Annotated in this window: 51 protein-coding genes (2 of these 51 running past the window's edge); 17 read left to right on the top strand and 34 right to left on the bottom strand. The window is 39.6% G+C overall.

Going from position 1 to position 57,671, the window contains the following annotated elements; translation table 11 throughout:
• Nucleotides 1–315, top strand: the 3' portion of a protein-coding gene (locus tag CA265_19810) for a hypothetical protein (protein ARS41777.1). The gene continues 120 nt to the left of window position 1, outside the view; only the last 315 of its 435 coding nucleotides appear in the window; its start codon lies beyond the left edge, outside the window; the stop codon is at nucleotides 313–315.
• 108 nt (nucleotides 316–423) lie between these two features.
• Here CA265_19810 and CA265_19815 read toward each other — a convergent pair whose 3' ends face one another.
• Both CA265_19815 and CA265_19820 read right to left on the bottom strand, forming a co-directional pair.
• A complete protein-coding gene (locus CA265_19815) occupies nucleotides 424–1,608 on the bottom strand; it encodes an RlmI/RlmK family 23S rRNA methyltransferase (GenBank protein ID ARS41778.1) in 1,185 nt (394 codons plus the stop codon).
• A gap of 155 nt (nucleotides 1,609–1,763) precedes the next feature.
• The gene (locus CA265_19820; GenBank protein ID ARS41779.1) at nucleotides 1,764–2,774 is read right to left on the bottom strand and encodes a LacI family transcriptional regulator; all 1,011 of its coding nucleotides are present in this window, start codon (nucleotides 2,772–2,774) and stop codon (nucleotides 1,764–1,766) included.
• A gap of 265 nt (nucleotides 2,775–3,039) precedes the next feature.
• Between CA265_19820 and CA265_19825 the strand changes: the two genes are divergently transcribed.
• The 5 genes from CA265_19825 to CA265_19845 all read left to right on the top strand — a co-directional run bounded on the left by CA265_19825 (nucleotide 3,040) and on the right by CA265_19845 (nucleotide 11,515).
• Entirely contained in the window at nucleotides 3,040–6,222 is a 3,183-nt protein-coding gene (locus CA265_19825) for a SusC/RagA family protein (GenBank protein ID ARS41780.1), read from the top strand.
• 21 nt (nucleotides 6,223–6,243) lie between these two features.
• Complete coding sequence (locus CA265_19830) at nucleotides 6,244–8,040, top strand: RagB/SusD family nutrient uptake outer membrane protein (protein ARS41781.1); 1,797 nt, start codon at nucleotides 6,244–6,246, stop codon at nucleotides 8,038–8,040.
• Nucleotides 8,041–8,050: 10 nt separating this feature from the next.
• Complete coding sequence (locus CA265_19835) at nucleotides 8,051–9,658, top strand: hypothetical protein (GenBank protein ARS41782.1); 1,608 nt, start codon at nucleotides 8,051–8,053, stop codon at nucleotides 9,656–9,658.
• An 80-nt stretch (nucleotides 9,659–9,738) separates the two neighbouring features.
• Complete coding sequence (locus CA265_19840; GenBank protein ARS41783.1) at nucleotides 9,739–10,761, top strand: pectin esterase; 1,023 nt, start codon at nucleotides 9,739–9,741, stop codon at nucleotides 10,759–10,761.
• Between the two features lie 13 nt (nucleotides 10,762–10,774).
• Complete coding sequence (locus tag CA265_19845) at nucleotides 10,775–11,515, top strand: GntR family transcriptional regulator (protein ID ARS41784.1); 741 nt, start codon at nucleotides 10,775–10,777, stop codon at nucleotides 11,513–11,515.
• 191 nt (nucleotides 11,516–11,706) lie between these two features.
• Here CA265_19845 and CA265_19850 read toward each other — a convergent pair whose 3' ends face one another.
• The 11 genes from CA265_19850 to CA265_19900 all read right to left on the bottom strand — a co-directional run bounded on the left by CA265_19850 (nucleotide 11,707) and on the right by CA265_19900 (nucleotide 27,411).
• Nucleotides 11,707–13,332, bottom strand: a complete 1,626-nt coding sequence (locus CA265_19850; protein ARS41785.1) for an NADP-dependent glyceraldehyde-3-phosphate dehydrogenase — start codon at nucleotides 13,330–13,332, stop codon at nucleotides 11,707–11,709.
• A 114-nt stretch (nucleotides 13,333–13,446) separates the two neighbouring features.
• Complete coding sequence (locus CA265_19855) at nucleotides 13,447–14,886, bottom strand: MFS transporter (protein ARS41786.1); 1,440 nt, start codon at nucleotides 14,884–14,886, stop codon at nucleotides 13,447–13,449.
• Nucleotides 14,887–14,908: 22 nt separating this feature from the next.
• Complete coding sequence (locus tag CA265_19860; GenBank protein ID ARS43067.1) at nucleotides 14,909–15,568, bottom strand: bifunctional 4-hydroxy-2-oxoglutarate aldolase/2-dehydro-3-deoxy-phosphogluconate aldolase; 660 nt, start codon at nucleotides 15,566–15,568, stop codon at nucleotides 14,909–14,911.
• Nucleotides 15,564–16,619, bottom strand: a complete 1,056-nt coding sequence (locus tag CA265_19865; GenBank protein ID ARS41787.1) for a carbohydrate kinase — start codon at nucleotides 16,617–16,619, stop codon at nucleotides 15,564–15,566. The genes CA265_19860 and CA265_19865 overlap by 5 nt, the downstream gene beginning before the upstream one ends.
• A gap of 114 nt (nucleotides 16,620–16,733) precedes the next feature.
• Complete coding sequence (locus CA265_19870; protein ID ARS41788.1) at nucleotides 16,734–18,134, bottom strand: glucuronate isomerase; 1,401 nt, start codon at nucleotides 18,132–18,134, stop codon at nucleotides 16,734–16,736.
• 195 nt (nucleotides 18,135–18,329) lie between these two features.
• Entirely contained in the window at nucleotides 18,330–19,976 is a 1,647-nt protein-coding gene (locus CA265_19875; GenBank protein ID ARS41789.1) for an altronate hydrolase, read from the bottom strand.
• A 1-nt stretch (nucleotide 19,977) separates the two neighbouring features.
• Entirely contained in the window at nucleotides 19,978–21,489 is a 1,512-nt protein-coding gene (locus CA265_19880) for an altronate oxidoreductase (protein ARS43068.1), read from the bottom strand.
• A 54-nt stretch (nucleotides 21,490–21,543) separates the two neighbouring features.
• Nucleotides 21,544–22,554, bottom strand: coding sequence for a pectate lyase (locus tag CA265_19885; GenBank protein ARS41790.1), 1,011 nt, complete (start codon nucleotides 22,552–22,554; stop codon nucleotides 21,544–21,546).
• 130 nt (nucleotides 22,555–22,684) lie between these two features.
• Nucleotides 22,685–24,616: a glucuronyl hydrolase gene (locus CA265_19890; protein ID ARS41791.1), complete on the bottom strand. Its 1,932-nt coding sequence runs from the start codon at nucleotides 24,614–24,616 to the stop codon at nucleotides 22,685–22,687.
• Nucleotides 24,617–24,621: 5 nt separating this feature from the next.
• Nucleotides 24,622–26,295, bottom strand: a complete 1,674-nt coding sequence (locus CA265_19895; protein ID ARS41792.1) for a glycoside hydrolase — start codon at nucleotides 26,293–26,295, stop codon at nucleotides 24,622–24,624.
• Between the two features lie 159 nt (nucleotides 26,296–26,454).
• A complete protein-coding gene (locus CA265_19900; GenBank protein ID ARS41793.1) occupies nucleotides 26,455–27,411 on the bottom strand; it encodes a pectin esterase in 957 nt (318 codons plus the stop codon).
• A 293-nt stretch (nucleotides 27,412–27,704) separates the two neighbouring features.
• Between CA265_19900 and CA265_19905 the strand changes: the two genes are divergently transcribed.
• Together CA265_19905 and CA265_19910 are read left to right on the top strand one after the other, a co-directional pair.
• On the top strand, nucleotides 27,705–29,345 hold the full coding sequence (locus CA265_19905) for a glycoside hydrolase (GenBank protein ID ARS41794.1): 1,641 nt from the start codon (nucleotides 27,705–27,707) through the stop codon (nucleotides 29,343–29,345).
• A 4-nt stretch (nucleotides 29,346–29,349) separates the two neighbouring features.
• Nucleotides 29,350–30,141, top strand: coding sequence for a GDSL family lipase (locus tag CA265_19910; protein ID ARS41795.1), 792 nt, complete (start codon nucleotides 29,350–29,352; stop codon nucleotides 30,139–30,141).
• Nucleotides 30,142–30,155: 14 nt separating this feature from the next.
• Here CA265_19910 and CA265_19915 read toward each other — a convergent pair whose 3' ends face one another.
• On the bottom strand, nucleotides 30,156–30,407 hold the full coding sequence (locus tag CA265_19915; GenBank protein ID ARS41796.1) for a hypothetical protein: 252 nt from the start codon (nucleotides 30,405–30,407) through the stop codon (nucleotides 30,156–30,158).
• Nucleotides 30,408–30,418: 11 nt separating this feature from the next.
• A complete protein-coding gene (locus CA265_19920) occupies nucleotides 30,419–31,942 on the bottom strand; it encodes an MFS transporter (protein ARS41797.1) in 1,524 nt (507 codons plus the stop codon).
• 152 nt (nucleotides 31,943–32,094) lie between these two features.
• Between CA265_19920 and CA265_19925 the strand changes: the two genes are divergently transcribed.
• Nucleotides 32,095–32,985, top strand: coding sequence for a hypothetical protein (locus CA265_19925; GenBank protein ARS41798.1), 891 nt, complete (start codon nucleotides 32,095–32,097; stop codon nucleotides 32,983–32,985).
• Here the strand turns inward: CA265_19925 and CA265_19930 are convergent.
• The 6 genes from CA265_19930 to CA265_19955 form a co-directional block, all read right to left on the bottom strand.
• Nucleotides 32,982–33,611 (bottom strand): hypothetical protein, encoded by a 630-nt coding sequence (locus CA265_19930; protein ARS41799.1) that lies wholly within the window; start codon nucleotides 33,609–33,611, stop codon nucleotides 32,982–32,984. The genes CA265_19925 and CA265_19930 overlap by 4 nt on opposite strands.
• A gap of 90 nt (nucleotides 33,612–33,701) precedes the next feature.
• Nucleotides 33,702–34,247 (bottom strand): hypothetical protein, encoded by a 546-nt coding sequence (locus tag CA265_19935; protein ID ARS41800.1) that lies wholly within the window; start codon nucleotides 34,245–34,247, stop codon nucleotides 33,702–33,704.
• Nucleotides 34,248–34,315: 68 nt separating this feature from the next.
• Nucleotides 34,316–35,572, bottom strand: a complete 1,257-nt coding sequence (locus CA265_19940) for a hypothetical protein (GenBank protein ARS43069.1) — start codon at nucleotides 35,570–35,572, stop codon at nucleotides 34,316–34,318.
• 173 nt (nucleotides 35,573–35,745) lie between these two features.
• Complete coding sequence (locus tag CA265_19945) at nucleotides 35,746–36,219, bottom strand: hypothetical protein (protein ARS43070.1); 474 nt, start codon at nucleotides 36,217–36,219, stop codon at nucleotides 35,746–35,748.
• 46 nt (nucleotides 36,220–36,265) lie between these two features.
• Nucleotides 36,266–36,823, bottom strand: coding sequence for an RNA polymerase subunit sigma-24 (locus CA265_19950; protein ARS41801.1), 558 nt, complete (start codon nucleotides 36,821–36,823; stop codon nucleotides 36,266–36,268).
• Between the two features lie 395 nt (nucleotides 36,824–37,218).
• Entirely contained in the window at nucleotides 37,219–37,428 is a 210-nt protein-coding gene (locus CA265_19955) for a hypothetical protein (protein ARS41802.1), read from the bottom strand.
• Nucleotides 37,429–37,445: 17 nt separating this feature from the next.
• On the opposite strand from CA265_19955, the gene CA265_19960 reads away from it, so the two are divergent.
• From CA265_19960 to CA265_19975, 4 genes are all read left to right on the top strand, one after another.
• Entirely contained in the window at nucleotides 37,446–37,850 is a 405-nt protein-coding gene (locus CA265_19960) for a hypothetical protein (GenBank protein ID ARS41803.1), read from the top strand.
• A gap of 82 nt (nucleotides 37,851–37,932) precedes the next feature.
• Complete coding sequence (locus CA265_19965) at nucleotides 37,933–38,157, top strand: hypothetical protein (protein ID ARS41804.1); 225 nt, start codon at nucleotides 37,933–37,935, stop codon at nucleotides 38,155–38,157.
• 29 nt (nucleotides 38,158–38,186) lie between these two features.
• The gene (locus tag CA265_19970; GenBank protein ARS41805.1) at nucleotides 38,187–38,756 is read left to right on the top strand and encodes a cyclic nucleotide-binding protein; all 570 of its coding nucleotides are present in this window, start codon (nucleotides 38,187–38,189) and stop codon (nucleotides 38,754–38,756) included.
• A 256-nt stretch (nucleotides 38,757–39,012) separates the two neighbouring features.
• A complete protein-coding gene (locus CA265_19975; protein ARS41806.1) occupies nucleotides 39,013–40,758 on the top strand; it encodes an aspartate--tRNA ligase in 1,746 nt (581 codons plus the stop codon).
• Nucleotides 40,759–40,927: 169 nt separating this feature from the next.
• Here the strand turns inward: CA265_19975 and CA265_19980 are convergent, their stop codons facing one another.
• From CA265_19980 to CA265_20010, 7 genes are all read right to left on the bottom strand, one after another.
• The gene (locus CA265_19980) at nucleotides 40,928–41,365 is read right to left on the bottom strand and encodes a hypothetical protein (protein ID ARS41807.1); all 438 of its coding nucleotides are present in this window, start codon (nucleotides 41,363–41,365) and stop codon (nucleotides 40,928–40,930) included.
• Nucleotides 41,352–41,729, bottom strand: coding sequence for a hypothetical protein (locus CA265_19985; GenBank protein ID ARS41808.1), 378 nt, complete (start codon nucleotides 41,727–41,729; stop codon nucleotides 41,352–41,354). The genes CA265_19980 and CA265_19985 overlap by 14 nt, the downstream gene beginning before the upstream one ends.
• A gap of 53 nt (nucleotides 41,730–41,782) precedes the next feature.
• Complete coding sequence (locus CA265_19990; GenBank protein ID ARS41809.1) at nucleotides 41,783–42,049, bottom strand: hypothetical protein; 267 nt, start codon at nucleotides 42,047–42,049, stop codon at nucleotides 41,783–41,785.
• Nucleotides 42,050–42,122: 73 nt separating this feature from the next.
• Nucleotides 42,123–43,172: an AI-2E family transporter gene (locus CA265_19995; GenBank protein ARS41810.1), complete on the bottom strand. Its 1,050-nt coding sequence runs from the start codon at nucleotides 43,170–43,172 to the stop codon at nucleotides 42,123–42,125.
• Between the two features lie 64 nt (nucleotides 43,173–43,236).
• Entirely contained in the window at nucleotides 43,237–44,646 is a 1,410-nt protein-coding gene (locus tag CA265_20000; GenBank protein ARS41811.1) for a sigma-54-dependent Fis family transcriptional regulator, read from the bottom strand.
• A 167-nt stretch (nucleotides 44,647–44,813) separates the two neighbouring features.
• Nucleotides 44,814–45,593, bottom strand: a complete 780-nt coding sequence (locus CA265_20005) for an enoyl-CoA hydratase (GenBank protein ARS41812.1) — start codon at nucleotides 45,591–45,593, stop codon at nucleotides 44,814–44,816.
• Between the two features lie 3 nt (nucleotides 45,594–45,596).
• A complete protein-coding gene (locus CA265_20010; GenBank protein ARS41813.1) occupies nucleotides 45,597–46,016 on the bottom strand; it encodes a methylmalonyl-CoA mutase in 420 nt (139 codons plus the stop codon).
• A gap of 116 nt (nucleotides 46,017–46,132) precedes the next feature.
• On the opposite strand from CA265_20010, the gene CA265_20015 reads away from it, so the two are divergent.
• Nucleotides 46,133–47,788, top strand: a complete 1,656-nt coding sequence (locus CA265_20015; protein ID ARS41814.1) for a glutamine--tRNA ligase — start codon at nucleotides 46,133–46,135, stop codon at nucleotides 47,786–47,788.
• A 222-nt stretch (nucleotides 47,789–48,010) separates the two neighbouring features.
• On the opposite strand, the gene CA265_20020 is transcribed toward CA265_20015, so the two are convergent.
• Entirely contained in the window at nucleotides 48,011–48,847 is an 837-nt protein-coding gene (locus CA265_20020) for an N-acetylmuramoyl-L-alanine amidase (protein ID ARS41815.1), read from the bottom strand.
• A 113-nt stretch (nucleotides 48,848–48,960) separates the two neighbouring features.
• Between CA265_20020 and CA265_20025 the strand changes: the two genes are divergently transcribed.
• From CA265_20025 to CA265_20035, 3 genes are all read left to right on the top strand, one after another.
• Entirely contained in the window at nucleotides 48,961–50,640 is a 1,680-nt protein-coding gene (locus CA265_20025; GenBank protein ID ARS41816.1) for a Zn-dependent hydrolase, read from the top strand.
• 375 nt (nucleotides 50,641–51,015) lie between these two features.
• Nucleotides 51,016–53,514, top strand: coding sequence for a hypothetical protein (locus tag CA265_20030; protein ID ARS41817.1), 2,499 nt, complete (start codon nucleotides 51,016–51,018; stop codon nucleotides 53,512–53,514).
• Between the two features lie 92 nt (nucleotides 53,515–53,606).
• Nucleotides 53,607–54,359 carry a DNA alkylation repair protein gene (locus CA265_20035; GenBank protein ARS41818.1) on the top strand — a complete coding sequence of 251 codons (753 nt, stop codon included), beginning with the start codon at nucleotides 53,607–53,609 and terminating at the stop codon, nucleotides 54,357–54,359.
• On the opposite strand, the gene CA265_20040 is transcribed toward CA265_20035, so the two are convergent.
• The 5 genes from CA265_20040 to CA265_20060 form a co-directional block, all read right to left on the bottom strand.
• Complete coding sequence (locus tag CA265_20040) at nucleotides 54,356–54,850, bottom strand: GNAT family N-acetyltransferase (protein ARS41819.1); 495 nt, start codon at nucleotides 54,848–54,850, stop codon at nucleotides 54,356–54,358. The two genes, CA265_20035 and CA265_20040, sit on opposite strands and share 4 nt — an antisense overlap.
• Nucleotides 54,847–55,407, bottom strand: coding sequence for a thiamine pyrophosphokinase (locus tag CA265_20045; GenBank protein ARS41820.1), 561 nt, complete (start codon nucleotides 55,405–55,407; stop codon nucleotides 54,847–54,849). Before CA265_20045 ends, CA265_20040 begins: the two co-directional genes overlap by 4 nt.
• 63 nt (nucleotides 55,408–55,470) lie before the next feature.
• Nucleotides 55,471–56,763, bottom strand: a complete 1,293-nt coding sequence (locus CA265_20050; GenBank protein ID ARS41821.1) for a hypothetical protein — start codon at nucleotides 56,761–56,763, stop codon at nucleotides 55,471–55,473.
• A gap of 58 nt (nucleotides 56,764–56,821) precedes the next feature.
• The gene (locus tag CA265_20055; protein ID ARS41822.1) at nucleotides 56,822–57,466 is read right to left on the bottom strand and encodes a thiamine phosphate synthase; all 645 of its coding nucleotides are present in this window, start codon (nucleotides 57,464–57,466) and stop codon (nucleotides 56,822–56,824) included.
• A gap of 156 nt (nucleotides 57,467–57,622) precedes the next feature.
• Nucleotides 57,623–57,671 carry the 3' end of a TonB-dependent receptor gene (locus tag CA265_20060; protein ARS41823.1) on the bottom strand. The gene runs 2,399 nt beyond the window's last position, so 49 of the gene's 2,448 nt are visible here — the last part of the coding sequence; the start codon falls outside the window, past its right edge; the stop codon is at nucleotides 57,623–57,625.

The raw sequence follows: 57,671 nt of genomic DNA on the forward strand, positions 1-57,671 counted from the left end.
CGTGCATCGCAGATTAACGGCTGTGCATTTTGTTTAAATATGCACTCCACTGATGCCCGTAAAATAGGAGAAACCGAACAACGTTTGTACCTATTAAATGCCTGGAGAGAAACCACCTTATTTACACCACAAGAAGAAGCTGTTTTAGTCTTAACGGAAGAAGTAACCTTAATTAGTCACCATGTTTCTGATGCAACTTATCAAAAAGCGGCAGGCTTTTTTAATGAGCAGGAATTAGCGCAGATTATTATGGCAATCGTAACCATTAATGCCTGGAACAGGCTGGCCATTACCGCTAAAGTAATGGTTGGATAAAAGATTATTATTTCAACTGACCACAAAGACACCATAACACCTGGTTAATATTCAAAAAACTTAGTGCTTGGTGTCTTGGTGGTTTAAAATCGATGGTAGGGCGTTCGTTTATAGGACCCTTAACAACAATCCCTTTAAATATTCTCCTTCGGGAAAGGAAATCCGAACCGGATGATCTTCTGGCTGGCAGAATTGTTTAATAATCTGAACTTCTTTGCCTGCATCAAGCGCAGCCCAGGCAATAATCTGTTTAAAGGTTTCAATATCAACCGCTCCCGAGCAAGAGAAAGTAGCCAATAAGCCCCCTTTTTCAAGCAACAACATGCCTAAACGGTTTAAATCTTTATAAGCTCTTGCAGCGCGGTCTAATGCCGAACGCGAGGGTGCATATTTAGGCGGATCGAGCACGATCACATCAAATAATTCTCCTGATTCTTTAAAAGCCCTGAGTTGCTTATTTACATCTGATTGAATGGCGGTTACTTTACTTACGTCGAATTTATTCAATTCTACATTTTGTTTTAGCGTTTCAACAGCCAAACCCGAACTATCAACACTGGTAACGCTTGCAGCACCATTCGCCAGGCTATTCAGGCTAAAACCACCACTGTAACTAAAACAGTCTAAAACTTTTTTACCTTTTGTATAACTGGCCAGAATATGTCTGTTATCGCGCTGATCGCAGTAGAATCCCGATTTTTGTCCTTCGGCAATATTGATGTTATAGGTAATTCCATTCTCTTTTACGGCTAAAAATTCTGGTGGATTTTCGCCCCAAATTAATCCGTTATCAATAGGTAAACCTTCATGGGTACGTGCGGTTGCATCACTTTTATCGAAGATCCCTTTCGGTTTTAGTTCTGCTTTTAAAATTTCTACAATCTCCGTTTTAACTTTTTCGATTCCTGAACTTAAAATTTGAAGAGAAAGAAAATCAGCATATTGATCAACAATTAATCCCGGCAGGAAGTCAGCCTCGCTAAAAACCAGCCGGCAGGTATTGGTCTGCTCGCTTAAAATAAACTGACGCGAAGCGATAGCCTGTTTTAAGCGGTTCTGGTACCAGCTGTTATCAATGGTTTGCGTTTCATCCCATTCTAAAAGACGAACGGCAACACGCGAATTACTATTGTAGTAACCATAGGCCAGAAACTCATGATCGAAAGCAAAAACTTTTACAACATCTCCATCTTCAGGTTTTCCCTTAACTTTTTCCAATGCACCGGAAAATACCCATGGATGTCTTTGTAATGCCGCTTTTTCTTTGCCTTTTTTTAATGTGATTTCTACCATGCTGCAAAGGTAATAATTTGTAGGGAGTTTGGCGTAGCGCGTTTGGGGCCAAGCGATGGATGTATAAGTTTGGAGTTGAGAGTTGGACGTTTAGCGTGCCGTGCATCAGCCGCATAACGCTAAACGCCTTGCAAAAATCGCCAGCCGCCTGGCGCTCACCGCTTCTTCACCAGTTCGGTATCTAAAACCTTGGTTTCAAATTCTGTTATGGGTCTTTTGGCTTCGATCATCGAGATTAACAGCTCAGTGGCCACCTGCCCCATTTCGAATGCGGGTTGCTTAACTGAGGTTAAGGATGGCGAAAATAACTCAACCAGATTGGAATTGGTAAAACCTGCAATTGCAATTTTATCTGCCACCTCAGGATTGGTTTTCTTCAGCGCCATAATACAGCCTGTGGTTAACCGATCGCTCGAAATAAAAATCCCGTCTGGTTGTAAGGGCAAAAGTTCTTTAACCGCCTGCTCCAGTTCTGCGCTGTGCATGCCGCCATGCTGGCAATATTTAACCAGTTCGGGTCTAAATTCGATATGATATTTAGCCAAAGCGGCTTTATAACCTTCTAACCTTTCTTTCGTTATCGAAAGGTTTTCGGAATTTGTTAAGTGGGCAATGGTTCTTTTTCCGGATAAAATAAGATGTTCTGTGGCATCAAAAGAACCTTTAAAGTTATTAGCAATGACCTTATGGGTTTCAAAATCTTTGGGCACGCGATCAAAAAATACAATGGGTAAACCCTTTGCATATAAATCTCTTAAATAATCGATATCCTGCGTTTCTGAAGAAAGTGCAATTAATAAACCGTCGATAGAACGCGATGCCAGGTGTTCTACGTTTAATTTTTCCTGCTTGTACGATTCGTGACTTTGAGAAATAATAACATGATAATCTCTGTCATAAGCAATTGATTCAATGCCATTTATCACCTGAGAAAAAAAGTTATTGGCAATTTCACTTACAATAATGCCGATAGAGTAACTGCGACGTTCCTTTAAACTTCTGGCAATTGGATTGGCACGGTAATTTACCTTTTCGGCATAAGCCAAAACAAGCTTTTTTGTTTCCTCACTAATTTCGTAACGGTCTCTTAAAGCCCTGGAAACTGTAGAGGTAGACAGTCCTAATGCTTTAGCAATATCTTTTATGGTAGATGTTTCAAATCTCATGTTTCGTATTGCGTACAAGTTACAAAAAATATCTCTTTAAGGGGATTCAATCACCAATATTAATAAACGTCAAAGTAACGTTTTTGGGAACGTTTGCACACTTTTTTAGTTAAATCTGGTTTCAATTGCTTTTTAGTTTGTAAAATTGTTACACCAACGTAACCAAATATAAACTAACTATAACATCCCGAAATAGAATTATATTCTATATGCAAGCGATTGCAGCATCGTAAAAAACCAAATCGTATCAACTAAATTAATCATTATGAGCAGAGTTTTACTCTTATTTACATTTCTCTCTTTTATTGGATTATCAGTGGCTCAAGCACAAAACAGGCAGCTTACTGGAACCGTGAAAGATAAAAAAGACGGACAGGTCCTGGTTGGCGTGAGTGTTTCTCTTTCCGGCACTAAAAATGGAACCAGTACCGATGCTAATGGAGTTTTCAAGATCAGCATTCCTACAAATGGTTCGGTTTTAACTTTTACCTATATCGGTTATAAAACCAAAAATGTTACGGTAACAAACGAAACGAAACTTTCAGTTACCCTGGATGAAGATGCTAACAATCTTGAAGAGGTGACCGTAAATGTTGGCTACGGCATTGTACGCAAAAAAGATTTAACTGGTGCAGTGGGTTCAGTAAGTGCTGATGTAATTGCTGCAGCGCCGGTTTCTTCTGCATTGGAGGCCATTCAAGGTCGTGTAGCCGGGATTAACATTTCATCATCAGAAGGTTCGCCAGATGCACAGATTAATGTGCGCGTTAGGGGAGGTGGTTCCATTACCGGAGATAACTCGCCATTGTATATTGTTGATGGTTTTCCGGTAGCCTCTATTTCCGATATTGCGCCACAGGATATCGAATCCATAGATCTCTTAAAAGATGCATCATCAACAGCCATTTACGGGGCAAGGGGCGCTAACGGTGTAATATTGGTTACCACAAAAAACAGTAAAGATGGCAAAACGAATATCAGTTATAACGTTTTTGGTGGCACCAGAAAAATAGCGAAGAAACTGGGCGTGTTGTCAGCTTCTGATTATGTGCACTGGCAATATGAGCGTGCGCTTTTAGATGGCTCACTAACAGATTACACTCAATATTTTGGAAATTATCAGGATATAGATCTGTACAATAATGTGGCAGAAAACAACTGGCAGGACCTTGTTTTTGGCCGGACCGGAACAACCTTTAACCAGAATTTAAGCATTACCGGCGGAAGCGACAAAACCAAATACAGCCTGAGCCACAGTTTGGTAAACGACAAGGCCATCATGCAGATGTCTGATTTTAAAAGACAGAACATCAACTTTAAGTTAACGCATAAACTATACAATGCGCTGGCTTTAGATTTTGGTTTCCGCTATTCCGATACCAAAACCAACGGCGGTGGTGCGAACGAACAGAATGAAAAATCATCAGCCGATTCGCGTTTAAAATATGCTATCCTTTACCCATCCTTTCCGGTTCCAGGTCTGACAGCATCAACAGATACTAATGATGAATTTAACTTATATAACCCATTGGTGGCCATTTCGGATAACGATCAGTACGTGCACCGTAAAGCCTATAACATCAACGGAGCAGCAACTTACGAAATCATCGATAACTTAAAACTACGTTCAGAAGTGGGTTACGATGGGCTTAGAAATGATCAGGACCGCTTTTATGGCATTACAACTTACTATGTAAAAAACCTTGCCGATTATCCTAACCTGCCTACACTCAGTTCGATGAACACCACCAGGAATAGTTTTAGGAACACGAATACGCTTAATTATAGCTTCAGTAAAATCCTAGATAAAAACCACAACCTAAATGTTTTATTGGGACAGGAATTTATCAAAACTGAACAGAATATTTTGACTAATGAGGTTCATGGTTTTCCAAAAACATTCACATTCGATCAAACCAGGGTATTAACCACACAAGGTAAGGCTTCTATAATAGACAACAATTTCTCGCCGGATGATAAATTATTTTCGTTTTTCGGCAGGGCAAATTACGATTATAAAGGCAAATACCTGTTAAGTGCTACATTCAGGGCAGATGGTTCTTCTAAATTTTCAAGCGAAAACCACTGGGGTTATTTCCCTTCAGTTTCAGCAGGCTGGAGAATCTCTCAGGAAGATTTTATGAATAGTACAAAATCCTGGTTAACAGATTTAAAACTAAGGGGAAGTTATGGTGCTGCAGGTAACAATAATATCCCTCCAGGGCAGATTACACAATCGTTTCAGAATTCTACCACCACCTGGATAAATGGCTTCAATAACTATTGGGCGGCATCTAAAATCATGGCAAACCCTGATTTAAAATGGGAAACAACGGTGACCAGAAACATCGGACTCGATTTTGCTTTATTTAATTCGAAAGTGACTGGTACAATTGATGCCTACTTAAATAAAACCAAAGACCTCCTGATCTTATTCCCGGTTGGGGGCACTGGTTATGATTCGCAGTACCGTAATCTGGGTCAAACGCAAAACAAAGGTTTAGAATTCTCTGTAAACTGGAACGCGATAAAAGAAAAGAATTTCGATCTATCGGTAAATGCAAACATCAGCTTTAACCGCAACAAGGTAATCTCATTGGGTTCGGTTAAAAACATTAACGGTACTTCGGGATGGGCATCAACAGAAATTGGTGTAGATTATCTGGTAGAAGAAGGTGCATCTATTGGTCGTATTTACGGATATAAGAGTGCTGGCAGATATGAAGTATCTGATTTTACTGGCTACAACGCCACAACCGGCAAATGGACATTAAAGCCAGGTATTGTTGATGCGACTTCATTTGTAGGCACAGTACGTCCGGGTACCATGAAAATAGAAGATATTTCTGGCGATGGAAAGATTGATTTATCCGACCGCTCGATTATCGGTAATACCAACCCATTAAATACCGGTGGTTTCTCGCTTAATTCGAGAATTTACGATTTTGATCTTGGTGCGTATTTTAACTGGAGCTATGGAAATGATGTTTACAATGCAAATAAGATCGAGTATACCTCTACCAGTAAATATGCTTCCAGAAATCTAATTTCGGCCATGGAAAGCGGACAGCGCTGGACAAACTTAAGAGCAGACGGAACAATCAGTAACGACCCTGCCGAATTAACAGCCATGAATGCAAACACCACTTTATGGTCGCCATATACCAAAACTTTCGTATTAAGTGATTGGGCTGTAGAAGATGGTTCGTTTTTGAGGTTATCTACCCTAACACTTGGATATACCCTGCCTGCACAAATATCAAATAAACTGAAAATGAAAAAATTAAGGTTTTATGCTTCTGCTTATAACCTATGGTTATGGACCAATTACAGTGGTTTCGATCCAGAGGTTTCGACCAGACGGAATACACCGCTTACGCCTGGTGTTGACTATTCTGCATACCCAAGAAGTAAATCTTTCGTGTTCGGGCTAAACGTTAATTTTTAGAGACCATTTAATTTTAAGACAATGAAAAGAATTATATATGCGCTATTCATCATTACAGGAATAACATTTGTAAGTAGCTGTAAAAAAACATTAGATGCGCCATCAAAATCCTCGTTGGATGAGTCTGTTATTTTTTCTACCCCTAGCTTAGCCGAGGGTTCGGTAGCGGGCGTACTACAATCATTTGGGGAAACCAATTCGTACAGGGGCCGTTTTTTGGTGTTTTACGGACTTAACAATGATACCGAAGTATACAACACCTTAAAATCGGTTGATGATGACAAGGCAAAACTGTCTAACTACAACTGTAATGTGAACAATGGCCAAATGAACACTACAGATAATGCATGGGCTAAATTTTACGAAGGCATTGAAAGGGCCAACCTGGCGATCAGGGGAATCAGAACCTATGGTAATATAGAAAGCAACCCGGCAATGGCGCAGATCCTAGGCGAAATTTTAACCTTAAGGGCTGTTTTATATAACGACCTGATAAAAGGCTGGGGTGATGTGCCGGCACGTTTTGAGCCCATTACTACTGCGACATCTTATTTGCCAAGAAGCGACAGGGATGTAATTTATAAACAACTGTTAGCCGACTTAAATGAAGCAGCAGGTTACCTGCCATGGCCTGGCGATAATAGCACAACCGCCAAAGTAGAGCGCGTAAACAAAGCTTTCGCAAAAGGCTTAAGGGCGCGTTTGGCATTAGCCGCAGGTGGTTATGCACAGCGCCTGGATGGAACTGTAAAATTAAGTTCCGATCCGGAATTATCACACGATAAAATGTATGCCATTGCCAAAAAAGAATGTCTGGAAATTATTGCAAGCGGTAAATTAAGATTGCTGGGCTTTGAAGAAGTTTTTAGAAAACTAAATGAGGAAACCGGTGCCGCAGGTTTAGAATCGATGTGGGAAATTCCGTTTAGCGATGGCCGTGGCCGTGTAATTTTTGATCTTGGTGTACGTCACATCAAAACAGACCAGTACACGGGTCAGAACAAGGGTGGAACAGATGGACCAAACCCGATTATGTTGTATGAATATGAAAATGAGGATGTACGCAGAGATGTAACAGTTGTACCTTACGAATGGGATGGCGGCGATGGCACTAAAGGTGCAGCGCAGGTACCATCGGCTTTAGGCCGTTTATACTTTGGCAAATACCGTTACGAGTGGATGAAAAGAAGGGTAACCGCTACTAACGATGATGGATTAAACTGGATGTATATGCGTTATGCTGATGTAGTTTTAATGGCTGCAGAGGCGGTTAACGATATCGACGGTCCAGCTGCTGCAGCCCCATATTTAAAAATGATCCGCGATAGGGCCTACCCTACAGCCCCTGCCAAGGTTACGACTTTTATGGCTACAGCTACAGCATCCAAAGCTGCATTTTTCGACGCTGTTGTAAACGAAAGAGCATTGGAATTTACAGGGGAAATGCTTAGGAAAGGTGACCTAATCCGCTGGAATTTACTGGGCACAAAACTGGCTGAAGCCAAAACTAAATTACAGCAACTGGAAAACAGGCAGGGTAAGTATGCGGCTTTACCGGCTAAAATTTATTACAGAACCGCAGCCAATGGCGAAACTGTAGAAATTTATGGATTAAAATTCGGTGATACCGATGCACAGGGCCTTGCTCTAGGATATACCTCCAATAAAGCCTGGACAATGGTTACCGCTGGAGAAGCTGTTTCTTACTGGAATGCCCTTTACACCAAAGACCCCAACCTGCAGCAATATTGGCCAATATGGCAGGTATTTTTAGATTCATCTAACGGAATGTTAAATAATAAGCCCTTAAACTTGTAAACCCGAGGTTATGAAAAAGATTAATAAATATGCATACACCTTCTTACTGATGGCAACAGTTTGTTTATCGGCATGTAAAGAAAATAACTTAGAAGAAATTACTAAGTTAGAGGTCGACAGGGTTTTTTCGAGCCCGGGTTTAACGGCAACCATAGTAAATAAAACCGGAGTTAAATTAACCTGGAACGCTGTACCTAATGCCACCTCTTATACCATCGAAGTATATGATAATGCGGATTTTACCGGCACCCCGGTAAAATCGATTACCAGCATTACTGCGGCACAATTACCCTATACCGTAACCGGATTAATGGGTAATACACAATATGCCATTAGGGTAAAAGGAGTTGCACAGGGTGTTGCAGACTCCAAATGGGTTAGCATTTCTGTGAAAACAGAACCCGAGCAGATTTTTCAGGATATATTACCTGCTAAACTAACTTCAAGAACCGTTACTTTAAACTGGCCGGCTGGCGAGAATGCCACCACGATAACCATTAATCCAGGCAATATTACACGGCCTGTTACAGCAGCAGAAGTTCTTGCTGGCGGGTTAACATTAACAGGCCTAAGCCCAAAAGTAACCTATACTGTAACTTTACTTTTAGGCACATCAATTAGAGGAACAAAAACCTTTACTACTCCGGCTGAATTGCCTACCGGAGCGGATGTTGTAGTTTTAGCGGCAACAGATGATCTGGCAGCAATGATCCAGGCGGCTACAAAAAGCACAAGGTTTGTAATTCTGGAAGGAACAAAATATAACGCTGATGTTGCTTTTACATTACCAGCTGGAATAGACATTAGTATAATTGGTGAAGTTGCAGCGGTGAAACCAGTTATTTCGTTTACACAGGTTATTTTACCTAGCACTGGAGGTAAGCTACATTTCGAAAATGTGGACTTAACAGCTTATGCAAAAGGCGATGAAACATTGGCACCATCAACCAGACGCCAATATATCATTAATCAAAGTCTCGCTTCTACTATGGATGAAGTTTCTTTCGAAAATTGTAACATTCGTCATTTTGTTAACTCACCACTTCGTATTCAAGGTACCAATGCAATTACAATTAATAAAGTTATCGTAAACAATTGCATTATTGATAACATTAGCGTGGCAGATGCCGGTCCGGGAGTTGGTAACTATGCTTTTATTAATTCAAATGTGGCTACCGGTAAAATCAATAATATTACCTTAACCAATAATACTTTTTCAAATATCGGCTTTGGTTTGCTTTTGCATAATAAGGCGCCATCACTTACAGTAACGATAGAGAATAATACATTTTACAATGTAGTTGGCGATGGCAGGTATTTTATCGATTATGATACGCAAACGATTTCAAGTGGGTTCTCGTTCAAGAATAATATAATTGCTAAAACATTGTCACCAGCAGCAACTGCCAGGGGCATCAGATCTGCTACAGCACCAACAGTGGCAAATAATTACCAAACTTCTGATGTGACATTTACTGCAAATCCGGTTCCTGGCATTACTGCTTATACAGGGGTTAGCACAGCATTATTAACAGCTCCAACAACTAAGAACTTCAAAATAAAGGACGACGGTTATGTTGGAAAATCTACATCTGGCGATCCTAGATGGAGATTGTAATTTTATGAATTGATTTTTAAGGCAGAACTCGTTTCTGCCTTTTTTTGTTGAAATTTATACGAAAGAATTATTGTAATCAAATGGTGAAATCAACCATAGTCTGTATAGCCGCTACCTTGCTTTTATATCTTGGCATTTGCTCAAAAGTTTTTGCCCAGGATCCTAAATACCCATCGATGATAATCGTTGCACAAGATGGCAGCGGAAATTACAAAACCATCCAGGAGGCTATCAATTCAGTGAGGGATTTAGGCGAAAAAGAGGTTAAAATTCAGGTTAAAAACGGCACATACAAAGAGAAGCTGATTATTCCATCATGGAAAATTAAGATCTCCATTATCGGAGAAAAGGCCGAAAATACCATCATTACCTTCGATGATTATTCGGGGAAGCCAAACCCGATGGGTAAAGATATTTTTGGCCTTCCCAAATTCAGCACCTATACTTCATTCACCGTATTGGTTCAGGGCAACGATATCCACCTCGAAAACTTAACCATTATCAATTCAGCTGGGCGTGTCGGACAAGCTGTTGCCTTACATGTAGAAGGTGATCGTTTTGTAGCCAAAAACTGTAGGCTTCTGGGCAATCAGGATACCCTTTATGCCGGAATCGAAAATAGCCGCCAATACTATCATGACTGTTATATCGAAGGCACAACCGATTTTATTTTCGGTAAAGCAACAGTGGTGTTTCAAAATTGTACCATCAAAAGTTTAAGCGATTCTTATGTTACCGCAGCCTCCACTTCAGCGCAGCAAAAATTCGGATTTGTTTTTATAAATTGTAAACTCATTGCAGATCCGGCCGTAACAAAAGCTTATCTCGGCAGGCCCTGGCGCCCTTATGCAAAAACGGTATTCATGGCCTGCGATCTGGGGAAACATATTTTACCCGAAGGCTGGAATCCATGGAAAGGCGATCTCATGTTCCCAAATAAGGAACTGACCGTTTTTTATGCAGAATATAAAAATAAGGGAGATGGCGCCTCGCCCAAAACGAGATTGCCCTGGACAAAACAGCTAACAGATAAAGAAGCAAAAACCTACACTTTAAAAAATATACTTGGCGGAGCGGATCAATGGAATCCCCCGCAGTTATAGATCAATAAAAAATATGAAAACGAATTTCTTTAAAATTTTAGCTGCCGGAACATTGGTTGTATTACTGTCTTTTACCCTCATCCAAAAGAAAACTAAACTCTACATTATTGGCGATTCTACTGCCGCCAACAAGGAAGAAAAGGCCTACCCCGAAACGGGCTGGGGGATGGCACTACAATCTTATTTTAAAACCGATGTTGCGGTTGATAACCGGGCCTTAAACGGCAGGAGTACAAAATCGTTCAGGGCAGAAAAACGCTGGGACCCGATATTGGCCCAGTTAAATCCTGGCGATTATGTTTTTATCGAATTTGGTCACAACGATGAGAAAGTTGACAAACCAACAGTTGGTGTATCCTTAGCTGATTTCAAAATCAATCTGGTTAATTATGTAAATGAGACCAGAAGCAAAAAAGCCTTCCCGGTTTTACTTACACCAATTTCGCGCAGGAGTTTTAAAAATGGCGTATTAATCGATTCGCATGGCGATTATCCACGGATTACCCGTCAGGTAGCCGATTCGTTAAATGTTCCTTTAATTGATATGCTGGTAAAAACAGAAAGTTTGTTAAACCGCCTGGGCGAGGAGCCATCTATTAAGTTATTTAACCATGTTGATTCGGGCAATGTGAATTACCCAAATGGCAAAAAAGACAATACACATTTAAGCCTGGAGGGAGCCAAACAGGTAGCGGGTTTGGTGGTGAAGGGGATAAAGGAATTAAAGTTGAGTTTGGTGAAGAGTTTGAAGTAAAATATGGTGGGTATCGTCCTCGTTTGCAACGAGGATGTATGAGAATAGCGATTATATCGCCTACAATACCCGGCATTACAAATGCGTCCCTCAGTAATCCTCGTTACAAACGAGGACTATAACACATGATAAAAAGCCGCAAATTCAGAGATTTTAATCTGCGAATCTGCGGCTTAGTTTCTATAATTTAATTAGAAAATATACTTCGTACTTAAGAAGTTCGAATCATCTCCTTTAACAATTTCATTCAATAACTTTTTATTATCGTCAGTAAATTTGGTGGCCACCAAAGAACGGATCGAGAACGAACGCAAGGCATCCACTACAGAAAGTGTTCCTTCCGCACTGTCTTTACGGCCCGTAAAAGGGAAAGCATCTGGTCCGCGTTGGCACTGGCAGTTGATGTTAACACGACTTACCTGGTTAACCAAAGGATCAATCAATGAAGAAATTACCGCCGCATTATTACTAAAAATACTCACTTGCTGGCCGTGTGGCGAACCGATTAAATATTCAATAGGCTCTTCCAGATCATCAAATGGAACAACAGGAACAATCGGACCAAACTGCTCTTCGCGGTATAGTTTCATATTGCTGTTTACCGGATACATAATGGCTGGATAAACAAAAGTTTCTAAGGTTTGCCCGCCATTTTTGTTGATCACTTTAGCGCCGTGCGAAACCGCATCATCAATACATTCCTTTAAATATTCAGGTTTATTCAGCTCAGGCAGCGGTGTCAGGTTTACACCTTTTTCCCAAGGCATACCAAACTTCAGTTTTTCTACTTCAGCAGATAAACGTTTTAAAAACTCCTGCGCTAGACTGCGGTGAACATAAACGATTTTAATCGCGGTACAACGCTGACCATTAAAAGAAAGTGAGCCCAATACGGTTTCAGAAACCGCCAGATCAAGATCTGCATCCTTAGTGATGATCGCCGCATTTTTGGCATCTAAACCTAAAATTGCCCTTAAACGGTTTACTTTAGGGTGCAGTTTTTTCAGTTCGTTGGCTACCTTACTTGAGCCGATTAAGGTAAGCACATTAATTTTTCCTGATTTCATTAAGCCGGGAACGATGGTATTGCCACGACCATAAATCGTATTTACAACGCCCTTAGGGAAACTGGAACGGAAAGCCTCTAATAAAGGGTAGTGCAATAAAGTACCGTGTTTAGGTGGTTTGAATAAAAGCGTATTGCCCATAATCAAAGCCGGGATAAGCGTTGTAAAAGTCTCGTTTAACGGATAGTTGAACGGCCCCATACAAAGCACCACGCCTAGCGGAGAACGGCGTACCTGAGCCACAATACCCTGCTCTATTTCGAAACGTGATGATTGTCTGTCGATATCTTTCAGCGCATCGATAGTTGCATAGATATATTCCACTGTACGGTCGAATTCTTTTACCGAATCGGCATACGATTTACCGATCTCCCACATAATTAATTTCGCAACAATTTCCTTTTGCTCAATCATTTTATGGGTGAAGTTTTCTACGCAGGTAATCCGATCGGCAACACTCATGGTTGGCCATTGCCCGCGACCATTATCATAAGCGGCTACGGCTGCATCTAAAGCTTCTGTCGACTCTTTCTCTGTGCAAACAGGGAAACTACCAATACGCTTTCGTTTTAAGCCTTCAGGGGTTTTTACGCATACCGGAGAAAACACTTCATTAAATGGTCCATTCCATGGTTTCATTTCTCCATTGGAAAGAAACTCCTTTTGATTGATTTCTTCCGTGAGCCTAAATTCATCTGGAATCTGGCTCTCTTCAACGAAAATACTTTCGAGGTTTAGCGATGTACTCAATTTAGTTTGTTTGTTAGGGTTAAATTAATGTTAAGTCTATAGTTTAAGTATAGATTTATTGTTGTAAAAAAGCTGAAGATCAGGATTGGTTATCCCTATGCCTCAGCTTTCAAATTATTTTAGTTCGATAACTTTATATTTTGGTACTAAGGTTTTCATTACTGTCCAGCCGATAAGGTAACATACCGCACAGATGGAGAAAATAATAAAATAACCTGCTTCTTCACCTTTAAAGCCCATAAAAACAATCTCGTTTTTGCCAGTATAATCAAACAATAAACCTGATCCTTTATTGATAATGAAAGAGCCTAATCCACCTGCCATACCGCCAATACCGGTAATAGTAGCAATCGCCTTTTTAGGGAACATATCGCCTACGGTTGAAAATATATTGGCCGACCACGCCTGGTGAGCCGCACCTGCAATACCGATAATAATTACCGGAATCCAATAGGTAATGTGTCCCAAAGGTTGCGCTGCCAAGGCTAAAAGCGGAAAAAATGCGAAAATCAACATGGCTTTCATTCTGCCTTCGTATGGGTTCATACCTTTTTTATCAACGAAATAGGTTGGTAACCATCCCCCAATAATAGATAGCAAGGTAATCATATAAAGCACAAATAAAGGGAGCGCACTTTGCGTAGAATCCATGCCATAAACCGATTTTAAGTAAGCCGGGGTCCAGAATAAAAAGAACCACCAAACGCCATCGGTCATAAATTTACCAAAAGCAAAAGCCCAGGTTTGTTTGTATTTAAAACAGTCGATAAATGAAACTTTTTCTTTGGTTTCTTCTACGTAATCAGCCAGTTTACGATCGTTGATCACATCCTGCTGAATATAAGCCAATTCCTCAGGGCTAACCCTTTTATGTAATTCTGGCTTGTTGTACACAAAAATCCATAAGCCCATCCATACAAAACCGAGTGCGCCGATAATAATGAAAGCCATTTCCCATCCATAAGCTTTTGCAATAAAAGGAATGGTAATTGGTGCAGCTAGTGCGCCAACAGTAGCACCTGCATTGAAAATACTGGTTGCAAATGCCCTGTCCTTTTTAGGGAAGTATTCGGCAGTAGCTTTAATTGCAGCCGGAAAATTTCCTGCTTCTCCAACAGCCAATACAAAACGGGCAAAAATAAATAAGGTAACACTTACCGAAACAATTAATCCGGTATCGTTCACGCGGGCAATTACATCTTTAGCACCCTCAAATCCTACAAACCAGTTTCCATTGATGATCCCGGCAGTGGCAATCCCACAAAAAGCATGTAAACAGGCCCCAACAGACCAAACGCCTATCGCCCATAAAAATCCTTTTTTGGTATCCATTTTATCAACAAAACGACCTGCAAAAAGCATCGAGATGGCGTAGAAAATAGAGAACAAGGCTGTAATATTTCCATAATCATTATTATCCCAATGAAATTCTGGTTTAATAAAATCTGTCCAGGTTAAAGAAAGTACCTGTCTATCTAAATAATTTATGGTCGTAGCTAGAAATAACAGCAAACATATGGTCCATCTGTATTTGCTTGTTTTGGGTTGGTTCATTTGGTTAGGGTGTGTTAAATTTTTATTTGCTTTGCTGAATCAGGTCAAGCGCTAATTTTGTATTGTCGAATAACTCTTCGTAAAGACCTTTGCTCATCACGTCTTTACTGATTAATTTGCTGCCCATACCAACGGCACAAACACCAGATTTAAACCAGGTTTTTAAATTATCGGCATTAATTTCTACACCACCGGTTGGCATAAACAGCTGTCCGGCGAAAAGATCTTTAATGGATGAAATAAATTCAGGGCCTAAAATATTAGCAGGGAAAATTTTGATCAGCATGGCTTTGTGCTCTTGCGCAACACTGATTTCAGTCGGCGTCATACAGCCCGGGATCCAAAGCATCCCGATTTTGTTGGCAATTTCGGCTACTGCCGGATTTACGATCGGCGCCACGATGAAATCTGTTCCAGCCTCAATAAAAGCATTTGCATCTGCAGGCGTTTTAATGGTTCCAATACCTAAATAAAGATCAGGCATTTCTGCATCGCGGATTTCTTTTAACTTTTTAAAGTTCGGCAGTGCTGATTTACCACGGTTGGTGTATTCGAAAACACGAACACCGGCTTTATACAAAGTGCGTAATATTTCTACACTACCCGATTCGCTATCCTGGTAAAAAAGGGGTAACATGCCCTGCTCTAAAATGGCATCTAAAATTTTGTGCTTGTTGCTAATCATTGCGTATAATTCTTTTTTCTATATCGGCTACTGTACTGGTTGTCGCATCGCTTGGAATATATAATTTATCGTATGCTGCTGCGGTGGCAAAATTTAAGGTTTCTTTGGCCGATAACTGGTTATAAAAACCGTAAATCAGACCGGCCATAAAACAATCGCCACTGCCCACTTTATCTAAAATTTCTTCTGAAACATATTCTTCTGAAACCGTTAATTCATCAGCGGTATAAATAGCAGTGTAATACCTGATACCTTTGCCATGATCGAATCTGAAGGTATTTGCAACCGCTTTACATGCCGGAAACAAACTTAATATTTCTTTAGAAGTATCGGTTGCCTGTTGCAGTAACGTTTCCTTTGCATAACCCTCGGTTGGTATTAAATCTTCGTGAAGTGCAGTACCCAACATTTTGTTCGCCGCCCACACATTACCCATAATCAGCGTACAATATTGAGCCAGTTGTGGTAAAACATCAATCGGGTCTTTACCATATTTCCAAAGCTTGGCACGATAGTTTAAATCGAGCGAAATGGTAATATTTTTCGCACTGGCTACTTTTAATGCCTCTAAACAAACATCGGCAATAGATTGATTGATTGCCGGGCATATGGCACTAAAATGAAACCAGCTCACACCTTCAAAAACTTCATCCCAGTTAATTTGTCCAACCTTCAAATCAGCGTAAGCCGAATTTGCCCTATCGTAAATTACACCAGCATTTTTAAGGTCTTTCCCTTTCGGAAGATAGTATAAACCTAAACGCTCGCCGTGATAAACCATGGGCGTGGTATCAATGTTCCTTGCATCCAGATAATCTACAATTTCACGTGTTACCGAATTATCAGGCACAGCCGATAAGTAAGTTGAAGGAACATTCCAAAGTGCCAGTGCCGTTGCTACATTCAGCTCTGCACCACCAACATAAAATGGTAGTTTATTTTCTTTTAACCATTGCCCATCCATATCCGGACAGATGCGTAAAAGTATTTCACCAAAGCTTAAAACTTTTTCTCCTTTTTTTGATGAAGCGAATATTTGGGTGCTCATTTTTGTGTATCATCGGCGTGTTTCATGCTGTTCTCTGCAACGGTATGAAAATGGAAGGAAAACGATTGAAATGATTTATTTCCAACGAAATACCTCCCTAAAGCCTGATTTTGGTTAAAATTTAAAGTAATTTTTTGCGTTAAAGTACGAAATATCCTGCACAATTTTGCCAACCCACTCCAAGTCGTTAGGTAATTCGCCATTCTCAATGTCTTCTCCAAAGAGGTTACAAACAATCCTTCTGAAATATTCGTGACGGGGAAAAGAAAGGAAACTGCGCGAATCGGTAAGCATACCTACCAGTCGGCTTACAAGCCCCATGTTCGATAGTGCATTTAACTGTTTAATCATACCATCTTTTTGATCTAAAAACCACCAGGCCGAACCAAACTGGACTTTACCTGCAACCGAACCATCGTTAAAGTTTCCGATCATGGTTGCAATTAATTCGTTATCGGCAGGATTAAGGTTATAGATAATGGTTTTAGCCAGTTTATCCTGATTATCTAAGCGGTTTAAGAATTTAGAAAGCATTCTCGCCTGACTAAAATCGCCGATCGAATCCCAGCCCGTATCCGGCCCCAATTGCCTTAACATCCGGGCATTGTTATTCCGTAAGGCACCCAGGTGATATTGCTGTACCCAGCCTTTTTCATGGTCCCACTCTGCAAAATAAACCAGCATGGCCGATTTAAATTTCAGGTTTTCCTCGTAAGAAATATGCTGTTTGCTGCGGATTTTATCGAAGATCGATGCAATTTCAGCTTCAGTATAATCTTCAGCGTAAATCTGTTCCAAACCATGGTCAGAAACCGAACAGCCATTTGCCGCAAAATAATCGTGGCGGCTTTTTAAGGCGTCGATATAATCCTGAAAGTTACTGATGGTTTTATCAGCAACACTTTCTAATTTGTCGATATATTCGTTTAAACCTTCAATATCATCACTGTTCATCGCTTTATCCGGACGGAAGGCCGGCAACATTTTAAGGTTGGCACCTTCTCTTGCCAGTTGCTGGTGGAAGTTTAAACTATCCAGCGGATCATCGGTAGTACAAACGGCTTCAACATTCATTTTGGCTAATAAACCGCGCACCGAATATTCGGGGGTTTGTAGTTTTGCAGAACATTCATCGAAAATTTTCTGTGCCGTTTTGCCAGAAAGTAAATCGGTTATACCAAAATAACGCTGAAGCTCTAAATGTGTCCAGTGGTATAATGGGTTACGCAGGGTATATGGAACAGTTTCTGCCCATTTCTCAAATTTCTCATAATCAGATCCAACGCCAGTAATGTATTTTTCATCAACACCATTGGCACGCATGGCTCTCCATTTATAATGATCGCCGGCAAGCCAAACCTGACTGATATTGGCAAACTGTGTATTATTGGCAATCTGCTCTGGAATAAGGTGATTATGGTAATCGATAATCGGCAATGACTTTGCAAAATTGTGGTAAAGCTTTTCAGCAGTTTTGCTTTGCAAAAGAAAATTTTCGTCTAAAAAAGGTTTCATTCTATATGATTTGAGACATTAGATATCGGTTTGAGCTGATCAAAACGCTTATCTATTAAATTTTTATTTATGTATTATCTCCGGTCTGTGTCCTCACAGACCGGAACTCAATTTATGTATTAGTGGCCTGTGAGGTCACAGACCACGGAATTGGGCTCCAAGGCTCACGACTTGGGACTTACGACTCCAGACTAATTAAAGACTAACCCCCCGTTTCCATGGAATAAAATCATCCTGATTAAGCAGCACCGCTTTAGGAATTACTTCGCCACTGGCCGCTTTAATACAATATTCCAGGATGTCTTCTCCCATTTGTTCGATGGTTTTTTCGCCTTCAATTACCGGTCCGCAGTTGATATCGATGATATCGCCCATGCGTTTGGTTAAAGCATTATTGGTTGAAACTTTGATGGTTGGACAAACCGGGTTTCCGGTAGGTGTGCCCAAACCTGTGGTAAACAAAATTAAGGTTGCTCCAGACGCTGCTTTTCCGGTAGTAGCCTCCACATCATTTCCTGGGGTACACACTAAGTTTAATCCAGGTTTTGTTGCTGGCTCGGTATAATCTAAAACATCCTCAACCGGCGAAGTTCCGCCTTTTTTTGCTGCTCCGGTACTTTTAATGGCATCGGTAATCAAACCATCTTTTATATTTCCAGGTGATGGATTCATGAAAAATCCAGAGCCCACATTTTCTGCCGATTGATTGTAAGCGGTCATCAACTGGATGAACTTACGTGCCGCAGTTTCATCTTTGGTACGGTCGATTAACTGTTGTTCTGCGCCGCAAAGCTCAGGGAACTCAGCAAGAAGTACAGTACCGCCTAAAGCCACCAATAAATCAGAAGTATAACCTACTGCCGGATTAGCACTAATTCCACTGAACCCATCACTACCACCACATTTAACACCCAAAACCAGTTTGCTCAAAGGGGCTGGCTGACGTTCGATTTTATTGATTTCGGTTAAACCAATAAAGGTTTTCCTGATGGCTTCTTTCACCAATTGTTCTTCGCTCTGCGATTGTTGCTGCTCAAAAACGAATAAAGGTTTATCAAAATTCGGACTGCGGTGTTTTAAATCGTCCATAAAATCTTTAACCTGCAGGTTCTGGCAGCCTAAGCTTAAAACAGTTACACCTGCTACGTTAGGGTGATCGGCATAGGCAGCCAATAATTTACTCAGCACAGCGGCATCCTGACGGGTACCACCGCAGCCACCCTGATGGTTTAAGAATTTAATGCCATCAACATTTTTAAAAACACGGTTGGCCGATGGATTCGCCAGTCCGATAGAACTTGGATCGGCCTCTGCTAAGATTTCGCCATTTTTATACGCTTCAACCAGTTGGTGGGCGTAAGACTTGTATTTATCGGTTACCGCATAACCCAATTCATTGTGCAAAGCCTCACGGATCACATCCAGGTTGCGGTTTTCGCAAAATACAGTCGGAATAAACAACCAATAATTTGCGGTTCCTACACGCCCGTCACTACGGATATAACCGTTAAAGGTCCGGCCTTCAAATTTAGAAACATCCGGTGCATGCCATTCGTAATGGTATGGCCTGAACTCATATGGATCAGAAGCATGTTTCGTGTTTTCGGTATCCATTAAGCCACCTTTTAGGATGAAATGCTGCGCTTTACCCACCAATACACCATACATAATGATGTGATCGCCTGCATTCATATCCTGCATAAAAAACTTATGCTTAGCCTGGATATCATCCTGTAAAATATATTCGTGCCCATCGTAAATAACGGTTTCGCCTTTTGCCAGGTTTTGCAAGGCAACAAGTACATTATCGTTAGGATGGATTTTTAAAATTCTAGTAACCATTTTAAATTGTCCTTTCTGAATGCAAGTTACTTAAAGTTTCTTTTGCACCCTTGTTCTGTAATAAGTCAACGTAAGATTTTACGGCCGCGTTAAAGCCGGGGTAATTATTCAGGTTTTTATCCCAAAGACGCCTGTCGCCAAGGGTATTATCTACAACCGTTTCCGGATTCTTCCAGTATTCGTATAAAATTTCTGCAAATTCATCCTGCACCGGATAAGTTTTACCGTTTGCACTGGCGGTGTAAGTATCGCCATCCTGGTTTACATTCATAAAAAGAATATATGCGGCAACCCCTAAAGCGGTAAGTTGAGGAACTTCATTTTTTAAAGCATAATATCTTCTGATCAAAGGCATATTACGCATTTGCATTTTTGAGGTGAAGTTTAGCGTAATGGCCTGCCACTGATGCTCAAGGGAAGGGTTACTGAAACGGTCGACTACACTTTTCGCAAAAGCAATTGCTTCATCATAAGTGATATCTTCATTTACCACAACAGGCGCAATTTCATCTTTCATCAGTTTTAATACATTAGCCGAGAAATCTTCATTCGCCATCGCCTCTTTTACCGTATTGAAACCTGCCAGGATTGCTAATCCACAACTAATGGTATGTGTGCCGTTAAGTAAGCGGAGTTTTAGTTCTTTAAATTTGTCGATTGACGGAACAATGAAAACACCCTTATCGGCCTTTGCAAAAGATAAAATTTCTTTCACTTTTTCGCTTGATGATTCAATAGCCCAAAGCCTGAAAGGTTCGGCCATAATCATCAATTCATCTTCATAACCCAATTCGCTTTCGATGGCTTTTTGCGCTGATTCCGGAAGTTTTCCTGGAACAATCCTATCCACCAAAGTCTTGCAAAAATGATTGGCTGTTTTTAACCAGTTTTCGAAATCCCAGCCCAGTTTGTTCTGAATGGCAAGATCAAGCAAAATTTCTTTCAGTTTATCCGCATTGTCACTAATTAATTCTGTTGGCACAATAACCATCCCGCTTTCTGCCGAACCATTAAATGCAGTATATCTTTCGTGCAGAAAAGCCAATAATTTTCCTGGATACGACTGTGGCGGGTTATCAGTGATTTTATCTTCACTTTTAACAATCCCAACTTCAGTTGTATTCGAAATAACAACCTGCATTTCGGGCTGGTGAGCGGCTTTTAAAATCTCTGCCCAGTCTTGTGAAGCTGATAAAACACGGCTGATTGAAGCGTTGATAGAATTTTCTTCTACATGAGCACCATCTTCGATCCCTTTTACACAAAGTGTGTATAAATTATCCTGTTTCGAAAATGCATCAGCACCACCTTTTGAAGTGGATTTAACCACTAACACACGACCATTAAAAATTCCTTTCTGGTTGGCTTTATCAATAAAATAATCAGGTAAACCACGTAGTAAAACACCTGTTCCAAACTGGATTACTTTTTCTGGTAAAGCCAAAATTTCGGCACTTGGTTTGATCACCTTATCGCCGTTAATATTTTTTAAATTTTCTTTGTTTAAAATCATTGCCTTGCTATTTTCTGTCATTGCGCGCTACTGGTAATGACGGGTTATAATTATTTATTTTCCACTTGTGCTTAACCACTTCGGGTATTCCTTTTCGATTAATTTTTGGCCCCAGTTGCCATACCAGGCATAGCCGTTTCGCCGCTCAGGACTTAACTCTTCTAATTTTGTTTTAATGGTGTTGTCACGATCGCCGAAAATCGGGGTGTTTTTCTCTATATCGTAAAATCGTGCCCAGGTCATGCTCGTGTTATCGGCAACCAAAGCTGAAGTATTTTTATTCCGATCGAAACGATAACCCGCAATTTTATAGGTATCGAACCATTTCACTGCAGCAGCAATTGCATTTTTGACTTCAGGCGATGGATTTTTAAGCCTCATCAGAAAACGGACAATACCTGCCGATTCACTCGTGCTTAATGAAGCCGGCTCAAATGCTCTTGCTTTTGCAGGCAACATTGAGTCTTTATCGTATTGCGCAGCCCAGATAGTTAAAGTTCCATGCTGTTTTACCTGTGTTTTGATAATGCAATCAATACCTTTTGCAATGGCCGTTTCTGCTTTTTTGATGTAAGCTGGATTTACAACCTCAAAATCATTTTTCTGTGTGACGATATCCTGTAAGATATTAAGCACATTAATCATTGCATCATCATTGTAGGTAATTTCTGAGCGGTACAAAGCTTTATCAGGATAATACTGCGGCCAACCACCATTCGCATATTGCGCGACTAAAATATAATCCAATCCTTTTTCAGCTGCCGTTAAATAAGCCTTATTCTGTGTTTTTTTATACGCTTGAACGAGGTATAGCACTTCTCTGCTGGTGGCTTTGTTATCGAACGTGGCGTGTAAATCTTTCGTTGCTTTTATCCTGGCCAAAAGCTCAGGTGTTAAGGTTGCTCCGTAGTTCACCACGCTTTTATCTTCGAGTTGCTTTGGCCAGCCGCCATTGCCTAATTGATATACAAGCATTTTATCTGCTGTAGAATCGGTAGGCTGCTGCGCATAACACGATAGCATGAAGCTGCTACAGACCAGGGTTAACCATATTTTTATTTTCATCACTTTTATTTCTTAGTTGTTTGCCAAGGAGGCACAGATTAGCATTGAAGCCATCGTCTGTGTCCCACAGACCATTAATTAATTTTTCCGTTTGTCTGTATTTCCGTGGCTAATATTTATTCATCTATGGTTACTTTTTACCCGGAACCTGTTTAATCAACCAGTTTACCAGATCGTTCGTTGCCTTAAAGTTTTCAAAATCTGCGGGCAATTTCCTGCCATCGATATACTCGTTATAGAACCATGGATCACCCACAGCGAAAACAGTTCCCTTACCATATTTAGCTGTTGCAATAAGCACGTCTCCATTATCTGTTAAGGCCGAAACCGCAGGGCTTTTGGCTACGATAGTCGAGATTTCTTTGATGTAAACTTTTTTGGCGGTTTTAAAAATTGAATTTCCGACCGGGATTTTTACAGCACCTTGCTCAAAGTTCGAACCTTGAACCTTGTTGCGGCTATCCTCATTAAAATGGATTCCGAAAGTTTCTGGCAGCACATTGAATTTAGAAATTTCACAATTGCCCACATCGTTTAACAAGAGCACTAATACCCCTCCGGCCTTAACCCATTCGCTAACCTGTTTGGCATGTGCAGCATTCATGAAATTTGGATTTGCCGTTTCCTTTTCGGTATCTGGATCTACAATAATATAAATGTTGCTGCCTTTTAAATTTGCTGTTGTTGGTGCCGTTTTAAGGGTAGCGGTTTTAACCCCGGCATCATTAAATACTTTACCGAATAAGGAAAAGCCATTGTTATCATCTTCTTCCCATACATAATGAAAAGGGATTTTATCTCCGGTAGGACCAGCCATGTACTCGTTATTGAAGAAATTATCAACGGTAACGGTTAACCCTTTGCCTGGTTTTGGTAACTGATCGATTTCCATTTCTGAAGCTGCACAGATAAATGAGCCTACGCCTTTCGGATCGTTGGTGATTACCTTTTCGCTGATGTAATAGTCGAAACTTCCATCGCGATATTTGGGTTTTCCACCCAATCCCGATACGGATACAGTTTTGGTCAGGTTTATTCTTTCTGCTCCCGCTTGTTCAACAAATTCTTTCTTTAAACCGGCATAACCTTTATTTGCAGCCGCCATAAACGATGGCGCCAGCCAACCCTTACGTACACCTTTGGCCAGGCCATATACAAACATGCTCGAAGCCGAACTTTCCAGGTAGTTTCCTTTTCTGGTTGGCATATCTAAAATATCAAACCATACACCTGATTTTTGATCCTGATATTTCACAGCAGCGGTTGCCGTACGGTTTAAAATGGCGATTAATTCTTTCCGCTGAGGATGATTAGCTGGGAAATTATCCAGCACATCTACCAAAGCCATGATGTACCAACCCATTGCCCTGGCCCAAAAATTTGGTGAGCGGCCTGTTTTTTTATCCGCCCATTGCTCTGTTCTGCTTTCATCGTAACCGTGATAAAGTAATCCCGTTTTAACATCGCGGGAATTTTTCTCCATCAGGATAAATTGTTTAGCAATATCGTCGAAAGCGGCTTCTTTTTTCATCAGCCTGGCATATTCCGCATAAAACGGTTCTCCCATGTACAAACCATCCAGCCACATCTGGTTTGGGTAAATTTTCTTGTGCCAAAAGCCACCTTCCTGGGTGCGTGGCTGCTTTTGTAGCTGATCGTACAATTTAGTTGCCGCTAACAGGTATTTCTGCTGCCCGGTAACTTTGTACAACAATAATAACGAACGGCCATTTTTAATGTTATCGATATTAAAATCTTCTGATTTGTAGGTGGTGATATTTCCTTCTTTATCCAAATAGGCATCCATCGAACTTTGAATGTATTTGAAATATTTCCCATCGCCTGTATTACGCCAAACCGCTGCAGCACCTTCCAGTACCACACCCATGTCGTAAGACCATCTCGGTCCTTTTGGTCCTTTTAAAACGGTCGTATCCTGCCAAAGTTTTTCCATCGCAGTTAAGGTTAACTGTTCTGATAATTTCTTTTGGGCAAATCCACTTTGTGATAAAATAGAAAAACCGATGAGGGCAGCTGCTGTATATAGAATTGATCTCTTCATGTTGGTTATTTTGAAATTTCCAGTGCTTTTTTATCTACTTCAGTACCTAAAAGTGTAGCCATTTTCGCTTTAGAAACATCTGTTCCACTAATTTTTACACCTTTTGTCTTTTCGCCGCTTACATCAAACAACACCTTGCTGTTTTCAGGGTATTTTAAATTGCTGATGTTGATGTTCGATCCGTTCTGGATCATGACAACCGGACTGGTATTTTCGGTAATTACGTTTATGTTTTTAAGGAAAATTCCAGCAGCCTCAATAATTTCAATGCCTTTGTTTGCTTTTATGGTTACATTTTCCAGGTGGATATCTTTGATGTTCATTTCTGGGAGACCCCTAAAAAATATGGCTTTTTCAGCACCATTGGCTACCACATCTTTGATGTAAAAGTTTCTGAACTGGGGCGTAGCTTCAGTTACCGGAACCATTACCGTTTTAATGGCTTCACGTTTTTCGCCCGCCAAAGGAACCGGGTCAACCGCAGCGTAATACATGTCGAACAGAATGGCTTCACCAGGAATATCGATCATATTGATGTTGTTGATGTAAATATTTTCGACCACACCACCACGGCCACGGGTAGTTTTAAAACGCAGGCCGATATCAGTACCAATAAAAGAGCAATCGTACACCCAGATGTTTTTTGCACCACCACTCATTTCGCTGCCTATTACAAAACCGCCATGGGCATGGTAAACCACATTATTGCGAATAATTACATTTTCTGTAGGCACGCCACGTTTGCGGCCCGCTTCATCCCTTCCCGATTTAATGCAAATCCCGTCATCACCCACATCAAAAGTGCTACCTTCAATTAATACGTTTTTGCACGATTCTACATCAACGCCATCGCCATTTTGTGCAAACCAGGGATTTTTTACCTGTAAGTTTCTTAAGGTCAAATCCTCACAAAGTAAAGGGTGTAAATTCCATGCTGGTGAATTTTGAAAAGTAACGCCTTCTAAAAGAATTTTTTTGCAGCCCGTTAACACCAGCAAATTCGGACGAAGGAAATCTTTGATATCTTCATAATCTGCCGCTGTTTTACCCGCTTCGATTACGCCTGCATTTTTAGTATTCGAACCTTTAAGGGTTTTCTCAGATGGGTACCACATTTTTCCATCAGCCTTAACGATGCCACCTGAGGCCACCAAAGTTTTCCACTGTGTTTCGGTGAGTTTATCTTTTTTAACCATGCGCCAGGCACCTCCGTTCCCGTCGATAATCCCGGTTCCGGTAATGGCTATATTTTCGAGGTTAACACCTGAAATCGGACTCTGGTTTCTCCAGGCTGGCTGACCTTCCCAATTGCCCTGTACCAATTTGTATTGATTAAAATCGTCGGTAAACTGAAGAATAGCATCACGTTTTAAGTGCAGGTTGACATTACTTTTTAACTCGATAGGGCCGGTTAACCATAAACCAGAGGGAATTAAAACCACACCACCACCTTTCTGACTCACGCTTGCTATGGTTTTATTAATACTCTGTGTATTTAAGGTGATCCCATCGCCTTTTGCTCCGAAGCGAACAATGCTCGTGGTATCTTTTTTAAATTTAACCTGCTGAATAACGGGTAAGGATTGCTTTTGTTGCGCGATAGCAGCACTTGCAGAAGATAGAATTAAGCATGCCAGAGCTACCTTAATACGGCATAAACGACCTGAAATATGTTTCATTATTTGCGCTGTTAAATTATACTTGGTTATTGTAATAACAAGTGTACGTTGTTTGCGCTTAAAATAGAAGAGAAATCTATGCAATCGTTACCGGAAAACAAGGCAAAAAGGCGCCAGAAAACAGATACTTAACGACTGTATATCAATTATTTAACACACTTATTTCACCTCTGGATCCCATCCACGGAAAACGTTTTCCAAAATGTAGGTCTTATATTCATTATCTGTTAATTGGTGCGACCAATTTGCCCTTTTTTCCGGATCGGCTCCTTTTCCACTGCTTTTATATTCAGCATAATAGGCCGTTTTCTCATTGCTTTCTTTGCCCCAGTTGTTCCAGCCTTCAGGGCGGATTAAATCTGGCAGTTCGCAATTGAGGTAGGCAACTTTTGCATAAGGCCTCCATGGTCTGCCCAGGTAGAAACTATTGGCTGGTGCATCTCCTTTGATTTTGCATTTGTTTAATACATAACCAAATTTTGTAGTATCAGCAGTTGATGCTGCTGTGATATACCCCGCCTTTTTGCAGAAAATGGTGCAGCTTTCGAACCAGGCCGTTGAAGCCCCGAAAATAAAATCAACCGTTCCTTCGATGTAACAGTTTTTATAGTATTGGCGGTTGTTGCCTCCGTAGGTATAAAGTGTATCCTGAAAGCCTAGAAACCTGCAGTTGGTGAAAATTAATTTATCACCTCCTGCCCAAACCGCAACGGCTTGCCCTACCGGACCTGATGAATTTTCGAAAGTGATGTTCTCCGCAGAAAAGCCTTCGCCGTAGATATAAAAGCTGGAAGAACCCGAAGTGCCTTTTTCTTCACCAAAAACATTCTTCTTCTGGGCGTAGTCATCATAAGTTAAAATGGTTTCGTTTACACTTTCGCCGATAAACCGCACATTCTTTTTAGAAGCGGCCAAAATCAGTTTTTCCTTATAAATGCCTTTTTTGATCAAGATGACAGTGATTTTGTTCCTGAAATCGGGTACGGCATTGATGGCTTCCTGCACCGTTTTAAAGTTTCCGCTTCCATCGGCGGCTACGACAAAGTCTGCTTTGGTTTCAAGGGCATTTGCGGTCAATGAAATCGCCACAAGAAAAAACAGGATGATTGCTTTCATATCAATTTGGTTAGGTATAAATTAAAATCGGCCACGTAAAAGTATAAACTTTGTAACGCAGCCGTGTTTTTAAAATATATGATGAACAATTTTAAACATTAATATCCATCAGAAAGAAGTTTTTCCGGGATTAAACATTGCAAACGATGTCGGGAACGATTGCACAATAACAACTTGCCTAAAAATAAAAAAAGACTTAACCTTGTTTATACCCCCGCGGCGTCATGCTGAACTTGTTTCAGCATCTTGTTCATAAATTACTGACCAAATATTATTAAAAATATCATTGTAAAATGAAATATCTATTTAGTTCAATCCTTGTATTAAGTCTTGGCATCAAAACCTTTGCCCAACTCAGGCCAAAAAGCGAGTATATCTCTAAAGTTTGGGTTGCTGACTTAGGGAACGGGACTTATAAAAACCCGGTGATCAATGCCGATTATTCTGATCCTGATGCCATCCGGGTGGGAGATGATTTTTATATGATCGCCTCCAGTTTCGATGCCATCCCGGGGTTGCCGATTCTGCATTCGAAAGATTTGGTCAACTGGAAAATAATCGGCCATGCTTTAAAACGCCAGCCTCCCTTCGATCATTTCGAAAAAACTCAACATGGCAATGGTGTTTGGGCGCCTTCTATCCGTTACCGCAATGGCGAATTTTATATCTATTATCCCGACCCTGACTTTGGGATTTATTTAACAAAAGCTAAAACCATAACAGGAATGTGGTCTGCGCCAAAATTGGTTGCTGCTGGTAAAGGATTGATTGATCCCTGCCCGTTTTGGGACGAAGATGGCAAAGCTTATCTGGCCTATGCCTATGCAGGAAGCCGCGCAGGCATAAAAAGTGTGTTGGCGATTATGCCATTAACAAACGACGGCGCGCAAGCACTAGAAACAGGCAGAATTGTGTACGATGGTCACGAACTCGACCCAACCATTGAAGGGCCAAAATTTTATAAACGTAACGGCTATTACTATTTGTTTGCACCAGCTGGTGGTGTTTCTACAGGCTGGCAATTAATTTTAAGAAGTAAGAACATCTACGGCCCATACGAGAGAAAGGTAGTTATGGATCAAGGGAAATCCTCGGTAAATGGTCCGCATCAGGGTGCCTGGGTTAATACGCAAACGGGTGAAGATTGGTTCCTGCATTTTCAGGACAAAGACGCTTATGGCCGTGTGGTTCATCTGCAGCCGATGAAATGGATCAATAACTGGCCCGTTATCGGCCTTGATGCAGATGGCGACGGTAAAGGTGAGCCCGTAACCACCTATAAAAAACCAAACGTAGGTAAGGTTTATCCGATTGAAACCCCAGTGGAAAGTGATGAATTTGATACTTCAAAACTAGGCCTACAATGGCAATGGCAGGCCAATCCGCAACCTACCTGGCTATTTACCGATGCAGACAAGGGTTTGTTAAAGTTGTACACGGCTAAAATTCCTGATGATGCTAAAAACCTTTGGGATGTACCGAATCTGTTGATGCAGAAATTTCCTGCTGATGAATTTATGGTCACAACCAAACTCTTGTTTAAACCTAATCCAAAACTGGAGAACGAAAAAACGGGTTTGGTGATAATGGGCAGAAGTTATGCGCAGATTAGTATGAAGAGCAAAAAAGATGGCATATATCTGATGTATGGTGTTTGCCAAAGTGCCGACAAGGGAAAAACGGAAAACGAAAAAGAAATTACCAGGCTGAAATCGGGGTCAGTGTATTTTAGGGTTAAAGTTAGCCCGGGTGCAAAATGCCAGTTTAGTTACAGTGAAGACGGAATTCGTTTTACGAATGTAGGCGATGAGTTTCAGGCTACAGCAGGGCAATGGATCGGCGCAAAAATGGGCATCTTTGCCATTCGGGATAGCCAAACGAATGATTCAGGAATTGCCGAATTTGATTGGTTCCGTGTACAAGCTTTAAAATAGAGCAATGAAAAAATATAAAATCCTTATCGCAACCCTTGGTGTCATTTTACTAATGTCTTTCCTAATTAAACCTAAACCTGTTAAGGTTTATTTAATCGGCGATTCTACTGTTGCAGATTATACTTTGGATGAAGGTTATCAGCAGAAAAAATATCCAATTACGGGCTGGGGGCAGGTGTTTCAGCAATTCCTAAAAAAAGACAGTTTAAAAAAATTAAACAGGTTGATTAAAAGCGACAGCGCTTTGGTTATTGATAAAGCAAAAGGGGGAAGAAGCACCAGAACTTTTTTTGAAGAGGGAAGGTGGAAAGAAGTTTTATCAACCTTAGAAAAGAATGATCTGGTATTGATCCAGTTTGGGCACAACGATGCAGCGAAAGATAAACCCGAACGTTATGTTGATATTCCGGGTTATAAAGATTTTTTAAGGATGTATGTGAAAGAAACAAGAGCACAAGGTGCTCTACCGGTTCTGATTACGCCGGTTACCCGTAATTACCCCTGGAAAGATGGCAAACTGGGCAGTGCACATGGCGAATATCCACAGGCAGTGAAAGATGTGGCTCAGGAATTAAACGTATCCATTATCGATCTAACCTCACTTTCAGCAGCATTTTTTACCACAAAGGGAAGTGAATTTGTAAGCAAACATTACTTCATGAATTTAGACTCGGCAAAATATGAGGCGTATCCAAAAGGACAAAAAGATAATACCCACTTCCAGCCAGAAGGAGCCAGAGCAGTTGCACAGCTGGTTTATAATGAATTAAAAAACATCAACCACAAAACGGATTAACAATAAGACTTAAATCATAACTCTTTTGAACTTTCCGGCAAGCGATCATACTCGCCCTTCCAGGCATAAAAGCCAAATATCATCAATCCCAAACTAATTGGAAGGAAAATAAATAGGATAATTGCCCATTGCAGCATGGTATTGGTGCGCTCGATATCTGTATGGGTCAGGCCTACTTTATCTATCGCCTGCATAAACAAAAAAGTCATGGTTAATGGTCCCAAAACCATCCAGACTAAACCTAAAAATTTCTTTAACGTATTCATCTTCTTCGTATCTAGTCGTTAATATTTTCGTCTCTTTTATTCGATAAATAAATGGCACCAATAACCAGGCTCAATGCCGCTATACCTATCGGATACCAAAGGCCCGATAGCGGCGTAGAGCCTGAAAAACTTGCAATCAAGGTTGCAATAAAGGGCACAAGTCCACCAAAAACACCGTTACCGATATGATAAGGCAGCGACATAGAGGTGTACCTGATTTTAGTTGGGAATAATTCAACCAGGAAAGCTGCAATTGGCCCATAAACCATGGTTACCAATAAAATCTGGAAGAAAATTAAGCCAACAAATTTCCAGAATACCGGCGTAGGCAAAATTTTATCTTTTACTACTTCTTTACCCAGGAGAATCCCTTTGGTTGCAGAAACCGTATCGGTTTGTACCTTGTTAAAAGATGCACCATTTTTTAACATTACTTTAGTAGAAACGGTGCGTAAACTGTCAGTTGAGTTTGCAATCAAAACAGAAGTTACCGGAGCGGGTCTGGCAGATAAAATATCCGTCTGTTCAATTTTTGTATAATCGGTATCATCCAAAAATATTTGATAGATAGGGCGATAAAAAAGAATTCCCAAAAGCATGCCGCTCAGCATAATCCACTTCCGGCCAACCTTATCGCTCCAGGCACCAAATATCACAAAAAACGGAGTGGCAAAGGCAATCCCCCAAAGCAGAATATATCTCGAGTCATTAAAATCCAGCTTACAGGTATTCTCTAAAAATGATTGTGCATAAAACTGACCCGTATACCAGATTACCCCTTGCCCCATCGTTGCCCCAAATAGGGCCAGAAGCACCATCTTAAAATTCGCTTTGTTGTTAAAGCTCTCTTTGAGTGGATTTTTTGAGACATTTCCCTCTGCCTTCAGTTTAGAAAACATGGGCGACTCATGCATTTTCATGCGGATATAGATCGAAACAACAACCAGTACTATCGATAACAAGAAAGGGATTCTCCAGCCCCAATCGCCAAAAGTTTCAGCACCTAAAATATTCTTCGTGATGACGATAATCCCCAGCGAAAGGAATAAACCCAATGTTGCAGTAGTTTGAATCCAGCTGGTAAAAAAACCACGTTTGTTTTTTGGTGCATGTTCTGCTACATAAGTTGCCGCACCACCATATTCTCCACCCAATGCCAGCCCCTGGATTAACCTTAATATTAATACCAAAATTGGTGCGGCATAACCAATACTTTTATACGAGGGGATTAAACCAATAAAAAATGTCGATCCACCCATCAACACCAAAGTGAGCAGGAAAGTATATTTTCGGCCGATTAAATCGCCAAGCCTGCCAAAAACCAATGCACCAAACGGACGCACAATAAAACCTGCTGCGAAAATAGCCAGGGTGTTGATTAAGGCCGATGCACCTGCATCTTCCGGAAACAACTGATGACCAATGATAACGGCAAGGCTACCAAAAATGTAAAAATCATACCATTCAATCAGCGTGCCTAGGGATGATGCACCGATTACTTTAAAGATATTGTTCCTGGGTAAAGTGTCGCTCATAAGAAATTAAGAATATTTGGTTTCCCAAGATAAACATTTGCATGACAATCGGCAACCTGTACTGTCTGTCAATTAATTTGTTACATGACCAAACATTTCGGCTTTAGTTTTGTATTTTCATCCGTAACGAATTTATTCTCCATTTAGATAATATGCTTTTAATACAAAACATTAGGTTAAGTAGAATTTTAAGAAATACCTGGCACGTTGATCTGATCATGATTGCCTCCTGCACCGCCGCTTACTTTGTACGTGAGTATTTAATTGCCCATCATTTCTCCATTCCATCCATTATTCCAACGGTTTTAGGTACAGCCATTGCCTTTTTTATTGGATTCAACAATAACCAGGCGTACGATAGGTGGTGGGAAGCCCGAAAAATATGGGGTGCTTTGGTAAACGACTCGCGTTCTTTTGCAAGGGCATTGATTAATTACGTGGATGAAGATGAAGAAAGTGTAAAACGAATGGTTTACCGGCACATTGCCTTTTTATATGCGTTAAAAGCGAATTTAAGAGGCACAATAGATGAAATTTACACCAAATATTTATCTGAAGCAGATTTAAAAGAAATAGAAAAACACAACAATACGCATAATGCGATTTTAAATATACAATCGAGAGATTTACAAAAATTATCAAAAGCTAATGCCATTGATGGTTTCCGCTTTATTGAAATTAATGAGATGCTTACCCGGTTTTCTGATTCGATGGGCATGAGCGAGCGTATTAAAAATACCATATTCCCTACCACTTACACCTATTTAACTAAAGTATTTATCTGGTTATTTGTGGTCACCTTTACCCTGGTTATCAGTCAGGATGCAGGGCCCGCAGCCATATTTTTGGGCTGGTTAATTGGTTTCGTATTTGTATCTACGCAGATTAATGGAATGAGCCTGGTTAATCCTTTTGAAAACAATTCGGCAGGGGTTCCGCTTAACCAGATTACCAGAACGATTGAGATCAACCTTTTGCAGATGCTTGAAGATGATGAGATTCCTGAGCCTGTTAAACCGATCAATGACGAATATGTCCTTTAAATCTTAACTGTTTTCTTCCCGATAAAGATGAAAAGCAGTGATAAAAGCCAGAAGATAAACAGGATTACAACTGCATTCAGAATGGCTTTTGGATAACCCAATTGTACTACATCGATAAATGGGTAGGGATATTTATTAATCAGGTAACCCCTAACCACAATAAATACCACATAAAGCAGTGGATAAACCAGCCAGTTAATGGCCTGTTTGTATTGTAGCGTTGATTTTTTAACGAAGAAAAGCCAGAAAAATAAAAAGATTAAGGGGCTTACCACATGCAAAAGTTCATCGGCCAGCCTCGCCCAACCTACAGGCGATGCCAAGCCACGCAGCATGATATTGTAAATCAGACCGACTACCACAATATAAACCGTTATGGCCGTTAAAGTAGAAGAGCGGGTAAATAAACTGCCTGATTCACTTCGTTTAACAAAAGATAAACGTGTAAAGCAAATGGCAACAATAATATTGGTGATTACGGTAAAGTAAGATAAAAACGCTTTAATTGTTACAGGATAATCATTATTCAAGAGCTGTAAACTTACCCTGAATTGCAATGCGAGGGAAAACCAAACCACAATAGCAGCACCAATAAAAAAAGGCCTGAAATTATTTTTTAAATCCATAAGCTAGCGCTATATTGAGTGTGACAGAAAAGTAGGAAATTAATATGAAGGAATGAAATTTAAGTGGCGTTTTTTCGCTTCCGGAAATGGTTAATAACCTGTTAATGTACTTTTTAATTTCTCCTCAAAAAGTATCGATTTAGCTTTGAACTGAGGGTCGGAAAAGGAAATATTGGCTGTGGCGTAAATAATCTTTCCATCTTTTCCAACCAATACATTCGATGGAAAACCGTGATTAATATTCAGTTTTCTGATCTCATCTTTGCTCAACGATACAATTTCGTATTTATACCCGTTTCGTTTTTGAAAGCGTTTGGCACTAGCGGGATGATCATGCGTAATGCCGATAAACCTTACGGCCTTTTTACCATATTTAGCCACCAAACTATTTAATTCGGGCATTTCGGCTATACAGGGCGGGCATTTTTCGAACCAAAAGTTAATCACCACTACCTGGTTTTTTAAATCGGTATTAGAGAACGGCTTTTTATTGGTGGTTAAACCTTTAAAAGCAGGTAAATCTTTACCTATTAAATCTTCAAAGAAAGTTTCCTGTGTGGCCCATTTAACCGGGGCATCTTGTGCCAATACCGTGAAGGAAAAAATAGAAAGCAGAAGAATAAGGTAAATTTTCATCAGCGCAAAATATAAAAAAAGTCCTACCAATTTGGCAGGACTTCATTGTTTGTTTGGTTTAGAAAATCTTATTTAAAGGTAACTGAGCCGTATTCGGTTTTAATGGATACGTTTGCAGCACCACCGCTACCAATTTTGCCGGTATATTTTTTAGTCTCATCGTCTTTACTAACCAGGCTCGATGTTACGTTTGAACCATATTTAAAGCCTGCATACGAAGTAGAAACGTTGAAATTGGCATTGAACCGGTCTGCAAAGCCCAAGCCGATGCTTACATATTCGCCTCCGAAGGTGAAGTTTTTACAAGCTGGGGTAATTTCACTCACATTTAAACGGTTATAATCCATGTTGATGTTTGCATCGCCATTCAGCGAGCCTAAAGTAACATTCGAATATTCGGCATTAACGGCAATTTTACCTGCAGATGCAATATTTAAATCGCCATAAGCTTGTTTAACCACTGTATTACCTTTAACCGTATTGATGTTTACTTTGGCATATTCGGCATTTAAAAGCAAGTTGCCGCCAATGGTACCAATAGTTAAACCTTTGCCATACTCTACTTTAATATCGGCTGATCTTCTGATGGTATTGATGTTTACCGCCACATATTCTGCATTAAGCTGTAAAGTACCTACCGAACCAATGGTTACAGGCCCATTATATTCATGTTTTACTACAGCGGCATTCAGATCCTGGATATCGCATTTGCCATATTGAACATTGATGTAGTTATTTACGTTGCTTAAATTACCGGCAACCAAATTGCCATATTCTACCTTTAAAGAAGTCGGGCCAGAAAAATTACCCAATTCTACATTGCCATATTCTTGTGAAACCGTTAATGGGTTTACAGCAGGCATATATACCACATAACTTACCTTTACTTCCCTACGCCAGGTGGTTACACCATTTTTCATCCCGCGGCCATAACGTCCGTTTCTGTCGCCCATATTGGTTTTGAAAGAAACCACATCACCATTTTTAGCGGCATCAATACTCACGCCATCAATCAGTTTCTGTACATCGCTGTCTGAGTTGCTATAAGCTTTAATATCTACGTCAACACGTACTTCTTTTTTATCCCAGGTTTTAATTACGATAGATCCGAATTGGTTGTTTAAATTAACCTTATCGTTATTATCTACATTAAAACTCTTGCTAAAAGATTTTGATCGTTCGGCATCACTGCCTGTTTGTTTATACTTTGAAGTGTTAACCATCGCCATTGTTGACGATTTCTCTACATTTTCTATAACTACTTTCTCTGACGGGCTGTTTACGACCCCTTCTTGCGCATTAGTTTTTACGGCAATTAAAGCCATAAAGGCTAAAAATATTTTTATTGTGTTCATGTTGTTAATTGTTAAACACCTATACACTTAAAACCTGCCGGCTGGCCATAAGCTTTCGATGTGGTGAGCGTCTCCTGATTGGTATCCAGTATGTTTAATCAGGTATCAAGACGAATCTTGTTATTGTTTTATCTCGGTTTTGCTTAAATTTGGTTAACCCTTTTATAATCGTCAACCTGGTTAATAATCAATAACTGTTGTTTTAATAACTGCAATTGTATTTCGCGGTTTTTAACCATAGCCTTTACCACAAAAGTTTGGTTGGGCGAGCTTGGCAATTCCGTTTTTAATCTTTCATAATCTTCGTCCAGCTTTTTCAAATCAGCGGTAAATTTTTTATACAGCTCTGGATTTGCAGAGGCGAAAATGGCCAGACTATCCCTTTTTTCGGTAATTAAACCAGCGAAATGAACGTCTTTTTTGGCGTATGAAGCGCTAACGTCGGCTATTTCTAAATCTTTGTTTTGTAATTTTCCTACGTATAACCAGGCTAAACCGAAAACAACCACAATAGCTGCTGCTGCACTCATCCATAAATACAGTTTTACCGGTTTTTTTTTCTTCTTGTTGTCTAACTCCTGTTCAATCTTTGCCCAAAGTCCTGCCGATGGCTCCATTACGTCGAAAGCTTTACGGTTTTCCTTTACAAAGGTTTCTAATCTATTATTCATCTCTCATCCCTTTCTGTTCTAAAATACTTTTTAACTTCTTTTTAGCCCTCATGTACTGTGTGCGGCTGGTATTTTCACTAATTTTTAAAATGTGTGCAATCTCTTCATGGTCGTAACCTTCTAACAGGTACAAACTCAGTACCACCCTGTAGCCATCTGGCAATTGGGTTATGGCTGTTCTTATTTCTTCAGCCTGTAACTGCACTTCATGGTCATCAAAACTATCTTCATCCGGCACTTCCGATATTTCATCGGTACTTACAAATTCCATCTTACGCTTACGTAAATAATTGATGGATTTGTTGATCACGATCTGCTTTAACCAAAGTCCGAAAGTGGTTTCCTGCCTAAAATCTACAATTCTGGTAAACGCATCCAAAAATGCTTCCTGTAAAACATCTTCTGCCTCTTCCTCATAATTTAAAATGCGCAGTGCCACATTATACATGGCCTTTGCATACAGCTTGTACAATTCAAACTGTGCTGCGCGGCTGCCCTGCATGCATTTTTTTACGAGTTCCAGGTTTTTATCGATGTATACGGCTTCCAAAATTTCGAATATTCTGATTATAAGACATAAGGGATTTTAAAACGTTGCATCAAGGTAGAAAAAAAGTTTAAAATATATTAACGCAGCTTTAAGAATAAGATCAGGCATGCTGTTATGTACCGTACACTACCTTTATTTCCTAAAAAGAAAAAATATTAAGATCATTAGGAAATGGTTGGTTCTGTGCCTTTGGCCATTGCAGTCCTGCTTTTTGGTACGAGTTCCGATGCTAATGTAGTGCCGATTTATCGGTAGAGGATCGGAAGCTCTTCCCGACAATCAGGTTTATTTAACCGAGGCTGGTGCCTCGAAAACAAACCGCTGTTAAATAAACCAGACAGGAGCGAACATCCCGATTTAGGCACTGTCTGTTTTGTTTTTTATCGTGTGCTTGCTTATTTCACAGGTTTTATCGGGATAAAGCGGATGGCGGGGCTAAAGCACCTATGAAAGGCTGATCTTTCATTTCCTAAAAAATAAAAGCCTTTAAACATTAGAAATACGAAAGGCATTTTATCATTAATGACAAACTGGTGCTTTGGATTTTTTGAAATTTGTGGAAAATCAGCTACCGGAACATCATAAATTTGAAAACCCTGATACAAACCTTTAACTTCATGCCATGGATACCGATTTAATCATTTCAGCAATAAACGAGCTACATAAAAAAGCAGATCAGGCTTTAGAAAGTAAAGATCTAACTGCCTATACTGCTATGTTTGATGACCGTTTAAGCTTTACGCCAGCAGAAGGAACCGCTTTAAATAAGCGTGATTACACCATTGATTTAAAAAAATACTTTGGTAACCTTAAAGAAATCCATACGAGTTATTACAGGATTAAATCATCCATGGAGGATGATATTTTCACAGAAAAAATTGCCCGGAAATCGGTTCTTCTAAAACCCAATCTGCTTATCTTTTCGAAAAAACAAACCATCCAAACCGAAGAAATTTACCACTGGAAAAATATTAATGGCGAATGGAAGGTAATCGCTATTGAAATCGTGCTGGAGGAGAAATACTAATAAATATTCTTTTTTGACCTACATCAAAGTTTAGGATTTTTAATGGCTGCAGCTTTGCAACATTATAAAATACAGATCAAAAATGAAAAAAGAACATTTCAAATACATCAATACACTTTTCGTGGTTATCCCTATGACATTAATTATGGCTTTTGTAGGTTTAATGCGTAACTATGGTTTTGGCGAGGGCTGGTTCATCAAATTTTTACAGGCCTGGAGCATAATGCTGCCTGTAGCTTATTTTGCAGCCTTTATCATTATTCCCAACGCACGGAAACTGGCTGAAAAGATTACCTCGAAAACCTAAACATTGTTAATGTAGTAAGCCTGAATTAAATGCACAAACAGCTTTCAAGTTATATAAGAGAAAAAATTACCATCAGCGATGAGGATCTGGAACAGGTATTGTCTTTTTTCAAGATGATGCAGGTAAAAAAGAACGAAATCATGATCAGCCCTGGCGAAACGAGCCAGCGCATTTATTTTGTTGACAAAGGCTGCTTGCGGATTTTTTTTCGAACTGAAGGAGGCACTGAAGCTACCCGGCATTTTGCTTTCGAAAAGCAGTTTGCCACCGCTTTAGTCAGTTTTATTACCAACGAAACTTCAAAGGAGTTTGTGCAGGCCATAGAAGATACCGATCTACATTACATTTCGCAAAAAGATTTTTACCACCTGCTTAAAATCATTCCGCAGTGGGAGAAACTTTACCGCCATTATCTGGAGTATGCCTACGTAAGCAATACCAATCGCTTAATGTCGTTTATTACGCTCGATGCCACCGAGCGTTACCGCCAGCTGCTTGCCCAAAATCCAGGCGTGGTTATGCGCATGCCAAACAAAATGGTTGCCTCTTACTTAAATATCTCGCAAGAAACTTTAAGCAGATTAAAATCAAAAGCCTGAGTTCTATAATAATGGTGATTAATGTGATCGCCCTGCTATCCCGAAGGCTCGGGATCAGCATTTTTCCTGCAATAAAGACCCTGAAATAAATTCAGGGTAACGGCCTCTAAAGGATATTACCTTTGTTAAACTTATACAAAGAGTTTTCAAATTGCATTTTTTTTGCCCACTAAAAATCCTGATTCAAAAACCTTTGGTTATAGCATTAACTTTAAAACAAAATCGGTATTTTTGCCGCTCAATTTAGATTATATATATGTTAAGAACAGTAACTTGTGGTGCATTAAACCTAAATAACTTAGGCGAAAGTGTTACGCTATGTGGTTGGGTACAAAAATCAAGAGATTTAGGCGGTATGACTTTTATCGACATCCGCGATCGTTATGGTATTACTCAGTTGGTTTTTAACATGGACGATAATCGTGAGCTTTGCGAAACCGCACGTACTTTAGGTCGTGAATTTGTAATCAAAGCGATTGGTACCGTTGTTGAAAGAAGCAACAAAAACCCAAAAATGGCTACAGGCGATGTGGAGATTAAAATTTCTGCATTAGAGATTTTAAATGCTGCGAAATTACCGCCTTTCATGATCGATGATGAAACCGATGGTGGTGATGAGCTGCGCATGAAATACCGCTATTTAGACTTACGCCGTAATCCGGTTCGCAATAACCTGGTTTTACGTCATAAAATGGCACAATCGGTTCGCCGTTATTTAGATGCTTTAGATTTTATCGAAGTAGAAACACCTGTTTTAATTAAATCAACACCAGAAGGTGCAAGAGATTTCGTTGTGCCTAGCCGCATGAACGAAGGTGAGTTTTATGCTTTGCCTCAATCGCCGCAAACCTTTAAACAATTGTTGATGGTTTCGGGATTCGACCGTTACTTCCAAATTGTAAAATGTTTTAGAGATGAAGACTTAAGAGCCGACCGTCAGCCTGAGTTTACCCAGATTGACTGTGAAATGTCTTTCATCGAACAAGAAGATATACTAAACACTTTTGAAGGTTTGATCCGTACTTTATTTAAAGAAGTACGCAACTACGATTTACCAGAAGTGCCGCGTATGCAATATGCAGATGCGATGCGTTTATATGGATCTGACAAACCAGATACCCGTTTTGCGATGCAGTTTGTGGAGCTTAACCACCTGGTAAAGGGTAAAGGTTTCCCTGTTTTCGACAATGCAGAATTGGTAGTAGGTATCAATGCAAAAGGTGCAGCAAGTTATACGCGTAAGCAATTAGATGAATTAACAGATTTCATCAAACGCCCGCAGATTGGCGCCACAGGTTTGATCTATGCACGCCACAATGAAGACGGAACCATTAAATCATCAGTAGATAAGTTCTTCAACGAAGAAGACCTTAAACAATGGAGCGAAGCTTTCGGCACAGAAAAAGGCGATTTATTATTGATTTTAGCCGGCTCTACCGATAAAGTACGCAAACAGCTAAATGAGCTTCGTTTGGAGATGGGTAGCCGCTTAGGTTTACGCGATAAAAATACATTCTCTGCACTTTGGGTATTGGATTTTCCACTTTTAGAATGGGATGAGGAAACTGAACGTTACCATGCCATGCACCACCCATTCACTTCGCCTAAACCTGAAGACATTGCCTTATTAGATACCGATCCTAAAAACGTACGTGCCAATGCTTACGACATGGTCATCAACGGAACTGAAGTTGGTGGTGGATCGATCCGTATTCACGATAGGGCATTACAGGCTTTAATGTTTAAACATTTAGGTTTCAGTGCAGAAGAAGCACAAAAACAATTTGGTTTCTTAATGGATGCCTTCGAGTTTGGTGCACCTCCGCATGGTGGTATTGCTTTTGGTTTCGATCGTTTAACCTCAATTTTTGCAGGTTTAGATTCCATTCGTGATGTAATTGCTTTCCCTAAAAACAACTCAGGAAGAGATGTAATGATCGATAGCCCGAGCACTATTGACGAGAAACAATTGAAAGAATTAAAGATTAAAACAGATTTATAAATAGATCCGTCACGCTGAACCTGGTTTAGCATCTTTTCAAGAAGAACCTGAAAAACCAGGATGACGAAACGCATAAAAAAAGCCTCAGGATTTTGAATTCTGAGGCTTTTTTATGACAGTCACTTTGCGTTTCACTAACGAATGAACCAATGGCTAATGAACCATTGAACTAATATGTTTCACTATCAGGCGGAATGCCATAGTCAATAAATTTCTTTTCTTTTTTCTCTTTCTTTTTACCCAACCAACTCTTTACAGAATTAAAAATTGCTGACAAATGTTCTGCGTCAAGCGATTTACCAATTTTTCCTGAAACCAGACCTACAGCTGCTTTGGTTAAAAAACCGGCACCTCTAAAAAGGGTTTTATTCATAAACATGGGCAAAAGCAAGGACATAGCGGTTCCGCTTATATTTAATTTTTCGTCGGCTTTAAACAGGTTACTTGGTGTAGCATACCTTTTTATCAGTGCGCCCAAGGTAAATTGTTTAAAATAAGCTTTCGTATCCGATTTAAGCATATTTTGCTTAAGCGTATATTCAACCTTCAGTTCTAATTTTCTAGCCTGCAGGTCTTCTAGATTTCGGATGTCTTTATACCTTTTCATCTTCCTCCTTATCTGCAAGTTTATCAAAGTATTTTCTAATGGCTACATTAATAATGGCCTTTTCGATATACTTATCCTTAGTTAAATAAACAATTATTGCCAATAGGATATAGAACAAAGATACGCAGCCAAAGCCTCCGGCATAGCTACCTAAAAGATCAGACAGATAAAGTGCCAAAGTTACCGAGCCAAATAAAAAGGCCAATATAAAACAAACAATAACTGCCGTACTGGTTACCAGATCGGCAAATACTTTAGAGACTTTTTCTACCAGGTAAAGCCTCGTATACTCCACTCTGGCCTCTAGAAAGCCTTTAGCATCGTCTACAAGATCTTCGATACTTTTATCTTTATTTTCCTGCATAATTCAGATGATATTTAACCGGGCAATTGCCCGGCTATGCAATATTTTATTTATTACGCGTGTTCAACGTCGTCACTATATTCTTCTTCTACGCTTCTTAATTTTGTTTTAATTGAGCTTACCACTTTATCTTTTAAGCTGGCAAGATGGTTAATTTCATCAGCAGCTTTATCTTTGATAGAGTCGCCCAGGTCTTTTAGAGATTGGCTTAATTTATCGCGGGTTTCATCACCTTTATCTGGTGCGAACAAAATTCCTAGCGCCGCACCAGCAGCTAATCCTGCTAAAAGCGCAACTACAACTTTTGAGTTATCATTCATAATTAATGTATTTTAAGGGTTTAACAATTATGTACAATATAAAACTACTACATTATTTATTGTTAAGCTATATTTATAACTCCGTATGCTCATTATTTGTTTTAATTCTTTCCAATCTTTCTGATGCAAGCGTACTGGTTTCGTAAATCTTAACAAGCAATATAAAATAAGATAATAGCAGGGGACCAAAAACAAGGCCCAATATTCCAAATAAAGGGATACCAATAATTACGCCAATTACGGTAATTATGGGGTGAATATTGCCAACTTTTTTTGCGATGATAAACCTGAGCACATTGTCAATATTGATGATGACTACAAAACCAAAAATAAGCATGGCCCAGCCAGCAAAATTATTCCCGTTCGCAATCTGTAAAATCGCAGCCGGAACAAAAACAACTGGTGGCCCCAAAACAGGCACAAAAGAAATAAATGTTGTAATTACGCCCCAAAACACGGGATCTTTATAACCCAGCACATAAAAAGAAAGACTTAAAAGCGAACCCTGAACGAGGCAGATCAGTCCCTGGCCCAACACATTTGCATAAGTTGTATTCCTCATTTCATCGCCAAAACGGAGGGCGTTCTGTTCTCTGAAAGGCGCATATTTAATCAATGAAAATTCGAATTTTTTCCGCTCAATTAACATAAAGTAGAGTAAAAAGTACATCACCAATAAACTTAATACAATATTTACTGCACTCGATATTAAGGATGGAAAAAGCTGAGTGGCCCAATTCCCCAAACGGTTTAATCCTTCCTGAATAACATCCTGATTAATTTTAACCGGAATAAGGTGTTGTAGTTTAACCAATAGATTCCTGAAAAAGACTTCATTGTTCCTCAATTCAGAAATTTTGCTGATAACCATACTGCTTAATGCATAAAAAGGCATTACAATGAGTATGATAGAGATGGTGATCAGAAAAATAGCCGTTACTCTTTTATTCCACCCCTTATTTTCGGCCAAATGGATATAGGCTGGCCGCATGATGGTATAAAGCACCAAAGTGCTTAAAATGGCGCTAAAAATACTCTGCAAAGAATATGCAATTAACACCCCGAGTGCAATAATAATGACGAGGTTAATGTTATTGCGTTGCTTATAAGAGAATACTGACATATTTAGATAATAAGGCTATTCTTTAAATGTTAAAATGCCCCCTTTTGTTTTGTTGATTTAAAATTTATGTTCCATTATCGATCCTAAATTTAATTTTATTATAAAGTGTTTTTCTGTCGATGTTTAAGATTTTGGCTGCCTTGGTTTTATTGAAATTAACCTCTTTTAGCACTTCTAAAATAGCATTATATTCGGCCTCTTTAGCTGCATTCCGTAAATGAAGTGATTTTTCATGATGTGATTTTGGAGGCAAAAGAAGGGCTTTTTTTTCATACTGAGTGCTACGGTGATCAATCATTCCGAACTCTAAGGGTAAAACATGGGGTTCTATGCAATCTCCATCGGTTAATAAAGCAACCCGCCTGATTACATTTTTCAACTCACGTACATTACCTGGCCAAGGGTTGGCCAATAAACATTTCTTTACCTCATCAGAAAAGCCTTTAATCTTTTTATTCAGTTCCTGGTTTGCTATGGACAGGAAGCGCTCAGCGAATAGGAGTATGTCATTGCCCCGGTGTTTCAATGATGGAACATGTATAGAAAATTCATTAAAGCGGTGATATAAATCTTCCCTAAATGTACCCTTTTGAATGCCTTCTTCTAAATTTTCATTGGTGGCTACAATAAGCCGCACATCCAGATCAATCTCCTTTGTACTACCAATCCGCTTTATTTTCCGCTCCTGAACTGCCCTGAGTAAAATAGCCTGAATTTCGTATGATAAATTACTGACCTCATCAAGAAATAATGTTCCGCCATTTGCCTGTTCAAAGTGTCCTATTTTAGTAAAAAGTGCACCAGTGAATGATCCTTTTTCATGCCCGAAAAATTCGCTTGCGGCGAGCTCCTTCGTTAAAGAACCACAATCCATGGCAACAAAGCTGCCCGCACTGCGTAAACTATTCCTATGAATGGCCTTAGCCACACATTCTTTTCCTGTGCCACTTTTCCCGGTTAAAATAATGCTGTAATTTGTTTGGGCAACAACATTAATTTGCGCTAAAAGATTTAATGAAACTTTACTCTTACCTTCAATATACTGAGGCTGGTTAAAAAAATCAGTTGCTTCGATTTTGTTCCCGGTACTTTTATGTTTTTTTAAAAGTTGCTGCGCTTCAAGCGCTTTGTTAATCGTATTTAATATCTCATCAGGATATAATGGCTTAACAATATAATCATAAGCCCCCAGTTTTATGAGTTCAACAGCAAGTTTAACATCCGAATATCCGGTAATAATAATAACGCCTGTTGCCGGATGACTTTCGCTTATATATTTTAAAATTTCTTTACCATCTGTATCATCAAGACGGTAATCGCAGAGAACCAGGTCGAACTTTTCCTTATTTAGAATTTCTAATGCAGTACTTCCGGTGGTTGTATGTAGTACATCAAAACCACTTTTCGTTAAAAATTTAGAAAGTAATAAGCCAATATTTATTTCATCATCAATTATAAGTATCTTGTTTTTCATTAATAGGATTTTTAGCCCTAAAAAGAACCCCGAATAATTTAGTGGGATGAATCAAAATGATTGAGATTAAGCATTTTAGATTATGCATAATTACTTAAAAAATATTGAACTTAAAAACATTTTACACATTTAATTAGTACAACGATAGAATTAATACTACAAATCTATTATTTACCTGTAAAAATTGCTTTTCTCTTTTCCACAAATGCCGTTACACCTTCCTTAAAATCGGCGGTTTCGAAACATTTGCCAAATTCTTCAATTTCGGTAGCATAACCATTGGTATTATTTATTGATGCAATCACCGATTTTATTGCTGCTGAAATAGCCAAAGGTGCACGCTGCTTAATCACATTCAGCATTTCTTCAGCCTTGCCAATGAGGTCTGCCTGTGGAACAACAACATTTACCAGGCCTATTTTTTCTGCATCGGTAGCGGTAATCATATTTGCGGTAGTAATCATTTCTATGGCTTTACCCTTTCCAACCAATTGCGTAAGGCGCTGGGTGCCACCATAACCGGGAATTAAGCCTAAAGTAACTTCCGGCAAACCTAATTTCGCGTTATCTGATGCAATGCGTATGTGGCAGGCCATTGCCAACTCCAGTCCTCCGCCTAAAGCAAATCCATTAATTGCTGCGATAAATGGTTTTGAAGAATTTTCAATGGCATTAAAAACCAGCTCATGACCGCGTTTTGCCAATTCTTCTCCCTGTTTGCCACTATAATCAGAAAACTCTTTAATATCGGCCCCTGCAACAAATGCCTTTTCACCTGCTCCGGTTAAAATAACACCTCTTACTTCATCTGTTCTACCTGCAAAAGCAATTACATCCGCCAGTTCAGCCAAAGTATCTTTATTTAAAGCATTCAGTGCTTTTTCGCGGTTAATGGTAACGTATAAAATGTTTTCTTTTATTTCTGAGATTAAATTCTGGTATGCCATAGCTTAAAAATTTCTGTTTTCTGTAACCCAATTCTGTATATATTCTACAATACTGGCCATGGTTGTACCTGGAGGAAATAGTTCTCCAACCCCCATACCTGCCAGTTTTAGCCGATCTGCTTCCGGAATAATCCCTCCGCCGGTTAACAACACATCATCTAACTGTTTTTCTTTCATAAAGTGAATAATCTTTGGAAAAACCGTCATGTGTGCGCCCGATAGGATAGAAATCCCAATGGCATCAACATCCTCTTGAAGCGCTGTGTTTACCACCATTTCGGGTGTTTGGCGCAGGCCGGTATAAATTACTTCCATGCCGGCATCTCGTAAGGAAGTTGCGATTACTTTGGCTCCCCTGTCGTGACCATCTAATCCAACCTTAGCCACTAAAACGCGTATAGGCCGATTTAATACTTTGCTCATATTGAATATTAAGTTGACGTAAATGTATTGATTTTGATTCTCAAATTAATCATTAACTAAAACAAGTAGAATTAGACTAATCTTTTTACATTTGCATTCCTAATTTACAGGTTTTTATGAGTGAAGAGAAGTCATTGAACTTTATTGAAGAAATTGTTGAGAACGACTTAAATAGTGGTAAGTATGAAACTTTGGTTACGCGTTTCCCGCCGGAACCTAATGGTTATTTACACATTGGCCACGCGAAAGCAATATGCTTAAATTTCGGACTAACACAAAAATACGGCGGCTATACCAACCTGCGTTTTGACGATACCAATCCGGTAACTGAAAAAACAGAATATGTAAACAGCCAGCAAGAAGATATCAGATGGTTGGGTTTTAACTGGAAAAATGAATTATACGCCTCAGATTATTTTGATGAGCTGTATGGTTTTGCCGTTAAACTGATCGAAAAAGGTTTGGCTTATGTTGATGAAAGTTCTGCAGATGAAATTGCAGCTTTAAAAGGCACGCCAACAGAACCAGGACAGGACAGCCCATTCCGTAGCCGCAGCATCGAAGAAAATTTAGACATTTTCACAAAAATGAAAAATGGCGAGTTTGCCGATGGCGCATATATTCTGAGAGCAAAAATCGACATGGCCAGTCCAAATATGTTAATGCGCGATCCGATTATTTATCGCATTAAACATGCCGAGCATCACCGTACAGGCAACAAATGGTGCATTTACCCGATGTATGATTTTGCGCACGGACAAAGTGATAGTATCGAAAACATCACCCATTCGATATGTACTCTGGAATATGTTTCGCACCGCGAACTTTACGATTGGTTTATCGAAAAATTAGAGATTTTCCCTTCAAAACAATATGAATTCGCCCGTTTAAACCTGACCAGCACGGTAATGAGTAAACGCAAGCTATTGCAACTGGTTAACGAAAATTTAGTAAACGGGTGGGATGACCCACGTATGCCTACAATCAGCGGTTTACGCAGAAGAGGTTTTACACCAAAGAGCATCCGCGAGTTTTGCGAACGTATCGGCATCGCCAAACGCGAAAATTTAATTGAGCTGAGTCTGTTAGAATTTTGTATCCGCGAAGATTTAAATAAAACGGCTAACCGCGTAATGGCGGTTTTAGATCCGATTAAACTGGTGATTACGAATTACGAAAAAGGAACAGAAGATTTAATCGGCGAAAACAATCCGGAAGCTGAAGATGGCGGAGGTACACGTGTAATCCCTTTCAGCAATGAACTTTGGATCGAGCGTGAAGATTTTATGGAAGTACCGGCAAAAAAATGGTTCCGTTTGGCACCTGGTGCAATGGTACGCCTAAAATTTGCCTACATTGTGAAATGCGAAGATTTTGTGAAAGATGAAAACGGAAACGTTACTGAAATCCGTTGTACTTACATCCCGGAATCGAAAAGCGGGAATGATACCAGCGGTATAAATGTTAAAGGGACGATCCATTGGGTAAGCGCCCTGCATGCCAAAACTGCTGAAATCCGTTTGTACGACCGTTTGTTTACTTCTGAAACACCAGATGCTGAGGAAGGCGATTTTAAAGATTACTTAAATCCTGAAAGTTTAACGGTTTTACCTAACGTTTACATCGAACCGGCATTGGCAGACGCCGATTTAGAAAGCCGTTATCAGTTTATCCGTAAAGGTTATTTCTGTTTAGATAAAGATTCTACTGCAGATAAATTGGTTTTTAACCGCACAGTTACCTTAAAAGATACTTTTAAGAAACCGAATTAGGTTTAGCCATTTTGGCCACAGATATGCACAGATGAACACGGATTTTAGTGTTTATCTGTGCTTTTTTTTATTAGGTGGTCAACCGATTAATTGTTTGAATTGGTTAACTGGCTTCAACCGTCCAGCTTTTGGAAGGGTTGGTATATTTGTTTGTCCCATGACTTCGGACCTCTGTCCTTTGACTTTCGGACTTATTTACGCTAGCCGCCAAACGCCCTTCACTTAATACTTCGCATAAACATTATAAAGCACCAGAATATCCACAGGCGTTAAAGTCGGTGTAATATCACTCTGGATAAAATGGATTTTAAACGCCGTGATGGCTGCAGGGAGATTACTGGTATCGTAACCAATGTATTTTAAGGCCATTTCGGTATTAAAATCTACCGGTGGGTTCTTCAGCACATCATCATACCAATAACCAAAACCTTTATCAGCCAGTTTTTTCCAGGGAAAGTTTTTTGGATCGTTTTTACGTTTAGGGGCAATGTCGGCATGACCGATAAAATTTGCCGTAGGGATGCCATAGGTTTTCTTTAAAGTGGCCAATAGCTTTATCAAACTATTTATTTGTGCATCAGGCCACGGATCTGTTAAGCCGTTATTATCCAGCTCGATACCAATTGATGAGGAATTTAAATCGGTATCTTTTCCCCATTTACTTACACCAGCATGGTTTGCCCGTAAATAATCGTTCACCATATGCACTACTTTACCATCGCGGCTAATCACATAATGCGCACTGGTACCTGCTTTAGTGGAGAAAAATGTTTTTATCGTTTGCGCCAGACTATCCTGCGCAGTATGATGGATCACCACAAAATTTGGTTTACGTATCCCAAAATTTACAGAACCAATCCATTCCTGATTTGTTGCTCCTGATGAATCGTAAAGTTGACCAACCGGTGGCGTGGTGTTGATTATTTTCGAAAAATCTTTTGCCTTTTCCTTATATATTTTTTCTGTTGCGGCATATTTGCTGCTTCCGCAGGCAGATAAAATAAGTACAAGAGAAAAAGCGGAAATAGATAATGATTTTGATGACCTGGAAAATAACATGGCATGAATTGTTAGCGAGTTGAAGTTACAAAGTTATGTTAAACTTCACCCAATGCATCAAACTTTATACAAAGCTTTCAAAATTTACTAATTTAGCAGCCATATACTTTGATATGAAGAATTTATACAAATCAACACTGTTTTTATCGGCAGTAGCTATTTCAGCAGGCGTCTTATCGTCTTGTACCGGCAACAATAAATCTAAAGGTGAAAATGCTGTGGTGGTACAAAAAGATAGCTTAACCAATTATGTTGCGCAAAGATTGCCCATTTACGAAAAGGTAAAATTAACCACCAATATAAACGAATTAAGTGTTAACGACCGTAAAATTCTGCCTTTATTAATTCAGGCCGCAGAAATTATGGATCAGCTCTATTGGAAACAAGCCTACCCCCAAAGAGATAGTTTGCTGGCCACGATTAAAGACGAAAAAACACGCGATTTTGTTAATATCAATTATGGTCCCTGGGATAGATTAAATAACGATAAACCTTTTGTTGAAGGTGTTGGTGCCAAACCAGAAGGCGCATCCTTTTATCCATACGGCATTACAAAAGAAGCAATAGAGAAATCAGACCTTGCCGATAAATTTGGCGCATATTCTGTTGTTCAAAAAGACAGCACAGGCAAACTATCAACTGTACCTTACCATGTATTATTTGCTTCAGAATTACAAAAGGCAAGTTCATTATTAAAACAAGCCGCATTAATTGCTGAAGATGCAGGTTTAAAAAAATATTTAAACTTACGGGCCGATGCTTTAGTTACCGATAATTTTACCGCAAGTGATTATGCCTGGTTAGATATGAAAACCAATGGTTTGGATATTATTATTGGCCCGATTGAAAATTACGAGGATAAACTGTTTAATGCCCGTACCAGTTACGAAGCTTATGTTTTAATCAAAGATAAAGAGTGGAGTAAACGTTTGGCCAAGTATGTAAAAATGCTTCCTGAATTACAGAAAAACCTGCCTGTAGCAGCAAAATACAAAACCGAAACCCCTGGAACTGATTCTGAGTTAAATGCTTATGATGTGGTTTATTATGCAGGAGATTGTAATGCCGGATCGAAAACCATTGCCGTTAATCTTCCCAACGACGAAAAAATCCAGCAGGAAAAAGGTACACGCCGCTCGCAGTTAAAAAATGCGATGCAAGCGAAATTTGATAAAATCCTGGTACCGATTTCAAAAGAATTAATTGAAGCCGACCAGCAGCAATACATTAAATTCGATGCTTTTTTTGCAAACGTCATGTTTCACGAAGTAGCACATGGTTTAGGCATTAAAAAAACCATTACCGGGAAAGGTTTTGTACGTGCAGCATTAAAAGAGCAGTACAGCTGGCTGGAAGAAGGCAAAGCCGATATTTTAGGTTTATATATGGTAACCGGTTTACTTAAAAAAGGGGAGTTAAAGGGCGACATAAAGGATTATTATACCACGTTTATGGCTGGCATTTTACGTTCAGTTCGCTTTGGCGTTTCTGAGGCACATGGAAAAGCCAATATGCAGTGCTTTAATTATTTCCAGGAAAAAGGTGCTTTTGAGCGTACAGCTAAAGGTACTTACAAAGTAAACTTCGAAAAATTTGCTACTGCAATGAATGATTTAAGTGCATTCATTCTTACCCTTCAAGGTAATGGAGATAAAGTTGCGGTAGAAAAAGCACAAAAAGAAAAAGCGATTATCCACGCAGAACTTCAAACAGATCTGGACCGCTTAACCAAAAAGAATATTCCGGTTGATGTTGTTTTCGAACAAGGTGTTGATGTACTTGGGGTAAAGTAAAATATTCTTATAATAGAAATTTAAGGCCATAGATGCGCGGGTGTAAACTTGTTTGTCTGTGGCCTTTTTGCGTTGTTGGTTCATTAGTCATTGGCTCATTTGTGTGACTGGGTTAATTGATTAAGTTCCTTTAAAAATCTTTCCCTCCGCTATAAAAGAAAAATCGTCATTTCTATTTATAAGGTAAAATCCTCAAGGTTAGGGCTGAAGAGGGAATTAAACGCCTAAACTTCTGACATCGGACCTCCGACTTCGGACTTTTTAAAAATCCTTGTAACCTTTTTAAAAAACGGTCGTCTTACTGATAACTAAACAATGGAAACCTTTCGTTTCCGGCTAAACTTTAAAATAAGCAAGCAATTAAATTGAAAGCGCATGCACATGCGGTATGGAAATCTTTTTGCCCATTTTTTTAAGAATAAATACCTAAAAATGAAAACATTTTACAGAATATCGCTGATCCTTACGCTCCTTTTTACCGCCGCATTGGGTTTCGCGCAAACAAACCCTAAAGCAAACATTAGCGGGATCATTTTAGATGAAGCCAAAAAACCAGCAGATTATGTTACCGTTGTCCTATTTAAAGCACCCGATTCGAGCGTGGTTAAAACAGCATTTACTGATCCAAACGGCGCCTTTAATTTTAATGTTTCGGCTAAGGGGAGCTATTATTATAAAGCCAGTAACATGGGTTATAAAACGCTTAAAAGTAAAACCATCGTTTTAACAGAAGATAATCAAAAGGTAGATTTCGGAACGGCACAACTCAGCGCAAGCACTCAAAACCTAAAAGAGGTGAATGTAGCAGTAACTAAACCCTTAATCGAAAGAAAAATGGATAAGATCGTGATGAACGTTTCCAATAGTTCGATTATGACCGGTTCTACTGCGCTGGAGGTTTTGCAAAAAGCACCAGGCGTAACTGTAGATCAGAACGATAAGATTTCGATGATGGGCAAACAAGGTGTTTTAATTCAGCTGGATGGAAAACAGACTTACATGAGCAGTGCCGATGTGGCCAACCTGCTCCGCAATATGCAGAGCTCAGAGATTGAGAGCATCGAACTGATTACCAACCCTTCTTCAAAATATGATGCTTCTGGCAACTCGGGGATTATCAATATTAAAACGAAGAAAAATAAAAACGGCGGAACCAATGGCAGTGTTAGTGCAACGGCAGGTTACGGCAAAAACTTTAGGGGAAATGCCGGTTTAAACCTAAACCATAGAACACAAAAACTGAATCTTTTCGGTAACTACAATTACGGAAGAAATGAGCGCGACAACCTTATTGCCATCGATCGTATTTCGAACGGAACACCCGATACCTATTTTACGCAGGTGGGCACCAGTCATAGAAAACAGCAAAACAATAACTTTAAAGCAGGTATAGATTACTTTATTGATAAAAAGAATACGATTGGTCTTTTAGTAAACGGCTACTTTAACCACGGAAATGAAACTTCAGTAAACAATACATTAATTGGTCCATCTTTTACAAAAGTAGATTCGAGCCTGATCACCAACTCATTACAGGCAAATAAATACAATAATATTTCTTATAACTTAAATTATAAATCTGTTCTGGATACGGCGGGTTCGGAAATCTCGGCAGATGTAGATTATTCCAAATACAAAGGAAACGATGGTTCTAATTATGAAAACGATTACCGGTTTCAAAATGGAGACAGAATCCGCCCGATCAGGTATACCCGGAATAATACCCCATCGATCATTGATATCAAAGCCTTTAAAATCGATTATAATGTTTCGTTAAGCAAAACGGTTAAACTCGAAGCCGGGGTGAAAAGTAGCTGGGTTAAAACAGATAATGATCTTCAGGCAGAAGAATTTGTAAGTAATGTTTGGCAAAACGATGTAAAACGAAGCAATCAGTTTGTATACGATGAAAATGTAAATGCGGCTTATACCAATATCAACAAACAGTTTAAAAATACCAGCGTACAGGTTGGCCTAAGGGTTGAGCAAACCAATTCGAAAGGAAATCTGATTACCAAAAACACTGTGGTGGAACGAAATTACTGGGATTTCTTTCCAACATTGTTTGTTCAGCAAACGCTTTCGAAAAACAATCAGCTAGGTTTTTCTTATAGCAGAAGGATAGACCGCCCAAGTTACGATGCTTTAAATCCCTTTATTTATTATTTGGACGAATTTACCTATAGCAAAGGAAATCCTTTTTTAAATCCGCAGTATACGCATAATTTCGAGTTGAGTTATACGCTATTACAAAAATACATGCTCTCGATAGGCTATAGCAGGGTTAATGATGTTATTGCAGAGGTAATTTTGCCCGACGCAGCAAATCAATCGTTATATCAAACCAATGCCAACATTGCCACCAACATTAGCTACAATGCCAATTTAAATGTGCCTGTTCAGATTACGAAATGGTGGCAGACCAATAACAACTTAAATGTTTTTTACCTCAGTTTCGAAGCGCCAGATCTGGCCGGAAGTGCTTTAAAAACCGGAAAAACATCTTTCCAGTTTAAATCACAGCAAACGTTTACCATTATGGATGGTTTTACGGCAGAAATAAATGGCAGTTACGAATCGCCGCTTGATTATGGTACCTTAAGTTTAAAAGCCCGTTATTATGTTGATGCAGGTTTAAGCAAATCGTTATTTAAGAAAAAAGCAAGTTTGAAGCTGGCCCTATCAGATGTATTTAATATCTCTGAAAACAATTTATCAAGCGCCTATCCAGGCTTAACCTATACGGTGCATCAAAAAAATGAAACCCGCATTGGCAGGATCAGCTTTACTTATCGTTTTGGTAAAAATGAAATCAAACCGGCCCGTCGCCGCGCAACAGGTACTGAAGCAGAGCAAGGCAGGATGAAAAATTAACATTCAACCCTTTCAATTAAGAAAACCCGATCAACATTATGCTGGTCGGGTTTTCTGTTTTCTGTATATTTAAACTGGAAACCCTGAACAAAATGTCTGTCGAGAAAATCTCCAAACCAACCGCGAATTTAACAGCGGCTGCCTTTATTGAAAAATTAAGTACTTACCAATCTAACATAGAATTGGAAAAGATTTCCCGTTATTTTAAAACTGAGGATGGTGAATACGGGGAGGGAGACCAGTTTATTGGTGTTCGGATGGGACAGGTTTTCGAGGTGGCCAGGGCTTTTGTGGCCATGCCTATCCGGGAAATAGAAAAGCTTTTGGAAAGTCCGTTTCATGAACACCGGGCTGGTGCAGTAAGCATAATGGATTTTAGGGCAAGGGATAAAAAAACAAGTGAAGATGTAAAGAAAGCCCTTTTTGAACTTTACCTTAACCGGCACGACCGGATTAACAATTGGGACCTGGTAGATCGTGCCGCATGTTTTGTAGTGGGCAGTTATTTATTTGATAAAGCAAAGGATATTTTGTACCAATTAGCCGTTTCTGACAATATGTGGAAACGCCGGACGGCAATGGTAAGTACCTCTTACTTTATCCGCAAAGGCGATCTGACCGATACTTTTGGCATTGCAGAAATCCTTTTAAATGATCGCGAAGACTTAATTCAGAAAGCAGTTGGCGGTTGGATCAGGCAGGCGGGCACAAAAAACAAAGTTCAGTTAATGGCTTTTTTAGAAAAACATGGCGCAACAATGCCGCGTACCATGCTGCGTTACGCCATAGAACATTTTGACAAAAGTGACCGTGAGTATTATTTGAACCTGAAAAAGATAGATTAGAACTTATATTCCATTACATAATCATCCATAAAGTAACCTTCACCTATATCTAGCTTTACCGATTCTTTAATGGTAAAGCCTCCTTTTAGGTAAAAATCTTTGGCTTTATTATGCTTGTTCACATTCAATTGTAAAGCACTTCCCCCCGCATCTTTCACCTGGTTAAAAACCTCGTTAATTAAAATTTTTCCGACCCCTTTGCCATGTGCTGATGGAAGCACATAAAGTTTGTGCAATTTGTAAATGCGTTCTTCGTGTCCAACAATAGAGTAACCTGCAAAACCGAACTGATTTTCGCCCTCCTCTGCAATCAGGAAAATATGCCCTTCCATAAATTGTTTCAGCAGCTCCCCTTTGTTGTACATTTTATCGAGCATGTAATCTATCTGTGCCTGCCCGATAATATCGAGGTAGGTTGATGGCCAGGTTGCCGCAGCAATATCCCTGATGATTTCTATATCTTCTTCTTTTGCTTTTCTAAGGGTAATCATATAGGTTCACTAATAAAAATTGGTTGTCCTGAAAAGGTAAATTCTACAAAGCCATCTTTAACCACGGTAAAAATTTCATCTTCATTCTGCGCGAGGTTTGTTACTTCGATATATTGGTTGCCGTGAATCAGGAATTCACTTCCGGCAGGTTTCCACACCGAGAATCCCGATTTTATGGCATAATGTTTTGCCCTTTCGGTAAACACCACCAGGTTGATTTTGTCTTCAAATCCTGCAAATTTCTCCAGATCGAATTTTTTGGCGATTACATTTACAGCAGGATACCGCTCTTCATACAAATAATTAATAGCCACCATTAATGCATCAACAGGTCCCTGAATAACTTTTGTATCCTCTTGCGTTTCCTGTCCGTTTCCATTTACCAGAACATCAACCTTTAAACCTAAAGAAAATATTTTATCGTAATTTTCTCCGTTAACCAGAAGCGTAGGGCTCCATTCGAGCAGCTGCCCTAAAAGCTCTTCGTTAAAATTACCAAGCTCATCGATGTATAAAGCCGGCTCCTGTTTTTCTTTTACAATATGGTGTGAAGACATACTGCGAATATAGAAATTTCGCTTTAAGTACAGTATAGGAAGAATCAGCAAGGGGTAAAATGATTAACGGTTGTACGGATATTCATTTACCCAATGAAAGCTCCTGTTTATGAGTCTAAAATCTTTAAGGTCTTTCCGCTTAAAGCTCACCGAAATAGAATCTTTCCCTTTAAGTCCGGAAATAAGCAGTTTATCTTTGCCGACAACACTATAGGTTAAAATATATTGAGCAGCTTCTTTATCCTGAGAATTTAACACGAGCGTTTTCTTTTTTGCATTAAAAACGGTGGCAAAATTAAAGATACTATCGTTCATTGTTTTTACGCGTGCGTAACCGGCGTAATTAATAATCATCTGTTTCCAGCGTGTGCTGTCAGTGGTTAGCGGAGGCAGGGTTTTGCCTTTAAAACTCACGCTTTCTACATTATAAATGCCATACATAAATGGCTTTGGCGCATTGCTGCCATAGGTTTTGCTTTGCGCAATCAACGTTGATAATAGGAAAAGCATTGATGCAGCGATAACCAGGTATTTACCCGTATAGGCCACCATAAAGAGCCATCGTTTTTTATAAACAGGACGATGCATTTTTTCGAGCTGCTGGTTTTCATACCTGACAAAAAACCGGTATAACTTTAAAAAATGTGGGGCTAAAATAAACAGGCACATCACCACCAGCGCGGTTGACAGTTGCTTTACCGGCACATCGAAAAAATAATTCATGGCCATTACATGTACAGTTGCCGCAAGCGATAGAAATGCACCAATAATCACAGTTCTGCGGAACAACAATAAAATAGCAGAAACTTCGATAATCCCCATAAAAACATTGTAACCTTTAGAAAACCCGAGGAATGTCCAGGCGAGGCCCATTGGTGAGGCTTGGCCAAAAGGCTGTAGCAGGCGGAATAAAGATGGATCGGGAAATTGAAGCTTGATTACTTTTATGGCCCCATACATCACCAGGGTAAACGCCAGATAAAAACGTACGAGTACGATGAGCCAGTAATAAGCGGTATGGTAGCTTTTGCGTTTGCGGTCAAATACCGACCAGATAAAACAACCAACAACTGAAATTAAAAACATAAATACCAGTAATACCCAATCGTACGAGGTATCGCCACTGCCGTTGGTGTAAATTTTAAAGTCGTAATTGTAATGAAGAACATGCTGAGAAAACCACGGAATTAAATCATGTAATACCAGTGTAGGGTATTTGATTACATAATAGAAGAATGGAAAAGCGCCGTTGTTGTTCAGGATAATGAAAAGAGACAACAACAGGAAAAAGAACCTGAAGGATATTTTTTTATAAATGTTCCAGGGTGTATTGGTTTGAAGAGCGTTTTCTGACATATTAGTTAGGATTTATCCAAAACTAAAAATTATCACGTGGCCTTCAAATTATAAAATGTTAATTAACAGCGCTTTCTTTAACTAATGTGTAAAAATCCTGATAGGCTTCAATAAAATCATCGGCTAAATTAATGGCTCCTGAAACGGCTATACCGTAAATGCCAGCTTGCATTAAAGCTTCTACATCGTAGGTTTTTATCCCGCCCACAGCCAAGAGCGGAATACTGATGTGCTGAGCATCCAATTCTTTTATTGCTTGCTGATAGCCCTCAATACCCAATAACTTATATTGGTTAGGCTTGGTTTCAGTTTCTGCAAATGGCCCATAACCAACATAATCGGCACCCTCTTGTGCAAGTCTGATTACATTTTCTACTGTATTGGCAGATCCTCCAAGGGTAATATCATGGCCAACCCGTTTGCGCAGGGCGACAAAATCGGCATCCATATCTTCCATATGAAAACCCTGGATATCGGCCTTTCCATTTAAATGAACATGATTGGTAACAATTAAAGTGGTACCCCAATCATCACAGATTTCTGCAATAGCATTAATATCCTGCAAGAGTGCTTCATCAGTTTTGCTCAGGCAACGGTACTGGATCCACTTTGCACCAGCCTCACAGGCTTGTTGTGCCTGCTCGATGTGACTTAAATGCGGGATATCGTGCGTGATGTAATGAAGTTTCTCTATGTATTTCATATCGGTATGGTAGGATTGAGTGTTTTAAAATCAGGTTGCCAATATAAAACAAAATCGCCATTGCAAGTATATTCCGCAATGACGATCCTATTTTTAGCTTTGGGTTGACAACTTTACAGGCTATTGGCCCAGAAAGTTGTCAACCCTGAATACAGATTAAAATTTCACATTCAGGCTTAGCAAAAAGTTAGTTCCTGCTTGTGGA

Source organism: Sphingobacteriaceae bacterium GW460-11-11-14-LB5, from assembly GCA_002151545.1.
Lineage (GTDB): Bacteria > Bacteroidota > Bacteroidia > Sphingobacteriales > Sphingobacteriaceae > Pedobacter.

Excerpts from the sequence above, each read along its gene's own strand:
- CA265_19865 (ARS41787.1), bottom strand. The coding sequence starts at position 16,619 with ATGAGCACCCAAATATTCGCTTCATCAAAAAAAGGAGAAAAAGTTTTA.
- CA265_19910 (ARS41795.1), top strand. The coding sequence starts at position 29,350 with ATGAAAAAATATAAAATCCTTATCGCAACCCTTGGTGTCATTTTACTA.
- CA265_19930 (ARS41799.1), bottom strand. The coding sequence starts at position 33,611 with ATGGATTTAAAAAATAATTTCAGGCCTTTTTTTATTGGTGCTGCTATT.
- CA265_19965 (ARS41804.1), top strand. The coding sequence starts at position 37,933 with ATGAAAAAAGAACATTTCAAATACATCAATACACTTTTCGTGGTTATC.
- CA265_19870 (ARS41788.1), bottom strand. The coding sequence starts at position 18,134 with ATGAAACCTTTTTTAGACGAAAATTTTCTTTTGCAAAGCAAAACTGCT.
- CA265_20035 (ARS41818.1), top strand. The coding sequence starts at position 53,607 with ATGTCTGTCGAGAAAATCTCCAAACCAACCGCGAATTTAACAGCGGCT.
- CA265_19875 (ARS41789.1), bottom strand. The coding sequence starts at position 19,976 with ATGGTTACTAGAATTTTAAAAATCCATCCTAACGATAATGTACTTGTT.
- CA265_19830 (ARS41781.1), top strand. The coding sequence starts at position 6,244 with ATGAAAAGAATTATATATGCGCTATTCATCATTACAGGAATAACATTT.
- CA265_19880 (ARS43068.1), bottom strand. The coding sequence starts at position 21,489 with ATGATTTTAAACAAAGAAAATTTAAAAAATATTAACGGCGATAAGGTG.
- CA265_20030 (ARS41817.1), top strand. The coding sequence starts at position 51,016 with ATGCACATGCGGTATGGAAATCTTTTTGCCCATTTTTTTAAGAATAAA.
- CA265_19925 (ARS41798.1), top strand. The coding sequence starts at position 32,095 with ATGCTTTTAATACAAAACATTAGGTTAAGTAGAATTTTAAGAAATACC.
- CA265_19885 (ARS41790.1), bottom strand. The coding sequence starts at position 22,554 with ATGAAAATAAAAATATGGTTAACCCTGGTCTGTAGCAGCTTCATGCTA.
- CA265_19895 (ARS41792.1), bottom strand. The coding sequence starts at position 26,295 with ATGAAACATATTTCAGGTCGTTTATGCCGTATTAAGGTAGCTCTGGCA.
- CA265_19985 (ARS41808.1), bottom strand. The coding sequence starts at position 41,729 with ATGCAGGAAAATAAAGATAAAAGTATCGAAGATCTTGTAGACGATGCT.
- CA265_19855 (ARS41786.1), bottom strand. The coding sequence starts at position 14,886 with ATGAACCAACCCAAAACAAGCAAATACAGATGGACCATATGTTTGCTG.
- CA265_19990 (ARS41809.1), bottom strand. The coding sequence starts at position 42,049 with ATGAATGATAACTCAAAAGTTGTAGTTGCGCTTTTAGCAGGATTAGCT.
- CA265_20025 (ARS41816.1), top strand. The coding sequence starts at position 48,961 with ATGAAGAATTTATACAAATCAACACTGTTTTTATCGGCAGTAGCTATT.
- CA265_20015 (ARS41814.1), top strand. The coding sequence starts at position 46,133 with ATGAGTGAAGAGAAGTCATTGAACTTTATTGAAGAAATTGTTGAGAAC.
- CA265_19935 (ARS41800.1), bottom strand. The coding sequence starts at position 34,247 with ATGAAAATTTACCTTATTCTTCTGCTTTCTATTTTTTCCTTCACGGTA.
- CA265_20040 (ARS41819.1), bottom strand. The coding sequence starts at position 54,850 with ATGATTACCCTTAGAAAAGCAAAAGAAGAAGATATAGAAATCATCAGG.
- CA265_19960 (ARS41803.1), top strand. The coding sequence starts at position 37,446 with ATGGATACCGATTTAATCATTTCAGCAATAAACGAGCTACATAAAAAA.
- CA265_19835 (ARS41782.1), top strand. The coding sequence starts at position 8,051 with ATGAAAAAGATTAATAAATATGCATACACCTTCTTACTGATGGCAACA.
- CA265_20005 (ARS41812.1), bottom strand. The coding sequence starts at position 45,593 with ATGGCATACCAGAATTTAATCTCAGAAATAAAAGAAAACATTTTATAC.
- CA265_19980 (ARS41807.1), bottom strand. The coding sequence starts at position 41,365 with ATGAAAAGGTATAAAGACATCCGAAATCTAGAAGACCTGCAGGCTAGA.
- CA265_20000 (ARS41811.1), bottom strand. The coding sequence starts at position 44,646 with ATGAAAAACAAGATACTTATAATTGATGATGAAATAAATATTGGCTTA.
- CA265_19940 (ARS43069.1), bottom strand. The coding sequence starts at position 35,572 with ATGGCTTTAATTGCCGTAAAAACTAATGCGCAAGAAGGGGTCGTAAAC.
- CA265_19840 (ARS41783.1), top strand. The coding sequence starts at position 9,739 with ATGGTGAAATCAACCATAGTCTGTATAGCCGCTACCTTGCTTTTATAT.
- CA265_20045 (ARS41820.1), bottom strand. The coding sequence starts at position 55,407 with ATGTCTTCACACCATATTGTAAAAGAAAAACAGGAGCCGGCTTTATAC.
- CA265_19995 (ARS41810.1), bottom strand. The coding sequence starts at position 43,172 with ATGTCAGTATTCTCTTATAAGCAACGCAATAACATTAACCTCGTCATT.
- CA265_20020 (ARS41815.1), bottom strand. The coding sequence starts at position 48,847 with ATGTTATTTTCCAGGTCATCAAAATCATTATCTATTTCCGCTTTTTCT.
- CA265_19975 (ARS41806.1), top strand. The coding sequence starts at position 39,013 with ATGTTAAGAACAGTAACTTGTGGTGCATTAAACCTAAATAACTTAGGC.
- CA265_19845 (ARS41784.1), top strand. The coding sequence starts at position 10,775 with ATGAAAACGAATTTCTTTAAAATTTTAGCTGCCGGAACATTGGTTGTA.
- CA265_19890 (ARS41791.1), bottom strand. The coding sequence starts at position 24,616 with ATGAAGAGATCAATTCTATATACAGCAGCTGCCCTCATCGGTTTTTCT.
- CA265_19945 (ARS43070.1), bottom strand. The coding sequence starts at position 36,219 with ATGGAGCCATCGGCAGGACTTTGGGCAAAGATTGAACAGGAGTTAGAC.
- CA265_19970 (ARS41805.1), top strand. The coding sequence starts at position 38,187 with ATGCACAAACAGCTTTCAAGTTATATAAGAGAAAAAATTACCATCAGC.
- CA265_19915 (ARS41796.1), bottom strand. The coding sequence starts at position 30,407 with ATGAATACGTTAAAGAAATTTTTAGGTTTAGTCTGGATGGTTTTGGGA.
- CA265_19920 (ARS41797.1), bottom strand. The coding sequence starts at position 31,942 with ATGAGCGACACTTTACCCAGGAACAATATCTTTAAAGTAATCGGTGCA.
- CA265_19820 (ARS41779.1), bottom strand. The coding sequence starts at position 2,774 with ATGAGATTTGAAACATCTACCATAAAAGATATTGCTAAAGCATTAGGA.
- CA265_19900 (ARS41793.1), bottom strand. The coding sequence starts at position 27,411 with ATGAAAGCAATCATCCTGTTTTTTCTTGTGGCGATTTCATTGACCGCA.
- CA265_19815 (ARS41778.1), bottom strand. The coding sequence starts at position 1,608 with ATGGTAGAAATCACATTAAAAAAAGGCAAAGAAAAAGCGGCATTACAA.
- CA265_20010 (ARS41813.1), bottom strand. The coding sequence starts at position 46,016 with ATGAGCAAAGTATTAAATCGGCCTATACGCGTTTTAGTGGCTAAGGTT.
- CA265_20055 (ARS41822.1), bottom strand. The coding sequence starts at position 57,466 with ATGAAATACATAGAGAAACTTCATTACATCACGCACGATATCCCGCAT.
- CA265_19825 (ARS41780.1), top strand. The coding sequence starts at position 3,040 with ATGAGCAGAGTTTTACTCTTATTTACATTTCTCTCTTTTATTGGATTA.
- CA265_20050 (ARS41821.1), bottom strand. The coding sequence starts at position 56,763 with ATGTCAGAAAACGCTCTTCAAACCAATACACCCTGGAACATTTATAAA.
- CA265_19905 (ARS41794.1), top strand. The coding sequence starts at position 27,705 with ATGAAATATCTATTTAGTTCAATCCTTGTATTAAGTCTTGGCATCAAA.